General features: G+C 64.8%; 40 protein-coding genes and 1 tRNA gene. 22 read left to right on the forward strand and 19 right to left on the reverse strand.

Going from position 1 to position 41,967, the window contains the following annotated elements:
* The coding region (locus BMW89_RS36020) for an Hpt domain-containing protein (protein ID WP_177196567.1) at positions 1 to 858 on the reverse strand (858 nt) is incomplete at its 3' end.
* A 197-nt stretch (positions 859 to 1,055) separates the two neighbouring features.
* The gene (gene chpT, locus BMW89_RS36025) at positions 1,056 to 1,709 is read right to left on the reverse strand and encodes a histidine phosphotransferase ChpT (protein WP_177196568.1); all 654 of its coding nucleotides are present in this window, start codon (positions 1,707 to 1,709) and stop codon (positions 1,056 to 1,058) included.
* Between the two features lie 186 nt (positions 1,710 to 1,895).
* Between chpT and BMW89_RS36030 the strand changes: the two genes are divergently transcribed.
* On the forward strand, positions 1,896 to 2,723 hold the full coding sequence (locus tag BMW89_RS36030) for a 3'(2'),5'-bisphosphate nucleotidase CysQ family protein (protein WP_092035087.1): 828 nt from the start codon (positions 1,896 to 1,898) through the stop codon (positions 2,721 to 2,723).
* On the opposite strand, the gene BMW89_RS36035 is transcribed toward BMW89_RS36030, so the two are convergent.
* Positions 2,717 to 3,202: a YHS domain-containing (seleno)protein gene (locus tag BMW89_RS36035; protein ID WP_092035088.1), complete on the reverse strand. Its 486-nt coding sequence runs from the start codon at positions 3,200 to 3,202 to the stop codon at positions 2,717 to 2,719. The two genes, BMW89_RS36030 and BMW89_RS36035, sit on opposite strands and share 7 nt — an antisense overlap.
* A 138-nt stretch (positions 3,203 to 3,340) precedes the next feature.
* Here BMW89_RS36035 and BMW89_RS36040 point away from each other — a divergent pair, with 138 nt between their 5' ends.
* From BMW89_RS36040 to BMW89_RS36050, 3 genes are all read left to right on the forward strand, one after another.
* Complete coding sequence (locus BMW89_RS36040; RefSeq protein ID WP_092035089.1) at positions 3,341 to 3,946, forward strand: DUF1134 domain-containing protein; 606 nt, start codon at positions 3,341 to 3,343, stop codon at positions 3,944 to 3,946.
* Between the two features lie 116 nt (positions 3,947 to 4,062).
* Positions 4,063 to 5,361 carry a coiled-coil domain-containing protein gene (locus tag BMW89_RS36045; RefSeq protein ID WP_092035090.1) on the forward strand — a complete coding sequence of 433 codons (1,299 nt, stop codon included), beginning with the start codon at positions 4,063 to 4,065 and terminating at the stop codon, positions 5,359 to 5,361.
* Between the two features lie 159 nt (positions 5,362 to 5,520).
* Positions 5,521 to 5,595, forward strand: a tRNA-Val gene (locus tag BMW89_RS36050).
* Between the two features lie 324 nt (positions 5,596 to 5,919).
* On the opposite strand, the gene BMW89_RS36055 is transcribed toward BMW89_RS36050, so the two are convergent.
* From BMW89_RS36055 to BMW89_RS36070, 4 genes are all read right to left on the reverse strand, one after another.
* Entirely contained in the window at positions 5,920 to 6,597 is a 678-nt protein-coding gene (locus tag BMW89_RS36055) for an SNARE-associated domain-containing protein (protein WP_092035091.1), read from the reverse strand.
* Between the two features lie 42 nt (positions 6,598 to 6,639).
* Entirely contained in the window at positions 6,640 to 7,122 is a 483-nt protein-coding gene (gene greA, locus BMW89_RS36060) for a transcription elongation factor GreA (RefSeq protein WP_092035092.1), read from the reverse strand.
* 96 nt (positions 7,123 to 7,218) lie between these two features.
* Complete coding sequence (locus BMW89_RS36065) at positions 7,219 to 7,701, reverse strand: hypothetical protein (protein ID WP_092035093.1); 483 nt, start codon at positions 7,699 to 7,701, stop codon at positions 7,219 to 7,221.
* A gap of 118 nt (positions 7,702 to 7,819) precedes the next feature.
* Positions 7,820 to 8,161: a hypothetical protein gene (locus BMW89_RS36070; RefSeq protein WP_092035094.1), complete on the reverse strand. Its 342-nt coding sequence runs from the start codon at positions 8,159 to 8,161 to the stop codon at positions 7,820 to 7,822.
* A 323-nt stretch (positions 8,162 to 8,484) separates the two neighbouring features.
* On the opposite strand from BMW89_RS36070, the gene BMW89_RS36075 reads away from it, so the two are divergent.
* Complete coding sequence (locus tag BMW89_RS36075; protein ID WP_092035095.1) at positions 8,485 to 8,718, forward strand: DUF3551 domain-containing protein; 234 nt, start codon at positions 8,485 to 8,487, stop codon at positions 8,716 to 8,718.
* A 286-nt stretch (positions 8,719 to 9,004) separates the two neighbouring features.
* Positions 9,005 to 10,540: a peroxidase family protein gene (locus tag BMW89_RS36080; RefSeq protein WP_092035096.1), complete on the forward strand. Its 1,536-nt coding sequence runs from the start codon at positions 9,005 to 9,007 to the stop codon at positions 10,538 to 10,540.
* A 304-nt stretch (positions 10,541 to 10,844) separates the two neighbouring features.
* On the opposite strand, the gene BMW89_RS36085 is transcribed toward BMW89_RS36080, so the two are convergent.
* Entirely contained in the window at positions 10,845 to 11,375 is a 531-nt protein-coding gene (locus BMW89_RS36085) for a hypothetical protein (protein ID WP_092035097.1), read from the reverse strand.
* A 39-nt stretch (positions 11,376 to 11,414) separates the two neighbouring features.
* The gene (locus tag BMW89_RS36090; RefSeq protein WP_092035098.1) at positions 11,415 to 12,962 is read right to left on the reverse strand and encodes an acetolactate synthase large subunit; all 1,548 of its coding nucleotides are present in this window, start codon (positions 12,960 to 12,962) and stop codon (positions 11,415 to 11,417) included.
* Positions 12,963 to 13,228: 266 nt separating this feature from the next.
* Here BMW89_RS36090 and BMW89_RS36095 point away from each other — a divergent pair, with 266 nt between their 5' ends.
* From BMW89_RS36095 to BMW89_RS36105, 3 genes are all read left to right on the forward strand, one after another.
* Entirely contained in the window at positions 13,229 to 13,807 is a 579-nt protein-coding gene (locus BMW89_RS36095) for a L,D-transpeptidase (RefSeq protein ID WP_092035099.1), read from the forward strand.
* An 84-nt stretch (positions 13,808 to 13,891) separates the two neighbouring features.
* On the forward strand, positions 13,892 to 14,707 hold the full coding sequence (locus BMW89_RS36100; protein ID WP_177196569.1) for a DUF2927 domain-containing protein: 816 nt from the start codon (positions 13,892 to 13,894) through the stop codon (positions 14,705 to 14,707).
* A gap of 168 nt (positions 14,708 to 14,875) precedes the next feature.
* A complete protein-coding gene (locus tag BMW89_RS36105; RefSeq protein ID WP_092035101.1) occupies positions 14,876 to 15,535 on the forward strand; it encodes a peroxiredoxin in 660 nt (219 codons plus the stop codon).
* Positions 15,536 to 15,583: 48 nt separating this feature from the next.
* Here the strand turns inward: BMW89_RS36105 and BMW89_RS36110 are convergent, their stop codons facing one another.
* The 3 genes from BMW89_RS36110 to BMW89_RS36120 are packed head-to-tail and all read right to left on the reverse strand — an operon-like array spanning position 15,584 to position 18,511.
* Entirely contained in the window at positions 15,584 to 16,735 is a 1,152-nt protein-coding gene (locus tag BMW89_RS36110; protein ID WP_092035102.1) for an alanine racemase, read from the reverse strand.
* Complete coding sequence (locus BMW89_RS36115; RefSeq protein WP_092035103.1) at positions 16,719 to 17,372, reverse strand: helix-turn-helix transcriptional regulator; 654 nt, start codon at positions 17,370 to 17,372, stop codon at positions 16,719 to 16,721. Before BMW89_RS36115 ends, BMW89_RS36110 begins: the two co-directional genes overlap by 17 nt.
* A gap of 11 nt (positions 17,373 to 17,383) precedes the next feature.
* Positions 17,384 to 18,511 (reverse strand): threonine synthase, encoded by a 1,128-nt coding sequence (locus BMW89_RS36120; protein WP_092035104.1) that lies wholly within the window; start codon positions 18,509 to 18,511, stop codon positions 17,384 to 17,386.
* Between the two features lie 113 nt (positions 18,512 to 18,624).
* Between BMW89_RS36120 and BMW89_RS36125 the strand changes: the two genes are divergently transcribed.
* From BMW89_RS36125 to upp, 4 genes are all read left to right on the forward strand, one after another.
* Positions 18,625 to 19,260 (forward strand): VOC family protein, encoded by a 636-nt coding sequence (locus BMW89_RS36125; RefSeq protein ID WP_092035105.1) that lies wholly within the window; start codon positions 18,625 to 18,627, stop codon positions 19,258 to 19,260.
* Between the two features lie 274 nt (positions 19,261 to 19,534).
* Positions 19,535 to 20,791: a GTP cyclohydrolase II gene (locus BMW89_RS36130; protein ID WP_092035106.1), complete on the forward strand. Its 1,257-nt coding sequence runs from the start codon at positions 19,535 to 19,537 to the stop codon at positions 20,789 to 20,791.
* Positions 20,792 to 20,796: 5 nt separating this feature from the next.
* A complete protein-coding gene (locus BMW89_RS36135; RefSeq protein ID WP_092035107.1) occupies positions 20,797 to 22,035 on the forward strand; it encodes a URC4/urg3 family protein in 1,239 nt (412 codons plus the stop codon).
* Between the two features lie 167 nt (positions 22,036 to 22,202).
* The gene (gene upp / locus BMW89_RS36140) at positions 22,203 to 22,832 is read left to right on the forward strand and encodes a uracil phosphoribosyltransferase (RefSeq protein ID WP_092035108.1); all 630 of its coding nucleotides are present in this window, start codon (positions 22,203 to 22,205) and stop codon (positions 22,830 to 22,832) included.
* Between the two features lie 9 nt (positions 22,833 to 22,841).
* Here upp and BMW89_RS36145 read toward each other — a convergent pair whose 3' ends face one another.
* Both BMW89_RS36145 and BMW89_RS36150 read right to left on the reverse strand, forming a co-directional pair.
* Positions 22,842 to 23,951 (reverse strand): M48 family metallopeptidase, encoded by a 1,110-nt coding sequence (locus tag BMW89_RS36145; RefSeq protein WP_092035109.1) that lies wholly within the window; start codon positions 23,949 to 23,951, stop codon positions 22,842 to 22,844.
* 3 nt (positions 23,952 to 23,954) lie between these two features.
* Positions 23,955 to 25,100, reverse strand: coding sequence for a DUF898 family protein (locus BMW89_RS36150; protein ID WP_177196570.1), 1,146 nt, complete (start codon positions 25,098 to 25,100; stop codon positions 23,955 to 23,957).
* A 382-nt stretch (positions 25,101 to 25,482) separates the two neighbouring features.
* Between BMW89_RS36150 and BMW89_RS36155 the strand changes: the two genes are divergently transcribed.
* Entirely contained in the window at positions 25,483 to 26,748 is a 1,266-nt protein-coding gene (locus BMW89_RS36155) for a cytochrome P450 (protein WP_092035110.1), read from the forward strand.
* Between the two features lie 55 nt (positions 26,749 to 26,803).
* Positions 26,804 to 28,078 (forward strand): cytochrome P450, encoded by a 1,275-nt coding sequence (locus BMW89_RS36160; protein ID WP_092035111.1) that lies wholly within the window; start codon positions 26,804 to 26,806, stop codon positions 28,076 to 28,078.
* 237 nt (positions 28,079 to 28,315) lie between these two features.
* Here BMW89_RS36160 and BMW89_RS36165 read toward each other — a convergent pair whose 3' ends face one another.
* A complete protein-coding gene (locus BMW89_RS36165; protein WP_092035112.1) occupies positions 28,316 to 29,236 on the reverse strand; it encodes a LysR substrate-binding domain-containing protein in 921 nt (306 codons plus the stop codon).
* Positions 29,237 to 29,361: 125 nt separating this feature from the next.
* Here BMW89_RS36165 and BMW89_RS36170 point away from each other — a divergent pair, with 125 nt between their 5' ends.
* The 4 genes from BMW89_RS36170 (at position 29,362) to mdlC (ending at position 34,267) form a co-directional block, all read left to right on the forward strand.
* Complete coding sequence (locus BMW89_RS36170; protein WP_092035113.1) at positions 29,362 to 30,531, forward strand: acyl-CoA dehydrogenase family protein; 1,170 nt, start codon at positions 29,362 to 29,364, stop codon at positions 30,529 to 30,531.
* A 10-nt stretch (positions 30,532 to 30,541) separates the two neighbouring features.
* Positions 30,542 to 31,642 carry a CaiB/BaiF CoA transferase family protein gene (locus BMW89_RS36175; protein WP_092035114.1) on the forward strand — a complete coding sequence of 367 codons (1,101 nt, stop codon included), beginning with the start codon at positions 30,542 to 30,544 and terminating at the stop codon, positions 31,640 to 31,642.
* Between the two features lie 15 nt (positions 31,643 to 31,657).
* Positions 31,658 to 32,503, forward strand: a complete 846-nt coding sequence (locus BMW89_RS36180) for an HTD2 family dehydratase (protein WP_092035115.1) — start codon at positions 31,658 to 31,660, stop codon at positions 32,501 to 32,503.
* Positions 32,504 to 32,644: 141 nt separating this feature from the next.
* Positions 32,645 to 34,267: a benzoylformate decarboxylase gene (gene mdlC, locus BMW89_RS36185; protein ID WP_092035116.1), complete on the forward strand. Its 1,623-nt coding sequence runs from the start codon at positions 32,645 to 32,647 to the stop codon at positions 34,265 to 34,267.
* A gap of 1 nt (position 34,268) precedes the next feature.
* Here the strand turns inward: mdlC and BMW89_RS36190 are convergent, their stop codons facing one another.
* Complete coding sequence (locus BMW89_RS36190; RefSeq protein WP_092035117.1) at positions 34,269 to 35,045, reverse strand: SDR family NAD(P)-dependent oxidoreductase; 777 nt, start codon at positions 35,043 to 35,045, stop codon at positions 34,269 to 34,271.
* Between the two features lie 65 nt (positions 35,046 to 35,110).
* Between BMW89_RS36190 and BMW89_RS36195 the strand changes: the two genes are divergently transcribed.
* Positions 35,111 to 35,572, forward strand: coding sequence for a MarR family winged helix-turn-helix transcriptional regulator (locus BMW89_RS36195; RefSeq protein ID WP_092035118.1), 462 nt, complete (start codon positions 35,111 to 35,113; stop codon positions 35,570 to 35,572).
* Positions 35,573 to 35,714: 142 nt separating this feature from the next.
* Here the strand turns inward: BMW89_RS36195 and BMW89_RS36200 are convergent, their stop codons facing one another.
* Together BMW89_RS36200 and trhA are read right to left on the reverse strand one after the other, a co-directional pair.
* Complete coding sequence (locus BMW89_RS36200) at positions 35,715 to 36,509, reverse strand: SDR family oxidoreductase (protein ID WP_092035119.1); 795 nt, start codon at positions 36,507 to 36,509, stop codon at positions 35,715 to 35,717.
* Positions 36,510 to 36,575: 66 nt separating this feature from the next.
* Positions 36,576 to 37,271 (reverse strand): PAQR family membrane homeostasis protein TrhA, encoded by a 696-nt coding sequence (trhA, locus tag BMW89_RS36205; protein WP_092035120.1) that lies wholly within the window; start codon positions 37,269 to 37,271, stop codon positions 36,576 to 36,578.
* 180 nt (positions 37,272 to 37,451) lie between these two features.
* Here trhA and BMW89_RS36210 point away from each other — a divergent pair, with 180 nt between their 5' ends.
* Positions 37,452 to 38,921, forward strand: a complete 1,470-nt coding sequence (locus tag BMW89_RS36210) for a YcjX family GTP-binding protein (protein WP_092035121.1) — start codon at positions 37,452 to 37,454, stop codon at positions 38,919 to 38,921.
* Positions 38,918 to 39,946, forward strand: coding sequence for a YcjF family protein (locus tag BMW89_RS36215; RefSeq protein WP_092035122.1), 1,029 nt, complete (start codon positions 38,918 to 38,920; stop codon positions 39,944 to 39,946). Before BMW89_RS36210 ends, BMW89_RS36215 begins: the two co-directional genes overlap by 4 nt.
* A 186-nt stretch (positions 39,947 to 40,132) precedes the next feature.
* On the opposite strand, the gene BMW89_RS36220 is transcribed toward BMW89_RS36215, so the two are convergent.
* Entirely contained in the window at positions 40,133 to 41,698 is a 1,566-nt protein-coding gene (locus tag BMW89_RS36220) for a glycosyltransferase family 39 protein (RefSeq protein ID WP_092035124.1), read from the reverse strand.
* Positions 41,699 to 41,967: the final 269 nt, after the last annotated feature.

Here is a 41,967-nt window from a genome sequence, read left to right on the forward strand (position 1 = left end):
CTGCAACGGCACCTTGAACTCGGTGTCCTCGTTGCGGCGGGAGATCTCCAGCAGCTGGTTGCGGGTCAGCACCAGCTCGGAGACCATGGTCATCATGTGTTCCAGCGTATCCACGTTGACGCGGATAGACTGGTTGGCGATGCGGTCGCCTTCAGAGGCCGTCTCGTCGGCCGCCGACTTCTTGATGGCGATTTTCTCCTTGGCGGGCTTTGCCTCTTTGGCGGCGGGCGCAGGAGCTTCAGCAGCCGGAGCGGGCTCGGCCTTTGCAACGGGCGCGGGCACCGGTGCTTCGATCGCGGTCTCGCGGAACGCACGCTCGAGTTCGTCGAGCGAGACTTCGCCGGGGCGCAGCTGGCGTTCCAGGGTCTGATCGATCAGCTCGCCCTTGGCTTCGACGGGAGCAGCGACAGGTGCTTCCGGAACGAGCGGCGGCGATTCGGCGACGGGCGCGGGAGCAGCGGCGCCAGCAGCCATGGCCGCCATGCCCTGCTCGACCATCGCTTCCAGCTTGTCGATGAGGTCGCGATCGGTGCCTTCGGGCTCGGCTTCAGTCGCCTCGAGGCCGGCCAGGATCTCCTTGATGCGGTCGATCGAGGCCAGAATCACCGTCACCGCGCCCGCCGTCACCGGCATGCCGTCGCGGAATTTGCTCATCAGCGTCTCGCCGGCATGCGCCAGCGCTTCAAGCCGCGGCAGTCCGAGGAAACCGCACGTGCCCTTGATGGTGTGGACCAGGCGGAAGATGTTATCCAGGATCTTGGCGTTGTTCGGCTCCTGCTCGAACTTCACCAGCTGATTGTCGACGGTGTCCAGGCTCTCGCTGGTTTCCGTCAAGAACTCCCGCAACAGATCATCCATGAAAACAGGCCTTCATACAGGGAGGGCGCGCACGATTTGTGATGCGCCATTTCGGAATGGGGCCAGCTTCACCGCAAAGCGTTTAATAATGGTTGAGTATGTGGAAAAGAACGGAACCAACAAAGAGATAAGGCGCTCCGGACAAGCCGAAGCGCCTTGTAAAGGATCAATTAACGTTTGAGCGGGGCGCGCTTCGTTTACGAAGCGGTTACAGTGATGGCTTCGCCTTCATGCGCGAGCCTCACGGTGAGCCCGCAGGCCTGCGCCAGCAGCCGCGTATAATAAGGCTGGATCGCGTGCGCATCTGCTGCAGGTCCCCGTTCGCCGCTCAAGAGCTCGGCGATGTTCTGCGGCAGCCGCGCATTATGTCCGGTCGCGGTGATGCGGAAGCTCATCGTCTCGCCCTCGCCGATCGGATCGACCGTCAGCATGCCGCCGCGCGGGATCGTATGCTGGGAAACGACCAGCATGTTGAGCAGCAGCTTGACGCGATTCTTCGGCAACAGCAGCCGTGGCAGATTCCACGTGATCTTGCACTTGCCGTCCTCGATATGGCCGCGCGCCATGGTCTGGGCATCGCCGACGTCAATCTGCGCGCCGGAGGAGCCGGCCGCGCCGAAGGCGAGACGGCAGAACTGGAGGCGGGCGGAGGCGGTTTTCGCGCTCTTGCGAATCAGGTCGAGCGCGAACTCGCGATCGTCGGGCTTGGGGTCGTCGTCGAGCACTTCGAGCCCGTTGACGATGGCGCCGACGGGGCTGATGAGATCGTGGCAAACCCGCGAGCACAGGAGCGCGGCGAGTTCGAGCGCATCAGGAGCGGTAACGGTAGCGGGTGACGAAGCGTCAGACATATAAAGGGGTCCTGGAGGGTTCCTGGAATTGCACGGCACTGGACGCCGCGAATCACGCATGCTTGACGGATGCTTCGGGTTCTAACATTCGCCAGCCTGTGGCAGCTAGCTTGCGATAGGTTCGAAGCGGCCATAAAGGGCTGCGGGCGAATCAATAGAGGGGCGAGATTTGCCGATGAATGAGGCATGCAGGTGAGGATCATTAACGCCGAGGCCGCAGCCGGATTGATGGAGCGGCTCACCGCGCTGGTGGTGAAGGCCGGCGAAGCAATCCTTAGCGTCAACCGCGCGGCGATGCGGGTTGACGGCAAGCAGGACGGCTCGCCGGTGACCGAGGCCGACCTTGCCGCCGACCGCATCATCGCCGAGGGCCTCGCGCAGCTCGCGGGCGACGTGCCGACGCTTTCGGAGGAGCGGACCCAGCTCGCCTCGCCGCCGTTTCATGGCAGTTTCTTCCTGATCGATCCGCTCGACGGCACCAAGGAGTTCGTCGCCGGCCGTGATGAATTCACCGTCAACCTCGCCCTCGTGACCCAGGGCGTGCCGTTGCTGGGCATCGTCAGCGCGCCCGCGCTCGGGCTGCTCTGGCGCGGCATCGTCGGCCGCGGCGCCGAGCGCGTGAGGTTTGACGGCCCGACCATCGGTGCCGCCGAGCCGGTCGGCACCCGCAAGCTGCCGGCGCAGGGCGAGCCCTGGATCGCGGCGGTGAGCCGCTCGCACGGCGATCCCACGAGTGAAGCGTTCATCGATAAGAGGCCCAATGCCGTGAGAAAGACGTGCGGCTCGGCCGTGAAATTCGGCCGGATCGCGGAGGGCAGCGCCGACATCTATCCCCGCTTCGGGCCCACCTGTGAGTGGGACGTAGGGGCCGGTTGCGCGGTCGTGACCGCGGCCGGTGGCAAGGTCACTGACGGCAAGGGCAACGACCTCGTCTTCGGCCAGCGGCAGGACACCGGCTTCATCATCCCGGCGTTCGTCGCCTGGGGCGACCCGCAGGCGGTAGGCAGCTACTGACTGAGCTCCTCCTGAAGCGCCGGCCAGCGCTTGCCGACCTCGTAGAGGAAGCGCTCGGGGTCGGCGGCGAAGGCGTCGCGATTGGCTTCCCGGCTGAACAGATAGAGCCTCTGCGCCGAAATCACGTAGAAGCGGGGATTGGCTGCGATGGCCACGCCCCGGGCGATGTCGACCGGATCGTAGCCGCCATACTGCGGCCCATAGATCTCGGGATGGGCCAGGAACGAGGCCCGGTTGCCCTCGTTGCGGAAGCGCCAGACCGCGCCCCAGAGGTTGGCTTCGAACTCGGCCGAGCCCTGCATGGCGGCGCCGTCGACGAAATAGGCGACGGGGTCGAAACCCTCGATGGCGACGCCCGAGAAACGGTTGACGACGATCCGCTCGGTCGTGGCCGCCTGGACCGGCAACCAGGAGCAAATCATCCATATGCCCACCAGCAGGCTGACCAGGAAGCCGATCAAGGCAATTCCGGGGCGCAAAGGGCTAGCTTCCTGCCGTTGTGCCGTCATAGTTCCTGCGGATAACATCCGAGTCGAGGGGACATCCGGCGCAACCTAGAGCCGCGCCTGTTGGCGTCAGGTTAAGGAAGCGACCGGATTCGATACCAGGGGTTTTTTATGACTTTCGCATCACGCCTTGCTGCGTTCGCGCTCGCCGCGATGGTCGGCTGGATCGTGCCGGCCTCCGCCCAGCAGGCGCCGCCGCCGAACCTGCCGCCGCCGCAGCGGACCCCGACGCCGAGCACCTACGGGCCGGACGAACTGGTGGGCGCAGGCCACCGCTTCTTCGGCAATGTCTCGCGCGGGCTCGCCTCGATCATCGAGAAGGCGGTCAGCCAGTGGGGCCTGCCGAACGGCTACATCCTGGGTGAGGAAGGCTCCGGTGCCTTCGTCGCCGGCCTGCGCTATGGCGAAGGCACGCTCTACACCAAGAACGCCGGCGATCTGCGCGTCTACTGGCAGGGTCCCTCGCTCGGCTTCGATTGGGGCGGCGACGGCGCGCGCACCATGACGCTGGTCTATAACCTGCCGGCCACCAACGCGATCTACCAGCGCTTCGCCGGCCTCGACGGCTCGGCCTATATCATCGGCGGCTTCGGCATGACGGCGCTCACCGCCAACAACATCGTGCTGGTGCCGATCCGCTCCGGGCTCGGCCTGCGGCTGGGTGCCAATATCGGCTATTTGAAATTCACGCCGAGCGCGACCTGGAACCCGTTCTAGGGCTTCCTCCCCTCCAGTTCCGGATTCACGTTAACAACAGGGCAGGGCTGGCTTTTTGCCGGCCCGCCATGCATTGTCATTGGTGAATTTTTCCTTAGCTTTCGGAGTTCTGGCCCATGGTCGAACCGATCATGTACCTGGCGATCGGTTTCCTGCTCTCGATGCTGTGCGGGCTTGCCATCGTGCCGCTGGTGCATAGCCGCGCGGTCCGCCTGACCACGCGCCGGCTCGAGGCCGCAACCCCGCTGTCGATGGCCGAGATCCAGGCCGACAAGGACCAGCTCCGCGCCGAATTCGCCATGTCGGCGCGACGGCTGGAGATGAGCGTCGACCAGCTCAAGAACAAGACCACGAGCCAGCTTGCCGAGCTCGGCAAGAAGAGCGACGCCATCAACCGCATGAAGATCGAGCTCGGCGAAAAGAACGCCACGATCTTCGCGCTCGAGGCGCGCGAGAAGGCGGTGAAGGAGCAGCTCCGTGCCACCGAAGAGGAATTCAACACCAAGACCGCATCCTTGCGCGAGGCCGAGATTGCGCTGAGCGACAAGCAGGGCGAGCTCGCAAAAATCAATTCCGAACTGTCCGACCGCTCCTTGATGGCGGAGAGCCGCCAGGTCGAGCTGGTCGCGGTGCGCGCCCAGATCGAAGAGCTGAAGAACCGCGTCGGCGATGCCGAGAAGGAGTTCGCGGCCACGCAGGCGCGGCTGACGCAGGAGCGAACCGAATCCGAGACCGCCTCGCGCGAGCTCGGCGATGCCCGCGGCCGCGTCGAGAATCTGAGCCAGCGCGTCACCGACCTCGACCGCCAGCTCATCGTGCAGGTCAAAGAGGCCGAGATGCTCTCAAGCCGCGTCACCGACCTCGAGGGACGCCTTGCCACGCAAGGCAAGCTGCTCGCCGAGCGCGACTATGAGAACAACCAGCTTCGCCAGACCAATGAGGGCTCCGAGCGCTCCGTCAAGGAGCTGCGCGTCGAGATCGCCGCCCTGAGCGGCGGCAAGTCCTCGGCCGCATTCGAAGCGCTCCGCGCCGAAAAGGCCGCGCTGGAAGAACAGCTCGGCACGGCCCGCGACGAGCGCGCAAAACTCCAGCGCGACATCAATGCGATCCAGCAGCAGGCGGAAAGCTCCTGGGCAACCGAGCGTATGGAGAATGCGCTGCTGCGCGAGCGCATCAACGACATCGCCGCCGAAGTCGCCAAGCTCGCGATGCAGCTCGAAGGCCCGAACTCGCCGATCGAGGCGCTGCTCGCGGCCGAGGCTGGCCAGCCGCCGAGGCCGGCGCCGCGCCCGGCCAACGACGCCGCGACCAATGGCGCCACTGCAGCCGCCCTGCCCGAGGGCGGTGGAACGCTGGCCGAGCGCATCCGGGCGCTGCAGGCCCACGCCTCCCGCGCCCGTCAGCAGGGCGCCTAAACGGCCCGAAACGCGGCCCGCCGCCGGATTGCGCGGTGGACGCAAGGTTTTCGGGCCGCAAGGCACCTCGAAACTTGACACCATCGGCCCGCACTTCTAAATCGCGGGCTCCAATGTGCCGGCCGGCCGAACAGGTCCGTCCGTCTGCATGATGGTCCCGGGTGCATAGCTCAGCGGGAGAGCGTTCCCTTCACACGGGAGAGGTCCAAGGTTCGATCCCTTGTGCGCCCACCATCCATCCTTCTGAACCCCTGCCGATTGCTGACGATCATCGACGCTTGGCGGCGCTTGGGGCCGTCCAAATCAAAAATGTCGAAACAACCCCATGCACAGTAGCCGACGTCAGTCGGATCAAGGAGTTACGTATTTTCCGAATTTTTACTTGCTCCGTCGGGCAAAACAGGAGCATGATGGCATCGTCTCCCGTCGTCATTGCGAGCGCAGCGAAGCAATCCAGACTGCTGCGGCAGATAGATTCTGGATTGCTTCGCTGCGCTCGCAATGACGGAGCAAGAGGTGAGACCGCGCCGGTTCACATGCACTCTTCCGGATCAAGCTTTAAGCCGCCCGCCCCGGCCGCCAGGCCGCGTAGAGACCGACGAGGGTGCCGATGACGACGAGGCCTGCCGCCAGCAGCACTTGCAAATCCCCATCATCGGTGGCGCCTACGGACGACACCAGTCGGGTCACGACGACGAACAGAATGCCCACAGACGCCGCTGCCCCCACGCTGAGATAAGCGAGCTCTCGCGTCAGGTTGCGGCCGAGAAGTCCGAGTGCCGTAAAGTACATCGCGCAAGCGTTGGGATGAACGAACAAGGCGACGCGCGCATACGGACCGTAGGCGTCGAGCAGGGACTCGCACCGGCTCAGTGCCGCTTTTGAGGCAACCCGCTGCAACAGCGGTCTGAAGAAGCGAGCCTGCCCGTAGCTGAGAACCGCGCCGATGATGATGGCCAGCCACGCCACGATGAAAACGGCGGCATCCGCTGGCTTCGGATTGAGTGCCACCGACATCAGGATGAGGGCGGTTCCGGGAAAATAGCCGAAATACGGGAAGACCGACTCCAGCAGCACGCAGACGAACATGAAGACCGGAAACCACGGTGAACCGGTTGCATCCTGGACGATGGCGTTCAAGTCGAAGAGGTCAGTCTTGTACAGGACGAGGTACATGCACATGGCCAGTCCGGCCAGCGCGTAAAACGGCAGCGCGCCCGACAGAAACCGTCTCATGCGGCCATCGAGATTTGTTTCGCGGACACGGCGGAGAGCATCTCAGGCAATCGACAAGACCTCGATCTCCTGCGCGCCCAACCCCGCGACATCGCCAACCGCCTTCCCCATCAACGACCTCGCGACCGGGGCTACGAACGAGATCGAGCCGGCCTTCGGATCGGCTTCGTCCTCGCCGACGATGCGATAGGTCTGCACGCGGCCGTCGGGGCGGCTGAAGGTGACCGTGCTGCCGAAGGCGACTGTGTCGGTCGATGCTGGATCGGGAATCACCTGCGCGGTGCGCAGCCGCTCCGTCAGATAGCGGGCGTCACGCAGGGGCACCGCCGACTGCCGGCGCTTCTCGTTGACGTCCTCGATGGCTTGCGCGGCTTCATAAGCCACGCGCGCCTCCTGGAGCTGCGTCTGCAATGCCTTCAGGCCTGCTTCAGTCACGAGGTTCGGATGCGGCGAGATCGGGCGATCCGGCAGCAGCGTCTCGGAGGCGGTCTCGGCGCTTTCTTCCTTGGTAAAGGCGACGCTCAATTCAAAATCCTGTCGAACGGTTTCGGGTCAACGCGCATGCCTCGTATCGCGATCCATCGCTGGGAATCGCGCCGGGCCGCTGCCGACATCGCCCGACTATATCTCAAGTTCGACGAAACGGCGGAGCTTGAAGACGAGGTCCGGCATGGCCTGGCGGAACCGCGTTGCGTTGTGGAAACTGGTCGAGAACGGCGCGAAGGTGATCATCGCGTTCCAGTGCCTGTAACCATAGACGGTGACCGAGGCACCGGTCACTGGGAAGTCCTCCAGCTTGCGCAATTCGCCGAGCACGAGATCGGCAATCGCTTCCGCAGGCAGCAGTTTCCTTCCGTCCGCCGTCGTGGCGATTTTCGCAGCCTGCTCGACCGGCACGGCCGCCGACGCCGTGCTGGGCGCATCCTCGCGCTTGATCGGCATCGCCGAGGGGGCGGGCGCGGCTGCCGCTTCGAATCCGTTCGACGGCGCGGCTGGCGGAACCTCTGCGAGCGGCGGCGGCGTCATGCTGTCCGCGCGCTTGCCACCTCCCAGGATGCTGCTGATCATGGCCACAAGGCCAGCATCCTTCACGTCGTCGCTCATCACTCCCCCCGGGCTTCGGCTACTCTAGCACCGCTCGCGCAGACCGCCACAGGGGATGTATGGCCCGATTCGCAAGCCCGGCGGCGCGACGCCTCGTCGCGCCACGCCGCCGCGCGCGTCACTGCTTCTCGAACGGAACGTATTGCTGGTACTGCTTCGGCACGGAGCTGCGATAGCGCGCGGGAACGGTGCCGCTGTCGACCGAATGATCGATCTCCTGCTGCCGCGTCATCTTTTTCTTCGCCGGCTTCTTCGATGCGCTCTTCTTGGAGTCGGAGGGCTGGCTGGAAGTGTCGGTGGTTGCGCTCGGCGTTGTCGTTGTCGCCGCGGGCGCTGTCGCCGCGGGCGCAGCGGTCGTCGCGGTGCCGCCGGCAGCCGGCGCGGTCTGCGCCAGCGCGAGCGGTGTTTGCATGAGAAGCGCCAGCGCTGCTGTCGCAGCCAGCAAGTATGATCTTTGCATCAAAACCTCCAAAATGACCTGATCCGCAAATTGACCTGATCGGGATGAGACGAAGCGTAGGCTTCCGGGATCGGCGCCTGCAAGTCTGCGCACGATAGGCGCGAACCCGGCGGCCTACTGTGGCCGAGATCACATAGCTCAGCGCCGCCTGGTTCATCATAGGCCCATGTCGAACGCCGTGCCCAGTCAGGACACCAAGACAAGCACGACAAAGTGTCGACGAAATCCGGGAACACGCAGATTGAGCTGGTGTTCCCATTACAAGCGCCCTCGCAAGCGTTCTTCCAAACGTTCTTGCAGACGCGCCCGATCAGGAGTCTGAAATGCGTCGCACCATCCTCACGCTCGCATCGTTCGCGGCCTTGATGGCCGCAATAGCCCCGGCGGCCCAGGCCCACGCCGCAAACGACAGATATTGCCTGCAAGGGCGCATCTGGGGCTATCCCGGCAACTGCCAGTTCGCGAGCTATCAGCAGTGCCAGGCCACCGCCTCCGGAACGTCAGCCTATTGCGGCGTCAATCCGCGCTACGCCTTCTCGCAGCAGCGCGACTACTGACGATAGCGCGGCGCGCGCACGCGCGCGCCGCTGCAACTCTTTGCGGCGATCCGCACCGGCTGCCAGCCGTGCATCGATGACGCGAATGTTATCCGTCGTCGCCGCGGAGCAAATTCGCGATACGCTGCCGTGGCTTGTTCGCAGAACGCCTCCTCCGAAAAATCGTTGATGCCGACAATTGTGATCCATTTCGCTCGCGGCAGGCCTCATCGCGCCTAGCCTGCAAATTCCAGCGCGCACAACTTGATCCGATTGCTTTCAACTCGACATTTCAGGGAGATTCTTCATGAGCAGCCGCCACGCCGTCGTTCCGCGCGGTCTGAACGCAACACGTTCCTCGTTGTCCCAAGGCCGTTTCGGCCGCATGTTCCGCAAGCTTGCGCCGGCAAAATTCGGCGCGAAAGATTCCGACAATATCGCTAACCTTTCGGCGCTGGCCGACAAGATGGTTGCCGGCTTCGACGGGCCGAAGGACGGGCCCGACGCGGAGGAGAGCGGCATTCCCGCGCTCTACACCTATTTCGGCCAGTTCATCGACCACGACGTCACCTTCGATCCGGTCAGCTCGCTGACCAAGCAGCAGGATCCCGACGGGCTCGTCGACTTCCGCACGCCGTCGTTCGATCTGGACAATGTCTATGGCCGCGGCCCGAACGACCAGCCCTACATGTATGACGGCAAGAAATTCCGCCTCGGCGAGAAGCTGACCGGCGCGGGCGTGCCCGACGCAAGCGACCTGCCGCGCTTCAAGGGCCGGGCGCTGATCGGCGATCCCCGCAACGACGAGAACAGCATCGTCTCGCAGTTCCAGGCGCTGATGCTGCGCTTTCACAACCGCATGGTCGACGACAATGACAGCCTGTCGTTCGAGGAGGTGCAGCAGCGCGTCCGCTTCCACTATCAATACGTCGCGCTGAACGACTTCCTGCCGCGCATCGTCAATGCCGACGTACTGGACGCGCTGAAGACCGCAGGTCACTACGACCGCAGCAAGCTCGCTTACTACCACTGGAAGACCTATCCGTTCATGCCGGTCGAGTTCTCGGTCGCGGCCTACCGGCTCGGACATTCCATGATCCGCCCCGGCTATCGGCTGAACGACGCGGACAACATGCTGCTGCAGATCTTCCCCGATCCGCACAATCCCGACAAGAACGCGCTGACCGGCTTCCGCGCCATGGGCCCGGGACGCGCCATGGACTGGGGCCGCTTCATCGATCTCGACACGCGCGCTTACGGCGTCGAGGACGATCCCACCAACGCCGACAACAAGCGGCGGCTTCAGTTCGCCTATCGCATCGACTCGTCGCTGGTCGACCCGCTCGCCCACTTGCCGCCGGAGGTCGCGTCCAATCCGTCGTCGCTGGCGCTCCGCAATCTCGAGCGCAGTTGGCGGCTCGGCCTGCCCTCAGGCCAGGCCGTCGCCAAGGCGATGAATCTGACGCCGCTGACGGACGATCAGATCATCATCGGCAAGGCCGTCGACGAGCCGGGCGCCGGCGATCCGCAGGTCAAGATCGCAACCATCGCCAACGGCGCGTTTGCCGGCAACTGCCCGCTCTGGACCTACATCCTGGCCGAGGCCGCGCAGTTCAAGGCCGACGTCCCGATCCCCGTCACCGGCGGACCCGGCACCGTCAAGACGCCGCAGCTCGGCCCCGTGGGCGGACGCATCGTCGCTGAAGTCTTCCTCGGCATGATGTTCGGCGACAATTCCTCGGTGCTGTCGCAGGACCCGCAATGGACGCCGGTGACCGGCTCCGGCTTCGCGCTGAAGGACCTCGTCGCCTACGCACTCGGCCAGGGCGATCCGCTGCACTGAGCTTGTGACGGACAATGATGCAGAGGCCGCTCGTGTCGTGCGAGCGGCCTTTTGCCGTGGCGCGCTTGAGCCAGATGTGACTCGCTGTGTGCCCCGAGGACGGTACGTTCCCTCCCCCCTTGCGGGGGAGGGCTAGGGAGAGGGGTGGCCCAGCAAAAAGTTTCGGTTGTTGACGATGTACTTGGGCTGGTGCGCGACGGAAAGAATCCCCGTGTGGTACCCCTCTCCCTGCCCCTCCCCCGCAAGGGGGGAGGGAACGGAGAGAGTGGTGTTCGCGGCCGAACTTGGCTTCGACCTCAACCCGTCACGCCCCAGTTTTATGAGCGGCCCCTAATCCGCTCTCCGCGAGGCGCGTCGCGAACCAGAGTGACAGCGGTTGATCGAGCAGGCCGCTGACATAAACCTCCGACATCGTCACATGCTGCTTGTCCAGCACCAGCAGCACGCCGATCCAGTAGGCGAACCAGACATGCGGATCGGTCAGCGCCCGCAGCTTGTGCTGGTCGTGCTCCACGGGCGTGTGATTGCTCGCCTTGCGGATCTCGACGGTGAGCAGATTGTTCGGGATCTCGCGCTGATGCACGACGACGTCGGGATAGATCGACTTTCCCAGATGATCGTCGGTCGAGATGATGGTGCCGTGCGGCAGATGCAGCGTGCGCTCGCCGAGCCGGTCGTAGTTGCAGTCGACCGACCAGCCTGAAAACTGCCGCTCCAGATAGACAGCGAAGCGGTGCGTCACCGCCCGCTCGCCGAGGTCTTTCTCGAACAAAAATCCTTCGTGGGCGTAGAAGTCCCGGAGCGCCGCGATCACCTTGTTCAGCTCGGTCTGCATGTTGCCTCCCGACCTTTGGCGCTCCGAGTTGCTTGCGCCTTACATCTGGACTTCGATCAGCCGCGGCCCGGGCTCGGCGACGGCTTCGGCCAGCGCCTTGTTGAACTCGTCGGCATTGGTGACGGAGCGGCCGGGCACCCCCATGCCCTTGGCCAGCGCCACGAAATCCATTGTCGGCCGGTCGAGCCGGAGCATGTCGTTGGCGCGCTGGCCGGGTTCGCCGGCGCCGACATTGTCGAACTCGCCGCGCAGGATCTGGTAGATGCGGTTGGCGAACACGATGGTGACGATGTTGAGGTTTTCGCGGGCCTGCGTCCACAGCGACTGGATCGTGTACATCGCGCTGCCGTCGCCGACCATGCAGATCACCTTGCGGTCCGGACAGGCGATCGCAGCGCCGATCGAGAGCGGCGTCGAGAAACCGATCGAGCCGCCCATGTTCTGGAGCCAGTCGTGCGGGGCGGCGGCCGCCGTGGGCGGGAAGAAGGCGCGGCCGGTGGTGAGGGACTCGTCGACCATGATCGCGTTTTCGGGGATCGCGTAGGCGATCGCCTGCGCGATCGAGGCGTGGGTCAGCGCGCCGGTCGGCTTCACCAATTCCTGCAGGGCCTGCGGCTTGACGTCCTTGGCGCTGGCCTTGACGGCACCGGCGAGCGCTTCCAGTGCGGCGACCGAATTCTCGCCCCAAGAGGTCATGCGATGCACATCGCAACCCTCTGGCTTGAGAATGCTCGGCTTGTTCGGATAGGCAAAGAACGCCACGGGATCGTCGGACTCGACCAGCACGATGTGGCGAAACTTCGCCAGCATCGACAGCGCGTTATCGATGACGTAATGAATGCGGTCGATCGAGAAGCGGCCGCGGCCGCGCGCCATCTTCGGGCGGAAGGTCGGGCCCATCACGGTGCAGCCGGTCTTGTTCGCGATACGCTCGGCCAGCGCCAGGCCCTGCTCGCTGAGCGCACTGCCGGTCATCAGCAGCAGCGTACCCTCGCCGTCGCCGTGCAGGATTTTTGCGGCCTGCTCGACCGCCTGCGGCGAATAGCTCGCGCGCTGCTGCTCGGCCGGCACCTCGGCAATGCCGTCGGCTTCGTTCCAGGCGGTATCGGCAGGCAGGATCAGGGTCGCGATCTGCGGCGGCGCACTCTTGGCGGCGGCAATCGCCGCGGCGCCGTCGGCAGCGACCGACTTGGAATTCGGCGAGGTGCGGACCCAGGACGACATCGGCCGGGCCAGGCCCTCGATGTCGGAGGTCAGCGGCGCGTTGTAAGCGATGTGGTAGACCGCATGCTGGCCGACGATGTTGACGATGCCGGAATTCGCCTTCTTGGCGTTGTGCAGATTGGCAAGGCCGTTGGCCAGCCCGGGGCCGAGATGCAGCAGGGTCGAGGCCGGCGTGCCCTTCATGCGGAAATAACCGTCGGCGGCACCGGTCACTACGCCTTCGAACAGGCCGAGCACGCAGCGCATGCCCGGCACCCGGTCGAGCGCTGCGACAAAATGCATCTCGGAGGTGCCGGGGTTGGAGAAGCAGACGTCGACCCCGCCCTTGACCATCGTCCGCACCAGGCTTTCCGCACCGTTCATTCTTTTTGCTCCCGCAACCGGCAATATCCAATATCCGTCCGATCAATCATTGTTCGCGGTATCAGTCAAAGCAATAGGCGGCATCGCGGCCCTGCCCCGCATGGCAACGCAGCGGTTTGGCTAACGCTTTGAGGCAAAGCGGCCCGGTTGCCGATTTGGTAACGCCAATCGTTAAGCATGGCGTCTCTCACGGGGCCGTGGCTTGCGAAAAGCCCGCAAATATGGCCTCTGGCATTGGTTGAATCGATTTTTTGCTGGGGGAAACAATGATCCGGTTTTTTGCCGCACCGATTGCCGCTATCGCATTGCTGACGGCCATGGCCGGCGGCGCGTTCGCCGAAGGGGTCGACTCGCGCGATATCATGGGCGGCGGCCCCAACTTCTTCCAGGGTGGCTCCAGCCCGATCCCCCGCACCACCGTCAACTACTCCGGAACTTACGCGCCCGGCACGATCGTGGTGAACACCAGCGAGCGCCGGCTCTATCTGGTGCTCCAGAACGGCCAGGCGCTGCGTTACGGCATCGGCGTCGGCCGCGATGGCTTCCGCTGGGGCGGGGTGCACAGGATCACCGCCAAGAAGGAATGGCCGGACTGGACGCCGCCGTCGCAGATGATCGCCCGCCGGCCGGACCTGCCGCGTCACATGAAGGGCGGCATCGAAAATCCGCTCGGCGCGCGCGCGATGTATCTGGGCTCGACGCTCTACCGCATCCACGGCTCCAACGAACCGGAGACGATCGGCCAGGCGGTCTCCTCGGGCTGCTTCCGCATGACCAATGACGACGTCAGCGACCTCTACGGCCGCGTCGGGGTCGGCACCACCGTGGTCGTGCTGAACAACTGACAGGCGGCGTGCGGCGGGAACCCGCGGGCCGCGTGAATATGCGGACTTGTGTGCACGACGCGAATACGGCAGCGTCGGGTGACGATGAGCGCATTGATCACGCCCTCGGCTGCCCTCCGCTTCGCCCTGCTGGCGCTCGCGATCCTCACATGTGTGTCTGACACCGCTACCATCGCCGCCGCGGGCGAACTGCCTGCGATCGCCTCACGCCAGCGCCTCGAGAAGAAGAGCTTTACCGACGGCGAGATCGTCGATGGCTTTCTCAAGACCGCCTTCGGCGCCGAATATCACCTCGCCGGCCGTGTCGACCGCATCCGCAAGTTCGACGGGCCGGTGCGCGTGTTCGCCGACAGCGACCGAACCGACCGCAAGGCGCAACTGGCAAAAGTCGTCGCCGACATCGGCGCGCACGTGCAGCATCTCGACATCGCCATGACCGCGACCAGCGAGGCTGCGAATGTGCGGGTCAAGCTCGTGCGCGACCGCGATCTCTTCCGCACCATCACGAGCTTCTACGGCGCGGAGCGGGCGCGCGAGATCCGCACCTCGCTCGATCCGCAATGCCTGTCCGGTTTCCGCAAGAACGACAATTTCGAGATCGAGCATTCCGACGTCATTCTCACCGTCGACAATGGCGACTTCACCTTCCTCGACTGCGCCTATGAGGAGCTGCTGCAATCGCTCGGGCCCATCAACGACACCACGAGCGTGCCGTGGACCATGTTCAACGACAACGTCTCGATGGGCTATTTCGACGTCTACGACCAGTATATCCTCAATCTGCTCTATGACCCCCGCATCAAGGCGGGCATGAGCGTGGCCGAGGCCAAGGCGGTGCTGCCCGAAGTGCTCGCGGATGTGCGCGTCTGGGTGAGGCGCGTGAACGACCTGAAGGAGTGAGGCGCCTAGCCTCCCCTCACGCTTAAGAACTTTTTCAGAACGTCGCCATGACTTCCGGCCTGCGCTAGCGCAGGCTTGCGGCCATACGGCCGCGAAGATGCGGCCGCATCGCGCGGCCTGCACGGCTGCGGCATCAGCAACAACCCGCCACAAACAAGGAACAGTGTGATGACACTCGCACTCAACGACATCGCACCGGATTTCGAGGCACAGACCACCGAGGGCACGATCCGGTTCCACGACTGGATCGGCGATTCCTGGGCGGTGCTGTTCTCGCATCCGAAGGATTTTACGCCGGTCTGCACCACCGAGCTCGGCTACATGGCGAAGATCAAGCCGGAGTTCGACAAGCGCGGCGTCAAGATCATCGGCCTGTCGGTCGATCCGATCGACCGTCACGCCGGCTGGGCCGCCGACATCGCGGAGACGCAAGGCACGGCCCCGAACTTTCCGATGATCGGCGATGTCGATTTCAACGTCTCGAAGCTGTACGGCATGCTGCCGGCCGCGATCTCCGGCGATCCCCTGAAGCGCTCGGCGGCCGACAACCAGACCGTCCGCAACGTGTTCGTGATCGGGCCGGACAAGAAGGTCAAACTCATCCTGATGTATCCGATGACCACGGGCCGCAACTTCGACGAGGTGCTGCGCGTGATCGACTCGCTGCAGATGACCGCGAAGCACAAGGTGGCGACGCCGGTGAACTGGAAGGACGGCGACGACGTCATCATCGCCGGCTCGGTGTCCGACGACGACGCCAGGAAGCAGTATCCGGACGGGTGGAAGTCGCCCAAGCCTTATATCCGCATCGTGCCGCAGCCGCGCTGACGCCGGCCGCTTCGCGAGACAGGCCGGGTTCCCCCCGCGGGGGGAGCCCTACCACCCGTTGATCCGCGGCCACACCGCGCTGATGCCGCCCTCGCCGTCGAGCACGTGATAGCGATCGTACTGCGCGCCGGTCGCGCAGGCGTGATTGGTCAGGATGCGGATGCGGGCGCCGATCGGTAGATCCGGCAGCCTCGCCGTCGAGCCTTTGCGCAAGCCAATGATGCCGTGCTCCTGGTTGGCATCGCTGACAATGAGGTCCTGGTACGGATTCCCTGCGAGATCGCAGACCACGCCATAGCCCTGGTCGACGGCCTGCTTCGCAGTGCTGCGGTCGCGCGACAGCGCCATCCAGCCGGCATCTGCGATGATCCAGCCTTTTGCCCTCTGGTGGCCGATGATTGTCGCGAGCACCGAAAGCACGAGGTCGCCCATCGCGACCGAGCTGACGCCGGCCTGATAGAGATCGCCGAACATGAAGACGCCGGCACGCACCTCGGTGACGCCGGTGAGATCGCGCGCATAGCGCGCGGTCGGCGTGGCGCCGACGCTGACGACGGGACAAGGCAGGCCCGCGCTGCGCAATGCGTCCGCCGCGGTCATTGCGGCGACGCGTTCCGTCTCTGCGGCCGCCGCAATCGCTGCGGGATCATTCAGCGCGTAGCTGTCGCCGGCATGCAGCAGCACACCGCGCAAGGCAGCACCACCCGAGACGAGACGCTTGCCGATCGCGACCAGCGTTGCCGTGTCGGCCGGCGCCACGCCGGAGCGATGGCCGTCCGCGTCGACCTCGATCAGCGCCGGAATCGCATCGCCGCTCCGGGCTGCGTGCGCGGCAACGGCGTCGGCCTGTTCGAGACTGTCCAGGATCACGGCGAGATCGGCGCCGGTTGCGCGGATGGCGGAGACGCGTGCGAGCTTTGCCGGTGCAATGCCGACGGCGTAGATGATGTCGCGCACGCCGCCGGCCGCAAAATATTCGGCCTCGCGCAGCGTCGAAACGGTTGCCGGCCCCGTGGCCGAATTCATCGCGATGCGGGCGACGTCGAGCGACTTCGCGGTCTTCAGATGCGGGCGGAAGGCGACGCCGAGATGGGCGAGACCAGCCTTCATGCGCGCGACGTTGGCGCGAAGGCGCGCCTCGTCGAGCAGCAAGCATGGCGTTTGCAGGCTCAGGAGATCCGTTTCATCTGGCATCGGCATACACCGTGGCGCGCGAGACCCCGAGATGGGCCGCAATGATGTCCGAGGAGCGGCGCACCTGCATGCAGCCGGCGTCCCGCAATTCGCGCAGCAGGCTGCGGCGGTCTTCCGTGTTCAGCGCGCGCGGCGTGGTGGCACGGCGCGCGGCGAACTGGTCGATATGGGCGCGGATGGCGTCCGCCCCGACGGGGTTGAGCTGCTCGCGCGGGCTGTCTTTCGCATCGACGCTGACGAACTGGCCGATGGCGCTCTGCAAACCCTGGAACAGCGTCAGATCGACATTGAGGCAGAGCGCGGCGACGTAAGCACCATCCGCGCCTTTGATGCCGATCGACGTGCTTTTGGCCTGACGGCCGTCGGCAAAGCTGTTGGCGTAGTTCGCGATCACCTGGGCGTATTCGGGGTCGGCGATGCGGGCGAGGCCAAGCTCGGTTGCGGGCTGGCCGACCTTGCGGCCGGACAGGTTGTTGTGAATGGCGACGATCGCGTTCCGGGGATCGGTGAGATCGTGCAGCACCACTTCGCAGAACGGCGCAAAGGTGTCGCCCAGTCCCTTCGCGATGTGCCGCAATTGATCGAACAGCACCGCCTGCTCGGCGGTGGCCTTGTTTGGAGCTACGGACTTGGCTCGGCTCATCGCGCCCCGCCCTACTGCACGAGATCGGCGACGGTGGTCGCGGCCTTCAGGCCCGTGCCGGTGAGCACCGCAACCGTGGTCTCGTTCGCCTTGATGGCACCGATGGCCGAGAGTTTCTCCAGTGCGGCGGCTGCGCTGGCGCTGGTCGGCTCGGCGAACAGTCCCTGCCGCGCAAGGCGCCGCAGGGCAGTAATGATCTCGTCCTCGGTGATCGCAATGGTGCTGCCGCCGCTTTCGCGCAGAGCGCCGATGATCTCGCGCAGGCGCAAGGGATTTTTGATCGCGGTGCCCTCGGCAATGGTCTTCTGCACCTCGCGGGCGACAGGCGTATCGACGCCGGCCTGAAAGCTCGCATCGATCGGCGAGCAGTTTTGTGGCTGCGCCGCGAACAAGCGCGGCAGCCTTGCGATCTGCCCGGCCTTCAACAGCTCACGGAAGCCGAAGGCACAACCCAAGAGGCTGCTGCCGGCACCGACGGGGACGATGACGTTGTCGGGCGCGCGAAAACCAAGGTCCTCCCAGATTTCATAGGCGAGCGACTTGGTGCCTTCGAGAAAGAAAGGCTGCCAGTTATGGCTGGCATAGAAGGTTTGGTTCGACTGGCGGATAGCCTCGGCCTCCGACTCCTCGCGAGGTCCCTCGACGAGTTGCACGGCGGCGCCATAGGCGCGCACCTGTGCGATCTTGGCCGGCGACGTCGACGCAGGCGCCAGGATCTTCACGCGCATGCCGCCGGCAGCGCCAAGCCCTGCCATCGACGAGCCGCCATTGCCGGAGCTGTCCTCCAGAATCGCGCCGACGCCGATTTGCCTGAGGAAGGACAGCATCACCGCCGAGCCCCTGTCCTTGAAGCTGCCGGTCGGATTGAACCATTCGAGCTTGAAGAACGGCCGCAGATCGCCCCATGCCTGTTGCACGAGTGGCGTGCAACCTTCGCCGAGCGTGATCGGATTTGCGATCTCGACCGGCAGCGCCGCCCGGTAGCGCCAGAGCGACCGCGTGCGAGGCTCGATCTCCTCGCGCGACATCCCTGCCCCCGGCGTCACCAGAAGCGGCGTGCGCTCGTCCGAGCACCAGCGCGGCTGGTCGAGCGGATAGAGCTTTCCGTTGCGGGGATCGATGTAGGTGGCGGCAGACATGGGGGTCTCCGGGAGCGAAGCCGATCTGTACAATATGTCTGAAAGTATACGATTTGTCCAGTCACCTGTTTGGAGGGTGTGAACGCAGCAAATCCATGCAAAATGCGCCAGCCATGCTTCATCTTGACCACATCACCGTCGCCGCGAACGACATTGCCGAGGGCGTTGCCTACGTCGAGAAAGCACTCGGCATTGCGCCGCCGGCGGGCGGTGCGCATCCGCTGATGGGCACGCATAATCATTTGCTGCGGCTGAGCGACACGACGTTCCTCGAGGTCATCGCGCCGAACCTACAGGCTCCGGCCCCAACCCGGCCGCGTTGGTTCGCGATGGACGATGCGCGCACGCAGGCAACGCTCGCGTCATCGCCAAGGCTCATGACCTGGGTCGTGAGCACGTCCGACATCAAGTCCGCGCTTGCAAAAATCCCACAGGCGGCCCGGCCGGCGATCACGGTGACGCGTGGCCATCTCGAATGGCTGATCTCCGTGCCACCTGACGGATCGATGCCGTTCGACGGCGCGTTCCCGACGGTGATCGAGTGGCCGGCCGGTCCGCATCCGGCCTCGCGCATGGCCGATCTCGGCTGCTCCCTGGTGGCGTTCGAGATCCGGCATCCCGACGCAGACACGATCAAGTCATCGCTGGCGGGCTTTCTGGACGATCCGCGCATCCGCTTCAGTCACGATCCCGCGCCTTCGTTTCGCGCGGTGATCCGGACGCCTAGAGGCGATCGCGAGCTGATTTAGGCGTGTCAGGAGCGCCAGCCCCTTCAAAAATACAAATGATTACATAGATATAGGTCACGATGCGCCGCCGCACGCCGTTCAGGCCAGGCGCGCGAATGCCGATCTGAACGGCATCGGCAGCGGAGGGCCTGCGCGGACACGATTAACTTGTCTGTCGCGACTGCCCGCTACAATATGTTGGATTGAGCTTGCGCCGCCGGCGTTCGTCAGCCGCCAACGCAAGTGAGCCAGGCCCGTCCGAGCGGCGGGCCGTTGGCTTTTTGGGAGCCTGGACATGAGCCGCGCGAACCGTACCGATCACATCCGCCTCACCTCCCATCCGGAGCCGGGCAAGAAGGCCGCCTTCCCGATCCATTGGGGCGCCGCGGATGCACGCGCGCGCGGGCCGATCATCGGCACGGTGTCGCGCGCGGGGGATCGCAACGTGATCGGCAGCCATGGCGGGTCCTACGCGATGTACCGCGCGCTCGCGGTGTCCGCCGGCGCGCTCGATCCGATCCGGCGGCCCGATCTCACCAACACCTTCCCGGCGGCGACCATCGGCCCCTTCGAGCAATGGCGCGATCCCGCAAAGATCGTCGCGCTCGATCCCTGGGGGCATCTCGTCGCGGAGAATTTCGGCAAGGACATCGCCGAGGGCGTCGACATCCGCCCAAGCATCGCGGTGACGCGGGCGCGGCTCGACCTGCCGGAGATCCGCGAGGCGCTGGCCGCAAAGCGGCTGCGCGCCGACGGCGAGGTCGTGCATGCCAATGGCAGCGTCTCGGTGGTGAAGATCGCGATCGATCCGGTCTGGTATCTGCCCGGTCTTGCCGAGCGCTTTGCGACCGGTGAGACCGAACTGCGCCGCACGCTGTTCGAGCAGACCGCCGGCATGTTCCCCGAGCTGGTGACGCGGCCGGACTTGAAAGTATTTTTGCCGCCGATCGGCGGCACGACGATCTACATGTTCGGCGATGTGACAAAACTGCCCGACCATCGCACCAAGATCACCTGCCGCGTGCATGACGAGTGCAACGGCTCGGACGTGTTCGGCTCGGACATCTGCACCTGCCGGCCCTATTTGATCCACGGCATCGAGGAATCCGCGCGCGGCGCGCAGGAGGGCGGGCTCGGGCTCGTCATCTACAACCGCAAGGAGGGCCGCGCGCTCGGCGAGGTCACCAAATTCCTGGTCTACAACGCGCGCAAGCGCCAGGAGGATGGCGATGCGGCCGCCACCTATTTCGAGCGCACCGAATGCGTCGCCGGCGTGCAGGATGCGCGCTTCCAGCAATTGATGCCGGATTCCATTCACTGGCTGGGCCTGAAGCGCATCGACCGCTTCCTGTCGATGAGCGACATGAAATACGACGCACTGACCTCGCAAGGCATCGACATCGTCGAGCGCGTGCCGATCCCGCCGGAACTCATTCCCGCCGACGGCTATGTCGAGATGGCCGCGAAGAAGGCCGCCGGCTATTACACGACCGACATCGCGCCCGAGAAGGACGTGAACGGCGTGGTCGGCCGTTCGCTGGAGAAATACTGATCTCGATGGCGGACGCTTTGGAATTGCAGGCACGCTCGCTGCTCACCGCAAAGGCGGTTCGCGCGCGCGCCGGCCAGATGTTCGAGATCGGCCTTGCCGGCCGGCTGAGCCACTTCACGATCGATCTCGGTCGCATGGATGCTGTTGCGGAGGCCGTGCTGGCTGTTACGCGAAAAGCCTATCCGACGCTGGATGTGCCCTTCCACGCGCGCTGGCGGCATTTTGTACTTGGCGGCGTCGACCGCTGGGCGAGCCTGGCGGATGCAGCATCATGGCCGGATCGCGCCGCGCGGGCGCGGGCGGAGTTCGACCTTGCCATAGTCAGCGTGCTGCTCGATGCCGGCGCGGGTGCGACGTGGCGATACCGTGATGCGGTGACGGGACAGGGGATCGGACGATCGGAGGGGCTTGCGATCGCGAGCCTCGACATGTTCGCAAGCGGACTCTTTTCCCGCGACGCAAGCGCGCCGTTCAGGGTCGATGCGGACGTGCTCGCAAAACTGCCGCTCGCCTCCCTCACCACTGCGTTTCAGGTCAGCGATGCCAATCCGTTGCTCGGGCTCGAGGGGCGCACCGATCTGCTGCGGCGCCTCGGCAAGCTGGTCGCCGAACGTGCAAACATTTTCGGCCTGCGCGACACGCCGAGGCCGGGCGGGCTGTTCGATCACATCGCAGCGCAGGCCGTGGGCGGCACCATCGCCGCGCCCGCGATCCTGTCGGCGGTGCTGAACCAGCTCGGGCCGATCTGGCCATCGCGGCTGGAACTTGCAGGGATTGCGCTCGGCGATTGCTGGCGCCACCCCGCGCTCAAGACGGATGACGCAACCGCCGGCCTCGTGCCGCTGCACAAGCTGTCGCAATGGCTGAGCTATTCGCTGATCGAGCCGCTTCAGCGCGCAGGCTTCGAGGTCACCGACATCGACGGCCTGACCGGGCTTGCCGAATATCGCAATGGCGGCCTGTTCGTCGATCACGAGGTACTGCGTCTGCGCGATGCCGCCGATGCCGACCGCGCGCATGCGGTGGACTCCTTGCTCGTCGTGGAATGGCGCGCACTGACAGTTGCGTTGCTGGATCGTCTTGCCGAACTGGTCCGCGTAAAACTCGGCCGCACGCCTGAGACATTGCCGCTCGCCAGCATTCTGGAAGGCGGCACCTGGGCCGCGGGCCGCGCCATTGCGTTCGCGCGCCGTCCTGACGGTTCGCCGCCGCTCAAGGTGATCAGCGACGGCACGGTGTTTTAAACCCTCTCCCCTTGTGGGAGAGGGTGGCTTCGCGAAAGCGAAGCCGGGTGAGGGGTTGCTTCCGCGGGCACATCTCTCATTGGAGTTCGCGGAGACGACCCCTCATCCGGCGCTTTGCGCCACCTTCTCCCACAAGGGGAGAAGGAAAAAAGCAAGAGCATCCGATCATGCAAGGCGTCACGATCGTCGATCATCCGCTGGTGCAGCACAAGCTGACGCTGGTGCGGGACAAATCGATCTCGACAAAGTCGTTCCGCGAGCTGATCAAGGAGATCGGCATGCTCTTGTGCTACGAGGTGACGCGCGATTTGCCGCTCACTGATACCGTGATCGAGACGCCGCTGGCGACGATGCACTCGGCCAAGATCGCCGGCAAGAAGCTGGTGTTCGTGCCGATGCTGCGCGCCGGCACCACCTTCGTCGACGGCATGATGGATCTGGTGCCGACCGCGCGCGTCGCGCATATCGGGCTCTATCGCGAGCCCCAGAGTTTTGCCGCGGTCGAGTATTTCTTCAAATCGCCGTCCGACCTCAGCGAGCGCCTGGCGATCGTGGTGACACCTGTTGTCGCGACCGCCAACACGGCCGTCGCCGCAATCGACCGGCTGAAGGAGCGCGGCGCAAAAGACATCCGCCTCGCCTGCCTGATCGCAGCCCCGGAAGGCCTCGAACGGCTGCGCGGCTTGCATCCTGATGTGCCGATCTGGACCGCCGCGGTCGACGAGGGCCTCGACGAGAACGGCTTTATCCTGCCGGGCCTTGGCGACGCCGGCGACCGCGCATACGGGACGCGATAAGCAGGAAGCCTAGATCTTCCCGCTGCCGCAAATCCCCTTCAGCGCCTGCCACTCCGTATCCGTCAGCAGCGGCGGACCGCTGGCGGGACGATCTTCTTTCGTCATGCGCGCGAGCCGATCCTCGGTGAGCGGATGGCTCGCCAGGATCGACGCCAGGCCGCCACCTTCCTTGCCGGTGATGCGGAACATCAGTTCGGCCGCGGGCTTCGGCGAGCGGCCGAGCGCATGCATGATGTCGATGGCGAACGTGTCGGCGGCGGTCTCGGCCTCGCGCGAATAAGAGGCTTCGACCACGCTGCGCGAGGCGAAGATCACGGCGGATGAGCCGGTGACGTCGCCGAACAGCAGGCCGATCAGGAACGAGGTGCCGCCGTTGTAGATCAGGCCGCGCATGTTGTCGTGATGCTTGAGATGACCGAGCTCGTGGGCGAGGATGCCGGCGAGTTCGTCGGGGTTTTCGGCCTTGTCGATCAGGGCGTTCAGCACGAACACTTTTCCGCCCGGGAGCGCAAACGCGTTCGGTATCGCGCTCGGCAGAACGCCCGCCGTCATGGCATCGTCGTCGAGGCCGGCTGCATCACGCAGGCGGTTGACAAGCTTTTTGAACGCGGCTTTGCCCGCGGGGTCTTCGCACCCGCTGCTGCCGAAGATCGTTTTCACCTGAACTTCCGACGCATCGCCGATGCGCCGCTCGATCGGTTTCGGCACCAGCGGCGCGAGACGATCGGCGGCGAGCGGCACGCCGAACAGCACGACGCAAACGATGGAGACGGCCGCGGCCATCGACCAGCCGACGATTTTTGCAACACCGCGGCGTGAGGTCTGGTGCTCGTCCAAACGCATGCAGCGAATGGTCACGTCAGCGGCTAGCGCGGCGTCGCGGATTTCGAGCCGCGCCAGCGATGGCGCCGATGTCGAGGCCAGGCGCAGGATCCCCGCCGGGCTGTCGGCACGGCGGATATCGGCATAGACCCAACTGACGGGCGTCCCGCCTTCCTCGGCGATCTCGAGCGCGTCACCAAGCGTCAGCGTCACCTGCCGCTTGCGGCTCGACACGCCGTCGAAGAAAATCGTCGGCTTGCCGGACTGCGCCGGGGCCTCGGTGGACAACTCACTCACAGATCAGAATCCCGCTACGTCAAGACCATCGGCGAAGCCTTCGCCGAGCGCGCTGGCAAGTTCACCGCTGCCGCGCACGTCCGCTGCGGCCCCGATGTTGTGCACCTCGACGGTTTCCAGCACCTTGGCCCAGAGATCACGCTGCAGATAGACGCGCATGATGATGTTGACCGCAAGCGCCAGAGCGAAATAGCCGATGACCATCATCACCAGCATCGGGATGCTTTTGGCGGCATTTCCGGGGCCGAGCGCCTGCGCGACCGGAAGACCGCTGATCTTCACGGCGAGCGCGATGGCTCCGGCGACATAGGCGCTATAGACGACGCTCAGCAGCAGCCACCAGCCGATCACTTTCCAGTACAGGCCGTAGAACGCATTGTGCGGCAATTGCGAGGACAGGCTGACACCGCCGATGCGGATGCCGTCGAGCCACCAGCGCCATTCGCGCGCCTTGAACTCGGCATAGACGAACGGCGCAGCTGGGAAGAAGAGCAGCGCGAGCGGCGTGAGAAGCCACAGCCACCAGCCGCGCTTGAAGAAGGTCCAGCCGTCGCCTTCGAAATCGCCGCGCAAATCGCCGTAATGGGTGTGCTGCATCTTGTAACGTTCGAGCGAGGCCTCGCGCCACGGCAGCGCAATGCCGAGGGTGAGGAACACCAGCAAGCCCCACGCCATGGCGCGGAACGAATAGAGCCACCCCGAGCCGTCCATCCAGAAGCGCACGCCGCGCCAGACCGTGCGCGTCAGGCGATAGCGCCGTGCGCGAAAGATCGCGAACTGGCCGAAGGCGTAGAAGCTGATGAACAGCGGGGTCGAGGCAAAGCCCTGCCAGCGCTCGAACTCGATACCGACCAGGAAGTAAGCCAAATAAATCGGCACCAGGATCGCGAGCGCGACCAGGAAGCCGATCAAGAGCTCCTTGGCCCGTCCGGTATATTCGGCGGCGTCACCGTCGATCGCGGTGTCCGACCACAGATGACGGCGGATGTCGGTGACCAGCCAGAACCGGTAGAAGCCGAAGGTGACCAGCTCCAGCATGGCACCCTTGGTGACCATTTTGCGGAACGCGGAGCGATCGCCGGTGAAATCGACCCGCGTCGGCGGCAGCGGCGGGGGTAGGGGTTCTGAGCCGATCGGGGCCCATTGCATGTCGTTCACGGCGGCAACCTCGGGATGCTGACCTGATCCAATCAAACTATAGATCAGAGGTTAGTCGATCCCCAAGATGGCCGGGTTCGATTTACCTCGATTTCGGTCGATTTCTTGCACGATTCCGTCAGCAAAGGGCGTGCGCGGGATCACGTTGGTGGATGCCCCGTAGCCCGGGTGAGCGGAGCGACACCCGGGAACGCCGCGAGCAAAGTCCCGGATGTCGCTTCGCTCATCCGGGCTACACGCCCCCTCTCGCAAAGGTTGGATGTGGCAAAACTCTCCCTTGCCCCGGCGCAGACAACGGGCTGTAATTGCAAACCAAATACCGCAGCGCAGAATTCATAAAAAGGCGCGCGAGGGAACGTCAGGGAGAACGGTCATGCACGGGACTATCGAAAGCGCGGCCAAGCTCGACGCATTGCGCGAGCGCGCATCATCACTGCCGCTGGAGCAGTTCGATCCGGGCGATCCCGAATTGTTCAGGACCGATACGTTCTGGCCCTATTTCGATCGCCTGCGCCGCGAAGACCCCGTGCACTATTGCAAGGATTCGATGTTCGGGCCGTACTGGTCAGTGACGCGCTACAACGACATCATGGAGATCGAGACCAACCATTCGGTGTTCTCCTCGGCCTCCTCGCTCGGCGGCATCACCATCCGCGACATCGACCCGGATCTGCGCCGCGAGAGTTTTATTTCGATGGACCCGCCGCGTCATGCCGCGCAGCGCAAGACCGTGGCGCCGATGTTCACGCCGACGCATCTGGACAATCTCGCGCTCAACATCCGCCAGCGCTCGGCCGAATGCCTGGACAACCTGCCCGTGGGCCAGGTGTTCGACTGGGTCGACCAGGTCTCGATCGAGCTGACCACGCAGATGCTCGCGGTGCTGTTCGATTTTCCCTGGGAGGACCGCCGCAAGCTGACGCGCTGGTCTGATATCGCCACCACCATTCCCGGTCCCGACGGCGTGGTCGCGACCGAAGACGAGCGTCAGGCCGAGCTTGCCGAATGCGCCGGCTATTTCGCGCGGCTGTGGAAGGAGCGCATCGCGCAACCGCCGAAGAGCGACCTGCTCTCGATGATGGCGCATGGCCCCGCCACGCGCGACATGGATGCCAGGAACTTCCTCGGCAATCTCGTTCTTTTGATCGTCGGCGGCAACGACACCACCCGCAACACCATGTCGGGCGCGATCCATGCGCTGAGCCAGCATCCGGAAGAGTATCGCAAGCTGCGCGCAAACCCCGCGCTGATCGACAGCTTCGTGCCGGAGGTGATCCGCTGGCAGACGCCGCTGGCGCATATGCGCCGCACTGCACTTGCCGATTTCGAGTTCCGCGGCAAGCAGATCAAGAAAGGTGACAAGGTCGTGATGTGGTACGTCTCGGGCAACCGCGACGAAGAAGTGATCGAAAAGCCCTACGATTTCATCATCGACCGCGCCCGCCCGCGCACGCATATCTCTTTCGGCTTCGGCATCCACCGTTGTGTCGGCTTGCGGCTTGCTGAACTCCAGCTCAAGATTATTTGGGAAGAGATCCTCAAGCGATTCGACCATATTGACGTGGTCGGCGAACCCAAGCGGGTCTATTCGAGTTTCGTGAAGGGCCTCGAGACGCTGCCGGTGAAGATTACGGCGTGAGTGATCTCCCTTTCCCGCGAGCGGGAAAGGTTAGAAACCAACTGGAGCTATCACCATGAACATTCAGACTCCGGTCAAAACCGACAAGGCCGAACGCATGCGCAGGGCCCGCGAGGAAGCCTATGCGACGCCGCTTTCGCAATTCCACCCCGGCGCGCCCAGGCTGTTCCAGGACGACACGCTGTGGCCGTGGTTCGAGCGGCTGCGCAAGGAAGAGCCGGTGCATTACTGCACCAATGCGCCGATCGAGCCATATTGGTCGGTGGTGAAATACAACGACATCATGCATGTCGACACCAATCACGGCCTGTTCTCCTCGGACTCGACCCTCGGCGGCATCGGGATCCGCGACGTGCCGGAGGGCTATGACTGGCCGAGCTTCATCGCGATGGACCAGCCCAGGCATTCGTCGCAGCGCAAGACGGTGTCGCCGATGTTCACACCGACGCATCTGGACGAGCTTGCAAAACTGATCCGCCAGCGCGCCGAGAGCGTGCTCGACGATCTGCCGCGCAACGAGACCTTCAATTTCGTCGAGCGCGTCTCGATCGAGCTGACGACGCAGATGCTGGCGACCCTGTTCGACTTCCCCTGGGAAGAGCGGCGCAAGCTGACGCGCTGGTCCGATGTCGCGACCGCGCTTCCCAAGAGCGGCATCGTTGCCTCGGCGGAAGAGCGCCGCCGCGAGATGGACGAATGCTACGCCTATATGTCGAAGCTGTGGAACGAGCGCGTCAATTCCGACCCGCGCAACGATCTGCTGTCGCTGATGGCCCATAGCGACGCCACGCGCTTCATGGACCCCGACAATCTCATGGGCAACATCATCCTGCTCATCGTCGGCGGCAACGATACCACGCGCAACACCATGACCGGCTCGGTGCTGGCACTGAACGAGAACCCGGACCAGTACGACAAGCTGCGCGCCAACCCGGAGCTGATCGATTCCATGGTGCCGGAGGTGATCCGCTGGCAGACGCCGCTGGCGCATATGCGCCGCACCGCGCTTGCCGACACCGAGATCGGCGGCAAGCAGATCAAGAAGGGCGACCGCGTCGTGATGTGGTACGTCTCCGGCAACCGCGACGACGAGATGTTCGAGCAACCGAACGATTTCATCATCGACCGCCCGCGCCCGCGCACGCATCTCTCCTTCGGCTTCGGCATCCACCGCTGCGTCGGCATGCGGCTGGCCGAGTTGCAGCTCAAGATCGTCTGGGAGGAGATGCTGAAGCGCTTCGACCGGATCGAGGTGGTCGGTGAGCCCAAGCGGATCTATTCGAGCTTTATCAAGGGATATGAGTCGCTGCCGGTGCGGATTCCGGGGTAGACGCGCTCACTACAAGCGCCGCGCATCCAACTCTATCCCCTCACCCTGAGGAGCGCGCTCTTCGCACGCGTCTCGAAGGGCGAGGCCGGGAGCCGGGCCTGCATCCTTCGAGACGCGCGAAGACGCGCTCCTCAGGATGAGGGGAGACAGCTCCCCCAGCTATAAAATTTCGGCATGACAGGTCGCGCCAGATGCGAAGGCAAGACGGCGCCTGACTGTTCTAGGACATCAACGCATCTAACTCAACTTGATGTCCCAAACCCCTTCCTTGCGGCAGGCGGCGACTTCCTCGCGCAAGAGCGTTGTGACGGCCAGCGAGGCCGTCGAGGCCGGGCGGTCGATCGGAGAGGCGAAAATGAGCTCGCGCGTCATCGGCTTCGAGACAATTGCAGTTTCCAGCCGTCCCTCCGCGACCTCGCCGCGGACCGACGAGGGCGGCAAGAGCGCAAAGCCGAGCCCCTCCTCGACCAGGCTGGTCAGCACGCGAAACGAATCTGCTTCGAGCTGGACGTTGAGCTTGATCTTGCGCTGCGCGGCGGCGTGCTCGATCAGCGCGCGGAGGCCGTGCGAATGACTGGGCAGCACCAGACGCTGCCGCAGCAGCCAGCCGATGTCGACGCTCTTCTTGCGCGCGAGACCGCAGCCGCGCGGGCCGACAGCGACGATGTTGTCGCGGCCGAGGCTCTGCACATTAAGATGCAGATCGGCGGAACGGCCGTAGAGGATGGCGAGATCCATCTCGCCGCGATGCAGCCATTCGACGATATGGCCGCTGTAGCTCTCGACGATGCGCAGCGAGATGCCGGGATATTTTTCGACGCAGCGCCGCGCAAAGCGCGCCGACAGCACGCAGCTCACGGTTGGAACGAGGCCAAGCACGACCTGGCCCGACGGCGGCCCCTTGACCGACTGGATGTCGTCGCGGATCTGATCGAGTTGCCGCACGATGCCGGAGGTGCGCGCCAGCAACAAGTGCCCGGCCTCGGTCAGCACCATGCCGCGGCCGTTGCGGGTGAACAGCTCCACGCGCAGTTCGTGTTCCAGCAGCTTGATCTGCCGGCTCAGCGCCGGCTGCGCCACGCGCAACGTGTCGGACGCCTTCGAAAGGCTGCCGAGCTCCGCCACGCAACTGAAGGTCCTGAGCTGCCGGAAATCCATGCTTGCCAATCCTGGAAGGCTACTTCATACGCTATAGCAAATGAGCATAGGGGGCTGGCGATGTTTTCACAACGCCAGAGGATTGGCCGGCGTTATCTTAACTGCCGCACCCAACGGGAAACGCCATGAGTGAAGATCACCACACCGAAGATCACGCAGACATCCGCGAAGCCGTCGCAAAACTCTGCGCGCAGTTTCCCGGCGAATATTGGCGCAAGCTCGATCGCGAGATGGCTTATCCAAAAGCCTTCGTCGACGCGTTGACTGAAGCCGGTTATCTCTCGGTGCTGATCCCCGAAGAATATGGCGGCGCGGGCCTGAAGCTTTCGGCGGCAGCAGCGATCCTCGAAGAGATCCAGCGCGCCGGCTGCAACGGCGGCGGCTGCCATGCCCAGATGTACACGATGGGCACAGTGCTGCGGCACGGCAGCGATGAGCAGAAGGCGAAATATCTGCCGAAGGTCGCCAGCGGCGAATTGCGGCTTCAGGCGTTCGGCGTCACCGAGCCGACCAGCGGCACCGACACGACCTCGCTGAAGACTTTTGCACGCAAGGACGGCAATGCCGGCTACATCGTCAACGGCCAGAAGATCTGGACCAGCCGCGCCGAGCATTCCGACCTGATGCTTCTGCTGGCGCGGACCACGCCGAAGGACGAGGTCAAGAAGCGCACAGACGGTCTGTCGGTGTTCATCGTCGACATGCGCGAGGCCAAGAACAAGGGCCTTGAGATCCGCCCGATCCGCACCATGATGAACCACGCCACCACCGAAGTGTTCTTTACCGACATGAAGGTGCCGGCGGAGAATCTGATCGGCGAGGAAGGCAAGGGCTTTCGCTACATCCTCTCCGGCATGAATGCCGAGCGCATTTTGATCGCGGCCGAATGCGTCGGTGACGCCAAATGGTTTATCGCCAAGGCCTCGAACTACGCCAAGGAGCGCACGGTGTTCGGCCGGCCGATCGGCCAGAACCAGGGCATTCAGTTCCCGATCGCCAAAGCCTACGCCGCGATGCGCGCGGCCGAATTGATGGTGAAGGAAGCGACGCGGAAATACGAGGCCGGGCTCGACTGCGGCGCGGAGGCCAACATGGCGAAAATGCTGGCGGCCGATGCATCGTGGGAAGCGGCGAATGCCTGCGTTCAGACCCATGGCGGCTTCGGCTTCGCCGAGGAGTACGACGTCGAGCGCAAATTCCGCGAGACGCGGCTCTATCAGGTGGCGCCGATCTCGACCAACCTCGTGCTGTCCTTCATCGCCGAGCACGTGCTCGGCATGCCCCGCTCGTACTGAGGCAGCAATCATGGGCGCACTTGACGGGATCAGGGTAATTGCGGTCGAGCAGGCGGTGGCGGCGCCGTTCTGCTCCTCGCGGCTGGCGGATGCCGGCGCGGAGGTGATCAAGATCGAGCGGCCCGAGGGCGATTTCGCCCGCGGCTATGATGCGGCGGCCAAGGGCCAGAGCAGCTACTTCGTGTGGCTCAACCGCGGCAAGCAATCGGCGGTGGTCGATCTCGCAACGAAAGAAGGCTGCGCCGAGCTGGAGAAGCTGATCGCCGGCGCCGACGTGCTGATCCAGAACCTCAAGCCGGGCTCGATGGACAAGCTCGGCTTTTCGCGCGAGCGTTTGCTGAAGGACTATCCAAAACTGATCTCGTGCACGATCACCGGCTATGGCGACGAGGGTCCCTACGCGCACCGCAAGGCCTATGATTTGCTGATTCAGGCCGAGAGCGGGTTGGCCTCGATCACCGGCAACCCCGATGGAGCCTCGCGCGTCGGCATGTCGATCGTCGACGTCGCGACCGGCGCCACCGCGCATGCGGCGATTCTGGAAGCGCTGATCGGCCGCGGGCGCACCGGCAAGGGCGCGGACATCCGCATCTCCATGTTCGACGTGATGGCGGACTGGTGCACGGTGCCGCTGCTCAACTCAGAAGCCGGCAATCCGCCCAAGCGCATGGGCCTGCGCCATCCCTCGATCGCGCCCTATGGCGTGTTCACGTCCAGTGACGGCAAGGACATTTTGATCTCGATCCAGAGCGAGCGCGAGTGGAAGACGCTTTGCGTGAAGGTTCTTGATACCCCCGACCTGCCCGCTGATCCCCGCGTCGCCAACATGGTCGAGCGCGTGCGCAATCGCGACTTCACCGACACGACGGTCGCGGATGCCTTCGGCAAGATGACGCGCGACGAGTTGTTGAAGCGGCTGTCGGATGCCGATATCGCCTTTGCCGAGGTCAACACCATGGCCGACCTCACCAACCATCCGCATCTGCGCCGCATTGAAGTGGACACGCCGCAGGGACGGGTCAGCTATCCCGCACCGGCGCCGATCATCGTCGGTGAGACCCGCGCTTACGGCGCCGTGCCCGCGATCGGCGAACGACCTTCCAAGAAATAGCAAGAGCGAGGCGTCATGACCGAGAAGCTCGACATCGATCACTTGCGGCAATGGATCGGCCGCAGCACCGAGGCCACCGACATCGTCACCGCACAGCTCGTCATGGGCCTGCGCGCGACGCTGTTCCAGGAGGTCGGCGAACCCAAAAAGGGCGATGCCGCGCCGCTTACGGTGCATTGGTGCCTGGCGCAGCCGGTGTTTCCGATGTCGATGCTCGGGCCCGACGGCCATCCGACCCGCGGCGGCTTCCTGCCGCCGGTGCCGCTGCCGCGCCGGATGTGGGCCGGCGGCGAGATCGAGTTCTTGCAGCCGTTGCAGGTCGGCGATGAATCGACGCGGACCTCGCGCATTGCCGACGTGCAGGTCAAGACTGGATCGACCGGCACGCTGTGTTTCGTCTCGGTCGAGCACAGCATCTCCTCGCCGCGCGGCACGGCCATCCGCGAACGGCAGGACATCGTCTATCGCGAGATGACGACCACGCAGGCTGCACCTGCAAAGGCTCCGCCGCCGACGGCGCAGCACCGCGAGACACATGTGTCGGATCCGGTGCTGCTGTTTCGTTACTCCGCGCTGACCTTCAACGGCCACCGTATCCATTACGACCGCGACTACGTCACCAAGGTGGAGGGCTATCCGGGCCTGATCTTCCACGGCCCGTTGCAGGCGGCGCTGATCATCGAGATGGCGGAGAAACTTCGCGGCGGCAAGGCGCCGAAGAAGTTCACCTATCGCGGCTTGCAGCCGTTGTTCGAGGGCACGGAGTTTTCCGTCAACGCCAACGAGACCGAGGCGGGCATGGAGCTGTGGACTGCAAATGCGGAGGGGCAGCCGACGATGAAGGGCACGGCCGTGTGGTGATATACTCCTGCTAGACCCTCACCCTGAGGAGCGCGCCCCTTCGCGCGCGTCTCGAAGGGCGAGGCCACCAGCCGGGCCTTCATCCTTCGAGACGCGCGAAGACGCGCTCCTCAGGATGAGGAATAAAAAGGGACGGAAACGATGTCGAAGAATGGCAAAGCCACGAGCAAGTCCGTCACCGTCAAGCAGGCGACCCTCGACCTGCTGCGCTCCTTCGGCATCAGACGCGTGTTCGGCAATCCCGGCTCGACCGAGCTGCCGTTCCTGAGCGACTGGCCTGACGACATCGACTACGTGCTGGCGCTGCAGGAAGCCTCCGCTGTCGGCATGGCCGACGGCTATGCGCAAGCGACGCGCAATGCCGGCTTCGTCAATTTGCACTCGGCGGCCGGCGTCGGCAATGCGCTCGGCAACATCTACACCGCGCACCGCAACCAGACGCCGCTGGTGATCACCGCGGGCCAGCAGGCGCGCTCGATCCTGCCGCTCCAGGCATTCCTCTATGCCGAGCGCGCGTCGGAATTTCCGCGGCCTTATGTGAAGTACAGTGTCGAGCCGGCACGGCCCGAGGACGTGCCGGCCGCGATCGCGCGCGCTTATTACACCGCGATGCAGGCGCCCTGCGGGCCGACCTTCGTGTCGATCCCGATCGACGACTGGGCCCATGCGGCGACTCCCATCGAGGCGCGCAAGGTCAGCCGCGAGATCGGCCCCGAACCTGATACGATGAAGGCGCTGGTGGCCGCGCTCGACTCCGCAAAACACCCCGCCCTCGTCGTCGGCCCCGGAATCGACCGCGCCGGCGCGGTCGATTTGATGGTGCGCGTCGCCGAGAAGGCGAAGGCGAGCGTCTGGGTCAGCCCGTTCTCGGCACGCTGCTCGTTCCCCGAGCGGCATCCGCAATTCGCGGGCTTCCTGCACGCCTCGCCCGCGCAGCTGTCCGATGCGCTGCGCGAGCACGACGTTGTCGTCGTCATCGGCGCGCCGGTGTTCACGTTCCATGTCGAGGGCCATGCCGCGATTTTTGATGGCGGCGCGACCATCTTCCAGATCACGGACGATCCGGATGCTGCCGCCGTGACGCCCGTCGGCACCAGCATCATCGCAACGATGAAGCCGGCCCTTAGCTTGCTGCTCGACTTGCTGCCGGAGAGCAAGCGCGCAACGCCAAAAGGCCGCACGCTGCCGCCGGCGCCACAGGCCGCCGATCCGCTGCCGGTCGACTTCCTGCTGCATTCGCTGTCGCAAGCGATGCCGGATGGCGCCTCACTGGTCGAGGAAGTGCCCTCGCACCGGCCGGCAATGCAGAAGTTTTTGCCGATGCGCGGCCAGGACAGTTTTTACACGATGTCGAGCGGCGGCCTCGGCTACTCGCTGCCCGCCGCGGTCGGCATGGCGCTGGGCAAGCCGAACAGCCGCACCGTGTGCCTGATCGGCGACGGCTCGGCGATGTACTCGATCCAGGCGCTGTGGACCGCCGCGCAACGAAAACTGCCGCTGACCATCGTCGTCATCAACAATTCCGGCTACGGCGCGATGCGCTCGTTCAGCCAGGTGATGCAGGTGCGCAACGTGCCCGGGCTGGAGCTGCCGGGCATCGATTTCGTCAAGCTCGCCGAAGGCATGGGTTGCCATGCGGTGCGGGTGAGCAAGGCGGAAGAGCTTGGCGAGGCGCTCAAGCGCGGGATGGCGTTTGAGGGCACGAGCCTCGTCGAGGTCGTGGTGGATTCGGCGGTGCCAGTGCTGTACGGGCAGAAGCATTAGGCTACGACGCTAAAAATCCCCCATCCGCTGCCAGCACATGCCCGACGACATAAGATGACGCGTCGGACGACAGCCACACCACGGCTTCCGCGACCTCCTCCGGGCTCCCCATTCGCCGCAACGGCAGGCCTGCGCTCACCGTCGCGATATCGCCGACGCCGGCGCGCAGCATCATGTCGGTAACGACGCGGCCGGGGGCGATGGCGTTGATGCGGATGCCGCGCGGGGCGTTCTCCATCGCGGCCGAGCGCGTCAGCGAGATCGCTGCGGCCTTCGAGGCCGAATAGAGCGAGAAGCCGGGATTGGGATTACGCACGCCGCTGACGGAAGCATTGACGACGATGCTGCCGCGCCCCTGCGCCAGCATCGCCGGCAGCTGATGGCGCAGGCACAGGAACAGCGCGCGGACATTGGTGTCGAACACGCTGTCGTAGATATCCATGCCTTGCTCTTCCAGCGGCGCGCGACGTTCCTGGAATCCGGCATTGTTGAAAGCGACATCGAGCCGGCCGCAACGCTGAACCGCCGTGCCGACGAGACGCGCGACGTCGTCCTCGCGCGTGATGTCGGTCTTGAGCGCGATCGCTTCCGCACCGAGTTCGCGGCACGCAGAGGCCGTCCCTTCGATCTCGGCTTCGCGCCGGCCCGCAACGATGAGCGCTTCGGCGCCTTCCGATGCCATCCGCAGCGCCGTGGCGCGGCCGATGCCGCTGCCGCCGCCCGTGACGAGGCAGACCTTGCCCCTCATCCGCTCACCGGTCGGCGAAGTTCCGCTCATGGCTCACTCCAAACCGCTTGCGCGCATATAGTTGTATGATACAACTATGCTCAGAGAGTCAAGACATGGCCGAGCTTGCACTGATTGACGACATCCGCGCCGCCTCGCGCCTGATGGTGCGCGAGCTCGGCTTCATGGATGCGACGGTGGCGGCCTCGGACTATTCGCCGTCGGCGGTGCACACGATCCTGGAGATCGGCATCCGCGGCCCGCTGACTTCAGGCGAGCTCGGCGAATTCCTGCGGCTGGAAAAATCCAGCGTCAGCCGCATGGTGCGCAAGCTGATCGATTGTGGTGAGCTGCGAGAGACACCGGATGAGCTTGATGCCCGCAGCAAGCTGATGTCGCTGACAGCGAAGGGCCGGCGCACGCTGGAGGCGCTGCATGCGTTCGGGCGGCAACAGGTGAGCGGCGCGCTGGCGGCGCTGACGGCGGCAGAGCAGCGCACCGTGCGCGAGGGGATGATGCTCTATGCGCGGGCGCTCAGGAAGAGCCGGGGGGAGGATGAGGCGGAGTCGGCGGCGTGAGACACACTCTCGGTGTCGTCGCCCGCGAAGGCGGGCGATCCAGTATTCCAGAGGCCGGCGTTAGAGACCCCGCTTTCGCACATCCGCCGCGGCGTACTGGATGCCCCGCCTTCGCGGGGCATGACAGCGTCAGGTTTGGCGGCTACTTCCCGAACTCCTCCCGCATCTTCGCCTGGATCTTCGCCATGCCGCCGATCCAGCGATCGTAATTCTCGGTCTTCTTGCGCATGTAGCCGAGCACTTGCGGATGCGGCAGGATCAAAAACGTCTCCTGATCGAGGCCGGCGAGCACGTCCTTCGCGACCTGCTCCGGCGTGAGATCGCCGTCGCCGGATTGCGGGCCCTTCGGGATCGACCGCAGCATGTTGGTGTCGACGCCCTGCGGGCAGAGGACCGAGACACGGATGTTGTGCGCCTTGTGCGAGATCGCGAGATTTTCGGCAAAGCCCACCGCGGCATGCTTGGTGGTGGAATAGGCGGGGCTGCCGACCTGCGACAGCAGGCCCGCGGCCGAGATGGTATTGAGGAAATAGCCGCCGCCGCGCGTCTTCATCCGGGGGATGAGATGCCGCGCCGCGTAGACATGGGCCATGACATGGATCGCCCAGCTCCGTTGCCACGGCTCGTCCGAATTACCGCCGGCGTTCACCGACATCGGGTCGAAGCCGCCGCCGATACCGGCATTGGAGCAGAACAATGCGATCGGGCCGAACAGCCGCTCGGTCTCCTCGATGACGTGGGAGATGTCCTTTTCCTGTGCGACGTCGCATTTGAATGCCGCGCCATCGACGGTGGCTGCGACCGCCCTCGCATTGGCGGCGTCCATATCCGCGACGACGACCTTTGCGGCACCCGCCCTGTGAAAAGCCTCGCACAGCGCCTTGCCGATGCCGTTAGCGCCGCCCGTGACGACCACGACCTTGCCGGTCACCTGCATGCGACGTCTCCTCTTGTCTTGAACCGCTTTTATACCGCGTCGCTTATTCCGTGCCGCGGTTCCTGCTCAACTCAATACGAGGTCGAGCACCGCGGTATAATGGCACGCCGCCCCCGCCAAGACAAAGGCATGCCAGATCGCATTCTGGAAGCGCAGCCGCCGCCAGGCGTGGAAGATCACGCCAAAGCTATAGAGCAGGCCGCCCGCAAGGATGAAGTCGAGCACCAGCGCAGGCAGCGCCTTGACCACGGCGTCATAGAGCATCACGCCGCTCCAGCCCATCGCGAGGTAGATGGCGACCGCGACGCGGTCGAACCGGCCGGGATAACGAAGCTTCAGCACGATACCTGATATCGCCACGCACCAGACACAGACCAGCAGCGCCAGCGCGAACACGCTGTCCTTCAGCTCCAGGATAAACGGCGTGTAGGTAGCCGCGATCAGCAGATAGATCGCGGAATGGTCGAACCGCCGCAGCGCCCATTTGATCGGCGAGACCGGCCAGAGATTATAGGTCGCCGACAGCACCAGCATCGAGAGCAGGCCGGCGACATAGATCGAGACGCCGACGATATCGATCGTGTCGGCATAGACCACCGCCAGAACCATCAGGACGGTCGCGGCAATGATGCCGGACAGCACACCGATGGCGTGGATGATTCCGTCGGCGATCAGTTCGGCGCGATCGTAGTGCCAGCCGACCGCGTCGGCCGCGGCATGAACGGAAGTGGATGCGAGCTGTTTCAGTTGGAAGACGGTCATGGCAATCCGCAAAGGTTGAGGCAATGGCCTCTTCTATGGGTGTTTCGGAACCGGCGCGTCGTTCAATCGGCTGATTTGCCGACAAAGGCGGTGGAAGTATGAAGCTTGATTTTCCCAGCGCAATTGCCACTTTTGTGAACGGCTTCACTATTCCGCCCGCCCCGAGATCCCCGCGTTCATATGGCATTCACTTTCCAGGATATGGTCGAAGAAGCGCGCCTGTCAGCCCGGGCGCTGATCGACTATGGCGAGCATTTCTTCAACCCGACGGTGCGGCTTGGGGTCACCGGCCTGTCGCGGGCCGGTAAGACCGTATTCATCACCGCGCTGATCCATGGCCTCACGCGCGGCGGCCGCTTTCCGGTGTTCGAGGCCTATTCTTCGGGCCGGATCGCGCGGGCAAATCTGGCGCCGCAGCCCGACGATGCCGTGCCGCGCTTTGCCTATGAGAACCATCTGCGCGCGCTGATCGAGGAGCGGCGCTGGCCGAGCTCGACGGTCGACATCAGCGAGCTGCGCCTCGTCATCGACTACCAGCGCCCGAACGGCGCCGACCGCACCCTGACACTCGACATCGTCGACTATCCCGGCGAGTGGCTGCTCGACCTGCCGCTGCTGCAGAAGAGTTTTGAACAATGGTCCGCCGAGAGCCTGGCGCTGTCGCGCGAGGCGCCGCGCGCGCATCTTGCCGCGGACTGGCACGCCCGTCTCGCAACGCTCAAGCCCGAGTCGCGCGAGGACGAGCAGGCGACGCTGACAGCCGCGAAGCTTTTCAGGGGCTATCTGCAAGCCTGCCGCGACGAGCGCTTTGCGATGAGCCTGCTGCCGCCCGGCCGCTTCCTGATGCCCGGCAATCTCGCCGATACGCCTGCATTGACCTTTGCGCCGCTCGACGTACCGGTCGATGGGCAGGCGCCGGAGGGATCACTGTGGGCGATGATGGTGCGCCGCTATGAGGCCTACAAGGAGGTCGTGGTGCGGCCGTTCTTCAGGGATCATTTTTCCCGGCTCGATCGCCAGATCGTGCTGGCCGATGCGCTCGCCGCGTTCAACTCCGGCCCCGAGGCGCTGCACGATCTCGAAGCCGCGCTTGCCGGCATTCTCGATTGCTTCAGGATCGGCCGCAGCACGATCCTCTCCAGCCTGTTTCGGCCGCGCATCGACCGCATCCTGTTCGCGGCGACCAAGGCGGACCATCTGCATCATTCCAGCCACGACCGGCTCGAGGCCGTGCTGCGCCGTGCCGTGACCCGCGCTGTTGCGCGCGCGGAAGATACCGGCGCACAGATCGACGTCGTCGCGCTCGCCGCCGTCCGCGCCACGCGCGAGGCTCAGGTCGCGCATGGCCGCGACAAATTGCCGTCGATCCTGGGAACACCGGCGGCTGGCGAAAGCGCCGGCGGCGAATTCTTCGATGGCAACACGGAGGTGGCGACCTTTCCGGGCGACCTGCCGCTCGATCCCGAGCCGCTGTTCAACGGCACTGATGCGTTCCGCGGGTTGTCGACTGAGGCCGCGGAGAAGAGCGATTTCCGCTTCCTGCGCTTCCGTCCGCCAAAGCTCGAGCGCGAAGGCACGAACGAGCCGACGCTGCCGCACATCCGCCTCGACCGTGCCTTGCAATTCCTGATCGGAGACAGACTGTCATGAACGACCGATCGAAGCCACGGCGGCCGGCGACGTTCCGGCTCGACGATCCCGGCGTCGTCGTCACCGAGGCCGACGAGACGGCCCGGCTCGGCCGCACCACCATTCAGATCACGCCGGAGCCCGATCCTATGGCTCTGCCGGTGCCGATCGAAGTCGCGCTTCCGGCACGGCGCGGCTTTCCCTGGGGCGCGCTGTTCTGGTCCGGGCTCGCCGGGCTGACGCTGCTCGGCACCGGACTCGGCGTCGTCCGTCTGATCGAGGATCTGTTCGCGCGCAGCGAAAGCCTCGGCTTCGTTGGCGTTGCCTTCGCCTTCGTCACCGCGCTGGCACTCGCGGTGGTGATCGGGCGTGAGGCGATTGGGCTGGCGCGTCTTGCGACCATCGAAAAGCTGCACGCGCGCGCGGCCGCCGTCCTTGCCAGCGACGACCGCAAGGAGAGCCGTGTCATCGTGCAGGACCTCCTGAAGATCGCGCACCAGAACCCGCAGCTCGCGCGCGCCCGCGCCACGCTGGAAAGCCACACCGGCGAGATCATCGACGGCGCCGACATGATCCGCCTCGCCGAACGCGAATTGATGTCGCCGCTGGATGCGGAGGCGCGGCGGCTGGTGTCGTCAGCTGCGCAAAAAGTCTCGATCGTGACCGCGGTGTCGCCGCGCGCGCTGATCGACGTGATGTTCGTGTTCGTGGCGTCGCTGCGCCTGATCCGCCAGCTCGCTTTTCTCTATGGCGGCCGCCCCGGCGCACTCGGCATGATCCGCCTGCTCCGCCACGTCATCGCCCATCTCGCCATCACCGGCGGCATGGCCGCGAGCGACAGCCTGGTGCAGCAGATGCTGGGGCAGGGCATCGCAGCGAAGCTGTCGCAGCGGCTCGGTGAGGGGATACTCAACGGGCTGTTGACTGCGCGGCTGGGTTTGGCTGCGATCGATGTCACGCGCCCGATGCCGTTTGCCGCGCTGCCGCCGCCAAAGCTGTCGGATCTTGCTACGGATTTGCTGCGGAAGAAGGACGAGGAGGAGTAATTCTTCGTGCCGCGCACTCGCTGCACCCTCGCCCCTTGTGGGAGAGGGTGGCTCGCCGCATAGCGGCGAGCCGGGTGAGGGGTTTGTCTCCGCGAACGCGGCTTTTGCCGTGTGGATAGAGACCCCTCATCCGGCGCTTCGCGCCACCTTCTCCCACAAGGGGAGAAGGAAGAGGAACTTGCCGCGCTACACGAGCTCCCGCTTCTCGAATTCCCCCGCCAGCACCTTCCACTGAAACAGCGGCGAATCCTTCGGCGGCGAGAGTTCTGGCGTCCAGCCGGTGAGCTTTTCAATCACATAGGTATCGGTCAGAATCCCGCGCCAGCGGCGCTCGACTTGACCGAGCTCCTCGCGCTTGGCGGGGATCGAATCCCACACCGGTGCGCGATTGTCCGGTTCTCGCCCGACATAGATTCCCGCGTGCCCCTTGATCCGATCTAGGCCAGGATCGGCAAATTCCTGGAAGCGGCCGCGTTCGCTGATCTCGATGACGGGCACGCGGCCCCGGAACAGCCAGCGCATCATGGCGTAGGTGCGATAGTCCGTGGTCGCGATCCAGGTCGCGCCGGTCTCATCCAGCGCCACCTGCGCACGCGCGGCGACCTGCTCGTAGCCGGCCTCGGCGCCTACAGGATCGATCTTGCCGAGAAAATTCCAGGGCGCGGCGACGTAATAGAGGAACACGATGACGACGAAGGCGATGCCCGAGATAACAGCCGTGTTGAGCCAGAACAGGCTCGACCGGATCAGCCGCGCCGGCCAGTTTTCACGCGACAGCATCACGAGGTTGACGGCTGCAGCAGCGAAGCCGACCGGCCACATGAACATCGGCCAGGTGTCGCCGACCCTGAGCGTCAGCGACTTGAAGAAGAAATAAAGGAACGGCACCAGCACCGCGGTGGACAGCAGGATCGCGACCGGCTCGCGCGTGCGAGTGCCGCGCCATGCCGTCAGCACCAGCCCTGTCAGCACCACCGGCAGCATGACGAAGCCGACGAGGCCGAATTGCAGACCGATGTAATCGCCGATGGTGCGCAGCGAGATGCCGTAATTGGCCGTGGCGCGCACGCCCTGGAAACGGAACGAAGCCCAGTCGTGCTGCGCGTTCCAGATCAGCACCGGCGAGAACATGGCGACCGCGACCAGCACGGCGAGCCAAGGATAGGGGCTGCGCAACCAGCGGCCGCGCCAGTCGGGCACCAGCAGAAACGCGGCGACCGCGGGCGCGAACATGATCGCGGTGAATTTCGACAGCATCGACAGCCCCGCGAACAGACCGGCCGCGAGCCACCAGCGTCCGTCGCCGCTCTGCGCAAGCCGCACCAGCGACCACATCATCGCCATCGCAAACGGGATCATGGCGACGTCGGGCGCGACCTTGGCCATCAGCAGGCCGTAATAGAGCGCGGCCTCCGGCATCAGCACCGCGAACATCACCGCGCGGGCATCGTGCGTGAGGCGGCGGACGATGTCGGCGAGCAGCAGCTGCGTCACCAGCATCGCAACGATGCCACCGAAGCGCACGCCGAGCACGGTGTCGCCGAAGATCGCGGTGCCAAAGCGGATGAACCAGGCGATCATGGGGGGATGATCGAGGAAGCTCAGCGCGGTCTCTTTCGACCAGGTCCAGTAATAGGCCTCGTCGGTGCGCAGCTCGATCGCCGAGGCGTAGACGATGCGCAGCACCGTCATCGCGGCAATAACCAGCACGGCGATGACGAGGGGCCGGCGCGCGGCGCCGCCGGGGGGCATGGTGATGTCAGGAGCTGTCGTCACGGCCGCGCTTTTCGCCAACCTGGGAGGGGGAGTCAATGTCGGGGTGGCGTGCCCCCGGGGGCAGAAGCCGTAGGGTGGGCAAAGCGGAGCGTGCCCACCATGAGGATTGGCGGGGACGTGACATGGTGGGCACGGCGCGCAAGAGCGCGCCTTTGCCCACCCTCATATGAGGGCTTTTAAGTCAAGCGTGCCGAACGGGGCTTGGGTATAGATCTTTGCATTTGGCGTGGAGGCGGCGCGCGGAG

The sequence above is a fragment of the Bradyrhizobium sp. OK095 genome, from assembly GCF_900109945.1.
GTDB lineage: Bacteria > Pseudomonadota > Alphaproteobacteria > Rhizobiales > Xanthobacteraceae > Bradyrhizobium.

What these genes read in the sequence shown, in the direction of transcription:
- BMW89_RS36175 (WP_092035114.1), top strand. Translation starts at nt 30,542, where the DNA reads ATGGGCGCACTTGACGGGATCAGGGTAATTGCGGTCGAGCAGGCGGTG.
- BMW89_RS36210 (WP_092035121.1), top strand. Translation starts at nt 37,452, where the DNA reads ATGGCATTCACTTTCCAGGATATGGTCGAAGAAGCGCGCCTGTCAGCC.
- upp (WP_092035108.1), top strand. Translation starts at nt 22,203, where the DNA reads ATGCAAGGCGTCACGATCGTCGATCATCCGCTGGTGCAGCACAAGCTG.
- BMW89_RS36070 (WP_092035094.1), bottom strand. Translation starts at nt 8,161, where the DNA reads ATGCAAAGATCATACTTGCTGGCTGCGACAGCAGCGCTGGCGCTTCTC.
- BMW89_RS36165 (WP_092035112.1), bottom strand. Translation starts at nt 29,236, where the DNA reads ATGGATTTCCGGCAGCTCAGGACCTTCAGTTGCGTGGCGGAGCTCGGC.
- BMW89_RS36155 (WP_092035110.1), top strand. Translation starts at nt 25,483, where the DNA reads ATGCACGGGACTATCGAAAGCGCGGCCAAGCTCGACGCATTGCGCGAG.
- BMW89_RS36105 (WP_092035101.1), top strand. Translation starts at nt 14,876, where the DNA reads ATGACACTCGCACTCAACGACATCGCACCGGATTTCGAGGCACAGACC.
- BMW89_RS36150 (WP_177196570.1), bottom strand. Translation starts at nt 25,100, where the DNA reads ATGCAATGGGCCCCGATCGGCTCAGAACCCCTACCCCCGCCGCTGCCG.
- BMW89_RS36170 (WP_092035113.1), top strand. Translation starts at nt 29,362, where the DNA reads ATGAGTGAAGATCACCACACCGAAGATCACGCAGACATCCGCGAAGCC.
- BMW89_RS36090 (WP_092035098.1), bottom strand. Translation starts at nt 12,962, where the DNA reads ATGAACGGTGCGGAAAGCCTGGTGCGGACGATGGTCAAGGGCGGGGTC.
- BMW89_RS36115 (WP_092035103.1), bottom strand. Translation starts at nt 17,372, where the DNA reads ATGAGCCGAGCCAAGTCCGTAGCTCCAAACAAGGCCACCGCCGAGCAG.
- chpT (WP_177196568.1), bottom strand. Translation starts at nt 1,709, where the DNA reads ATGTCTGACGCTTCGTCACCCGCTACCGTTACCGCTCCTGATGCGCTC.
- BMW89_RS36190 (WP_092035117.1), bottom strand. Translation starts at nt 35,045, where the DNA reads ATGAGCGGAACTTCGCCGACCGGTGAGCGGATGAGGGGCAAGGTCTGC.
- mdlC (WP_092035116.1), top strand. Translation starts at nt 32,645, where the DNA reads ATGTCGAAGAATGGCAAAGCCACGAGCAAGTCCGTCACCGTCAAGCAG.
- BMW89_RS36195 (WP_092035118.1), top strand. Translation starts at nt 35,111, where the DNA reads ATGGCCGAGCTTGCACTGATTGACGACATCCGCGCCGCCTCGCGCCTG.
- BMW89_RS36040 (WP_092035089.1), top strand. Translation starts at nt 3,341, where the DNA reads ATGACTTTCGCATCACGCCTTGCTGCGTTCGCGCTCGCCGCGATGGTC.
- BMW89_RS36080 (WP_092035096.1), top strand. Translation starts at nt 9,005, where the DNA reads ATGAGCAGCCGCCACGCCGTCGTTCCGCGCGGTCTGAACGCAACACGT.
- BMW89_RS36085 (WP_092035097.1), bottom strand. Translation starts at nt 11,375, where the DNA reads ATGCAGACCGAGCTGAACAAGGTGATCGCGGCGCTCCGGGACTTCTAC.
- BMW89_RS36180 (WP_092035115.1), top strand. Translation starts at nt 31,658, where the DNA reads ATGACCGAGAAGCTCGACATCGATCACTTGCGGCAATGGATCGGCCGC.
- BMW89_RS36100 (WP_177196569.1), top strand. Translation starts at nt 13,892, where the DNA reads ATGAGCGCATTGATCACGCCCTCGGCTGCCCTCCGCTTCGCCCTGCTG.
- BMW89_RS36045 (WP_092035090.1), top strand. Translation starts at nt 4,063, where the DNA reads ATGGTCGAACCGATCATGTACCTGGCGATCGGTTTCCTGCTCTCGATG.
- BMW89_RS36065 (WP_092035093.1), bottom strand. Translation starts at nt 7,701, where the DNA reads ATGAGCGACGACGTGAAGGATGCTGGCCTTGTGGCCATGATCAGCAGC.
- BMW89_RS36125 (WP_092035105.1), top strand. Translation starts at nt 18,625, where the DNA reads ATGCTTCATCTTGACCACATCACCGTCGCCGCGAACGACATTGCCGAG.
- BMW89_RS36160 (WP_092035111.1), top strand. Translation starts at nt 26,804, where the DNA reads ATGAACATTCAGACTCCGGTCAAAACCGACAAGGCCGAACGCATGCGC.
- BMW89_RS36075 (WP_092035095.1), top strand. Translation starts at nt 8,485, where the DNA reads ATGCGTCGCACCATCCTCACGCTCGCATCGTTCGCGGCCTTGATGGCC.
- BMW89_RS36055 (WP_092035091.1), bottom strand. Translation starts at nt 6,597, where the DNA reads ATGAGACGGTTTCTGTCGGGCGCGCTGCCGTTTTACGCGCTGGCCGGA.
- BMW89_RS36220 (WP_092035124.1), bottom strand. Translation starts at nt 41,698, where the DNA reads ATGCCCCCCGGCGGCGCCGCGCGCCGGCCCCTCGTCATCGCCGTGCTG.
- BMW89_RS36030 (WP_092035087.1), top strand. Translation starts at nt 1,896, where the DNA reads ATGCAGGTGAGGATCATTAACGCCGAGGCCGCAGCCGGATTGATGGAG.
- BMW89_RS36110 (WP_092035102.1), bottom strand. Translation starts at nt 16,735, where the DNA reads ATGCCGATGCCAGATGAAACGGATCTCCTGAGCCTGCAAACGCCATGC.
- BMW89_RS36120 (WP_092035104.1), bottom strand. Translation starts at nt 18,511, where the DNA reads ATGTCTGCCGCCACCTACATCGATCCCCGCAACGGAAAGCTCTATCCG.
- BMW89_RS36095 (WP_092035099.1), top strand. Translation starts at nt 13,229, where the DNA reads ATGATCCGGTTTTTTGCCGCACCGATTGCCGCTATCGCATTGCTGACG.
- BMW89_RS36135 (WP_092035107.1), top strand. Translation starts at nt 20,797, where the DNA reads ATGGCGGACGCTTTGGAATTGCAGGCACGCTCGCTGCTCACCGCAAAG.
- BMW89_RS36200 (WP_092035119.1), bottom strand. Translation starts at nt 36,509, where the DNA reads ATGCAGGTGACCGGCAAGGTCGTGGTCGTCACGGGCGGCGCTAACGGC.
- BMW89_RS36130 (WP_092035106.1), top strand. Translation starts at nt 19,535, where the DNA reads ATGAGCCGCGCGAACCGTACCGATCACATCCGCCTCACCTCCCATCCG.
- BMW89_RS36215 (WP_092035122.1), top strand. Translation starts at nt 38,918, where the DNA reads ATGAACGACCGATCGAAGCCACGGCGGCCGGCGACGTTCCGGCTCGAC.
- trhA (WP_092035120.1), bottom strand. Translation starts at nt 37,271, where the DNA reads ATGACCGTCTTCCAACTGAAACAGCTCGCATCCACTTCCGTTCATGCC.